The organism is Nostoc sp. (assembly GCF_036916735.1).
In the GTDB taxonomy this organism is placed as follows: domain Bacteria; phylum Cyanobacteriota; class Cyanobacteriia; order Cyanobacteriales; family Nostocaceae; genus Nostoc.
The window spans coordinates 1-57,671 of the sequence record NZ_JBALFV010000097.1 but is presented as its reverse complement, the minus strand read 5'-3'; the positions used below and the strand labels follow the sequence as shown (position 1 = coordinate 57,671).

Sequence of the window (57,671 nt, the reverse complement as noted above, 5' to 3'; positions counted from 1 at the left end):
AACTAGATTACAGCAGTTTTCATGTATTTGAACCACATCTGTTATAAGAGCGCAAGGCCTTGCGCCCCCAATACAGTTCACTTAAACATTTTTAGGACTTACGCACTCGTGACGAAAAACTAAGCCTTTGCGATTACTTCGCTTCTCTACGAGATGCTTTGCGAACGCTGGTAATGACGTAAAATCTTAGTCCGTGCGTAAGTCTTATATGTTTTGTGACTGGGGATGGTTTGTTAAGGATTATTACTTAGTTTCTCATAACTGAGACTAAGATAGGTGTCATCTTTTATCTTCTATATTGTCTTGTTCAGGGAACAGGCAATCAAGTTTCAGAGAAAACCAATTTTTAAGGAGAGCTAAATGCTTGACGCTTTTTCTAGAGCTGTAGTTTCAGCAGATGCCAGCACTTCTAGCGTATCTGATATTGCTGCCCTCAGAGCCTTCGTTGCTAATGGTAACAGACGTTTGGATGCTGTAAATGCGATCGCTAGCAACGCTAGCTGTATCGTCTCTGATTCTATTGCTGGAATGATCTGCGAAAACCAAGGTTTGATCCAAGCTGGTGGTAACTGCTATCCTAACCGTCGCATGGCTGCTTGTCTGCGCGATGCTGAAATCATCTTACGCTATATAACCTACGCTTTATTAGCTGGTGATGCTTCAGTTCTAGATGATCGTTGTTTGAACGGTTTGAAAGAAACCTATGCAGCTCTTGGCGTACCCACCACCTCTACCGTGCGTGCCGTTCAAATCATGAAGGCCTGTGCAGCTGCTCACATTCAAGACACCCCCAGTGAGGCTCGTGCTGGTTCAAAATTACGTAAAATGGGTTCTCCTGTTGTAGAAGATCGCTGCGCTAGCCTAGTTGCTGAATCTTCTAGCTACTTTGATCGCGTAATTTCTGCTCTGAGCTAAGGAACTTGTGATTCGCAATTCACTCAACAGATTGACATCCAACACAGTTTAAATTAAAAGCCTTTTGGGAGATTTAACAAATGAAATCAGTTGTTACTACCGTTATTGCATCTGCTGATGCCGCAGGTCGTTTCCCCAGCACCTCTGATTTAGAATCAGTACAAGGTTCTATCCAACGTGCTGCTGCTCGTTTGGAAGCTGCTGAAAAGCTAGCTAACAACCTTGATGAAGTCGCAACCGAAGCTTACAACGCTTGTATCAAGAAGTATCCCTACTTGAACAATGCTGGTGAAGCTAATTCCACCGATACCTTCAAGTCCAAGTGTGCTCGTGACATCAAGCACTACATGCGCCTTATTCAGTACAGCTTGGTAGTTGGCGGTACTGGCCCATTGGATGAGTGGGGTATTGCTGGACAACGTGAAGTTTACCGCGCTTTAAGCTTGCCTACTGCTCCTTACGTTGAAGCTTTAAGCTTTGCTCGTAACCGTGGTTGTGCGCCTCGTGATATGTCTGCTCAAGCATTGACTGAGTACAATGCTTTACTTGACTACGCTATTAACTCCCTCTCCTAGTTAGTTGCCAAACTTGTCATTTGGTGGTAAGGATACATTGTGATCCACAAGCCTGGAGGTTCTTGGCTCTTTGCTTTGCCTGTTAAGGTTGAGTAATGGCAAAGAATCTCTGGGTTTGTTTTGTTTTAATAAGATTGGGCAAGTTGATATATATAGATATATGGATAAACGCTTTTTTAATTTTTTTAATCTCACAGAAGACCAGGCGATCACTCTTTTGGATACGCCTCAAGACCAATTGAGTGAGGATGATTCACGTTATATTGCCGCTTCTCATTTAATCAATTTTCCCACAGAGCGATCAATCAACGCCCTGCTCCGGGCGGTGCAGCGCACTGATCCCTCGTTGGATAACCGCATCGTCCGCCGCAAGTCGGTAGAGACTTTGGGGCGACTGCAAGCTAAGTCAGCCTTACCAGTGATCCGCACCTGTCTTTTTGATGAAGACTGCTACACTGTGGAAAATGCTGTTTGGGCGATCGGTGAAATTGGAACTCAAGACCCCGACATATTAAAAGATGTTGCTCAATTGCTAGACAAGCCAGGGCAAACTTATCGAGTGATTATTCACACATTAACAAAGTTTAATTATCAACCTGCCCTGGAACGAATTCGCAAATTTGTAGATGATGCCGATCCACCGACAGCTAGTGCGGCAATGGCCGCAGTTTGCCGTTTAACTGGCGACTATTCCCAGATGGGCAAGGTAGTGGCAATGTTACAACACCCAAATGTGTTAGGACGGCGGTTGTCTATCCAAGATTTAATGGATGCCCGTTACTATGATGCAATTCCCTATATTGCCCGATGTCCAGTATCTTTGGTGTTTCGGCTGCGAGGAATTCGGACATTGGCAGAAGTCGGCATCTGTGCGGGAGCAATTACTTTTGCTACGATTCAACCTCATTTAGAGCAGACGTTATACGACCACCCAAATGATCTGAGTTTGGTGCATAGTTACCCAAGTCCTCCCACTTTACCAGTTCTGATTCGGGGATTGTATGAAACAGACTTTGGGCGCTGTTATTTGGCAGCTAAAACCATTCTTGACCATCACGCTGATGCTGCTCCTGAGGCTTTGTTTGCCACCTACGCTGAAGAAGCAAATAATGATTATGGTGCCCACTTCCATGTGATCAAGCTGTTCGGTTGGTTAAAACATTCCCCAGCTTACGATTTACTAGTTGAAGGCTTGCATAATAAACAACCACAGTTTCAAAAATCACGGGCGGCAGCAGCGATCGCTCTTGGTCAACTCGGCGATCCACGGGCAATTCTCGAACTGAAACCCTGTCTAGAAACCAAAATTTGGGATCTGAAGTATGCAGCATTGATGGCGCTAGAAAAACTTGGTGATACCAGTGGTTATGAACAAGTCGTCAACGATGATGATTGGCTGATTCGCGAAAAAGCCAAGTCACAGCGACAGTACCGAGTGGTGAGCGCTGAGTGTTGAGTTGAGAGATTAATTGCACATTAATTGCACATTTTTGATAATTTATTTATTAAAACCTTGTTATGTCCACAGAAGAACTATTCCAACAACTGAAACACCCCAACCCCCACTTACGCGACCAAGCAATGTGGGCATTGGCTGAGAATGCCGATGAGACAACTATTCCCCGGTTGATGAGTATTCTCGATGAAGAAGATACCACCTATCGACGAGCTGCCGTCAAAGCTTTAGGAGCGATCGGCCCTGATGCAGTGACTCCTCTAGTTGCAGCCTTACTCAATAGTGATAATGTCACCGTCCGGGGAAGTGCCGCCAAAGCACTGGCACAAGTCGCCATTAATCATCCAGATGTTCCCTTTGCAGCTGAAGGTGTGCAGGGTTTAAGGACTGCTCTCAATGACCCCAATCCTGTAGTGAATATTGCTGCTGTCATGGCTTTAGGTGAAATTGGTTCTCCCGTGGTAGATGTTTTGATTGAAGCATTGCAAACCACAGATAACCCAGCGCTGGGAATCTCTATCGTGAATGCCCTTGGCTCGATTGGTGATAGCCGAGGTGTGGAAGTGCTACAATCTCTCATTCAGGATGAATCCACCGACTCCTATGTACGCGAGTCTGCCACTAGTGCATTATCTCGCCTAGAAATGACAATGAAGTTTGCTCGGAGAGAAAAATAATACCCACAGGCAGAAAAATAGCTTGGTAGAGGGAATTTCTGTGGTTGTTAAAATATAAAAATAAACCACAACAAACTTCCTTTACCCTGATAAGCGTGAACCTCCAAATCGGCAAAGATAAACCACAAGAAAGTACCACTACAAATATCGCTCCAGAAACAGAAAAAATTCTCTGTCCTCATTGTCAACGCACAGCGACAAACGGCATCAAATGTAAGGGAATTTGCGTAGCTGACAGTGATTATTAATAGACGGCAGCTAAAATTAACAATTGTTGTAGGCAGCAAACAGCTGAACGGGAATATTACCAATCATCTGCTTCGGACTGGCGTTCAATTTGCGCGATCGCTAGTTTAGCCAGAACCCGCACCACCTCTTGTTCGTCATTAAGTAGCGGCTGTAATGATTTTAATGCGGTGCGATCGCCAATTTTACCAAGAGAATTGATTGCTGCTTTCCTCACATCTAAATCAGTATCTTGAATTGCCAGAATTAAATGCGGCACAGAGGGAGGATAATTTATTTGTCCCAAGGCTGCGGCTGCTTCAGTGCGGATGAGCGCTTCTGGATCAGTCAGAGCAGAAACCAGAAGGTTGCAGGACTTTTCGTCTGACTGTTCTTGCGCCACATGACCAAAAGCCCCGATGACAGCACATCGGACATCCAAAGAGGCGGCGTTCAATGCTTTGTATAGATGGTCTGCTGCTTCCGATCCAATAAACGCTAACGCCCATGCGGCAAGACCTTTAATATCCTGTGGATGCTCATCTGATGCTAAAATTTCCAGCAACGCTGGTACAGATGCTTCTCCTGTTCTAGCCAAGGCTCCGGCAGCTGAACTTCTGACTACTCTATCTTCATCATTTAGAAAAGCATGAAGCAAGTTTGGCACAGCACGCGGGTCAGATATGATAGTGAGTGTCTTGGCAGCAGCCCGCCGCACAACTACATTGGAATGATTTGCCAGTGCTTCTATGAGAAATGGTGTTGCTGCTTCACCAATTTCACCCAAGGTTTCGGCAAACCGCAGTCGCACCATTCCCCGTGGATCTCCTAAACCCTCCACTAGTTGTTTAAGAACTTTTTGATCTGTAGAATCGAAGGTTTCTAGTGTAATCTGCTCATTTACCCTGTGAACCAGATCATCATTTTCAGCTTGCACTCGCAGGATCGGATCATCAACTGCTGGAGCTTTGGAGTTGAGCGATTGACTCATGACAAATTTCCTATCACCGTTATTGTTAAATGATCTAGTACAGGGGGCGTGGAAATAAACCTCCCCTTAAATCAGTGAACAGTGAACAATGAACAGTTAATCATTGGAAGCAGTCAGGGATTTGAAGAAAGACACCAAACACACCACTTGTTATAAGTGGAGGACTCTGACTCCCAACCGACAAATTAACTGATAACTGATAACTGTTCATTACAGCCAGAAAGGCTAAAACTAAAACTTTTTGACTTTTGACTTTTGACCCATCGACTGTGCTCAGGGTCAAGGCTGAGCGAAGCCGAAGCCTTGACTTTTGACTTTTGACTTCCCCAAAGGGACTGACTTTTGCCTTGCTGTACTAGTTACCGGATACCAGACTAGATTGCTGCTGTCGTAGTGACTCAAGAGTTGCATCTAGCTGGGCAAGCTGAGGTTGCAGGCTAGCAAGTGCTTGTGCTTTCATAATTTTGGCACGCTGCGCCATTGACAAGGTATCGTTAACCAGGCGTTCTCGATATTCTTCTAATTCAGCGATCGCTTCTGTCAGTTCTTCAGGGCTGGCTTGAGCGCTTAAGGTGAGTTCTGTAGTATCAGCCATATCCGTTGTGTTTCCTAAAAGTAGATTTAAAATGCCTATGTTCGATTTTCTCAGATTCAGTTACCAACAGACAAACCTTTTCGCTCGTCCTGGTTCTACCTTTGATACCAACTTCGCATAGGTAATCTTGTTTCAAACTTATAGAAGAGTTTATCAATCAAGATTTTCAATTCTATTATCCAAAATCTAAAATCCAAAATTGGTATTTCTTCATCTAATAACTGATGCCAGCTTTCTTTCCAAATCGAATAAAAACCCGTGGATATATTCTTCTGTCCACTCAGCACCGTAAAAACGGGTGAACATTCCCCGTGCTGGGTCTTTTTCGGCTCGATAGCGGAGATAACGCAGTTGAGCCTGTTCAATGTCTGCTAAATATTTAGAATCGGTTATCGGTTGCGCCTGGTCAACAAAATCCAGGTAGGCTTGTAGATAATCTTTGAAGGCTGCAAACACATGGGTTTCCACTACCTCAGTTTGCTGGGGGCGCGTCCAGAGAAAGGCGGGTGAGAAAAAGGGCTGGGCTTCTTCGGGAAAGTCGCCTCCCCAAGGTAGATGCTGCTGATGTGCTTGAAAAGTTGTCAGGATAGGCTGGGTATACTTTGCCTGATACCCCAAATCATCTCGAAATAGGGGTTGCATATCGAGGGCAATTAAGTGTCCTCCTGGCAAGGTAACTAAATCTGCGCCAAAGAAGGGCAAATCGTAATTCAGATGGGGGAAAATAACGAAATTTAATACCTGAAGTGAGTTACCCCCCTGTACATGGGCGGCTCGTATTTGCCGGAGTTTGGTAGTTTGATAGGCATAGCTAGTCGTTAAGACCTCTTGTTGATGTTTGCCTTTGCCCACTGTTGCTTGCTTCGACTCAAACCCTTGAGGAATTGCATAAGGCTGCAAATTCAAACGTTCTTGCAAAAGGGTGATCGCGTAATCTAAAAATGGCTGATAGAGAGTCAATGTCGCTTCGCTCCGAATTCAAAATTAACAATCACCATATTTTGTTGTGGTGATGTCGATTTAAATCACTATTTAACTGCACTAGCTACTAATGGCACAGCATCCTCAAACAAAAATTCATGCAAAAATCGCTCTGACCATTGATGTCCAAAGTAGCTACTGAACAAACCAGATGCCGGATCGCGATCGGCACTATATTGATCGTAGTCTTTTTGCGCTTTGACAATCCGTTGAATATCTGACTCGTCGATTAGAGGTTCAGCTTGGGCTAGCATTTGCCAATACAAATTCAAATAATCTTTGAATGCTTCAAAGACCCTTGTTTTTACTGTTTCTACATCGGTTTTGGCAAATAAGAGATATTTTGAGAAGTACTGATTAGCATCGTAAAATTTCATTTCCAAGCCTTGTGCCAAGTCTGGATATTTCTCATGCAATGTCTGCAATGGATGTATATACTTCTTCAAGTAAGTTTCATCTTGAAATAAAGGCTGGAAATCCATCACAATCAGGTTTTTCACCTGACCGAAAGAGAGAAAATCAATGCCGAGTAAGGGCAACTCGTATTTATGACTGGGATAAATCACACTATTAAGAATCTGGGCACTTGCGCCTGCATCAATGTATGTATAGCGGATTTTTCGCAACTGTGGACACTGATAGCACCAACTCTGAATTGTGGCGGGATTTCTACCGCGATCGCTCACCTGATACTCTAGTCCTGGGGGAATTGGGCGACTCTCTAATGTAAACCGTTGCAAAAGCGATTGTTCCAGATGCTCAAGGAAGCACTTATACATAAAATTTAGAGATTAATTTGCCTTAACCCCAGAGAATACGGGATTCTCAGATACGCCGTCTCGAATATGTTAAACAAAGTAACGATCCTTAACGTTAGCATTAGGTGATGGTGCAATGCTTACAGATAGCGATCAACAGAATTATGGACTAGAACCGACAGCAAGTCCTTCAAGATTATCAGCAACCAGACGATCATACGGATGCTCTAGATAAATTGTGTTGCACCATTTGTGCTAAATTTGCCTCAGTTAAATAGCGTCGTTCAGAACAATAGGTCATCAAATATACTCCATTCATCATCCGCACTGTGCTGACGCGCACCCGAAAATCATCGGTCATGAACCAGCAGCGTTCTTGACCTTGGTTGGTTTCATATTCGGTATCGATGGTTAAAATGCCATCTTGTCCAAACCAGTAACGGCTAACTACCGGAATTCTTTCCACATAGCCTTGGTTGCGGAGCAATTTTCCCGATCGCCCTGTTTGATCATCTGGTACATCAATTAAGACAGCGACACGATCCAGATTGGGTTCTTGATCGTCGTCATGTTCTTGCCACATAAAGCTAGCAGCTCCCTTAGCACTAGCTAGATCAATACCTTGCGGCTGACAAATTGCTTTTACCCGTGGGTCATCAAGTGCGATCGCGCCTACATAAAGCTTGGATTCTCCCGACTGATCCGGCACCGTATCAAAGTGATGCACCGTGCGCTGGGTAAACCAGACCCCTTCACTCTTACTGAAAAACTCCATCATGGTCATTGGTGGTACAAAAGGCATAGCTGATCCTCTAATAAAACTTGATCCTTTCTTAGACCCTAATGATTGTAGATGGGTCGCGGTACAATACCCCTAAATAATCTCACGATTTCAACCCATGATCAGCAGGGAAACTCATAAGACACCCCAAGAGGTTTTGGCTGTCCTCAAGGCAGGGTTTGCTCTAACTCAAGAAGATTTATATCAATTCAACCTCAGTGGTTTAGAACTGCAAAGAGCTAATTTGCATCAAGCTACTTTGATTCGAGCGAATCTTAGCAAAGCGGATCTGAGTGCAGCTGATCTCAGTGGTGCTGATTTACGGGCAGCCGATCTCAGCCAAGCGATTTTAAGGGATGCTAATTTAGAGGCAGCTTGTTTGTATCGAGTCGATCTAAGTGGCGCAGATTTACAAGGAGCTATTTTGACCAACACCAAGCTGCAAGGGGCAAGATATGATAGCCAAACCCTATTTCCCGAAGGCTTTAATTACAAATCCTCTGGGGCGATTGGGCCAAATGCCTATTTGAATGGTGCCCAGCTGAATACAGCCAACTTGCGTCATGCTGATTTGCAAGGTGCAAATATGTTGGGAGCATATTTAGGGGGGGCTGATTTAACTCGTGCTAATCTTCAGGGAGCGCGGCTAAGTCAGGCTGACTTACGGAAAGCCTGGTTGCCAGGAGTATCTTTACGCAATGCTCGCTTAAATGGAGCCAACCTCGCAGGAGCTGATTTACGAGCCGCAGATTTGACTGGCGTTGATTTCGAGCATCTTGAAAGCATTGCTGGAGCAGATTTTACCCATGTTCAAGGGCTGAGTGACGAAATGCGATCGCGCCTCCTTAGCCAACCTGCACAAGAGCTAGATACACCACACGTTTTAACCCGTCGCACCACACGCACCAGCCTAGAAACTAAGTAAGTAGGAGGCAGGGAGACAAGGGGACAACGAGGAGAAACAATTCAAAGTTATTTCCTATTCCCTATTCCCTTCTTAAGATTTAGTTGCTGTCCAATCTTTTTTCAGCAACGCCAGAAAGGTAGCAATTCCTTTAGAAAATCCTTGGGGGTCGGGTAGAACATACTGCGGAAATTCCTCATACGGCCGCCACGGCTCTGAGGAATTATGCCGCAAGTGCAAAACGCGATCGTCCCCTTCTAATTTCCAGAGCATTTGACCGCCTGTGGGAATTTCAGCCATTTGTTTCTCCTATGGTGCAAACAATAATACTTAGTCACAGTTTGCTCTTTCCCAATTCTGCCAGTCTAAATATTAATTTATGTCAATCTTGCTACAATTACTATTGACTTTTGTGTCGAATTGCTGTATAGACATGGATAATTTATAGGTATTCTTCACTGAGTTAGGCATAACTCAAAGAAATAGTTTTCTTCTCCACCTGGAGGTGGAGTCAACTTATTGGTGTCAACTTAATGTATAAGCTAGATTTGGCGAACTTTCCAGGTTTCACCCTTACCCCCAACCCCTCTCGCAATTTTGCTAGAGGCGAGCAAATTCTCCAGTTCCCCGAATCCCAAGTTGGGAGAAGAGGTTAAGGGATGAGGGCAAAACGTCCTTCAAAGCAGATTTTTTTTAAGTTGATACCTATGGAGTCAGCCCCTTCCCTACGGGACGCACTCGTGTTCGGGGAAGTCAAAAGTTAACACTGAGCGACTTGCCTTGAGCGCAGTCGAAAGGAGTCAAAGTGTCAAAAGTCATTTTCCCTTGCCCCTGCCCCCTGTCCCTTGTCCCTTTGCTCCTCAAGAGATTAAATTTTCCATTGCCGCCCCTACCACCCGATGATCGGCATCCTGTTTCAGTTGGGACAGGGCTTCCTTGGCTTCAGAAGTATTAAACTGCTTGAGAGCATAAGCAACTCGTACCCGAATATATTCAGACTCAGAATTTTTCAGGTTTAGGAGTTGGGACAAAGCTACCTCAGACTGACGGGAAGTCGCCAATGACCCCAGCGCATCTACAGATGCTTCTTGGACTGTGGCATCGTCACCTTCTAGCCCCAGAATACAAACCTCTACAACTTCTTCAGGGCAATCCATTTCTACCAGGGCTGATGAAATACTGCGACGTACTAACCAGTGATCGTCTCGTAAAAATGTCTGCACCAGATGAGAGGCTGAAATTCTGCCAAATAAGGACAACGAGTTAGACGCTTCTGCTCGGACATTGGGGGTGTTATCAAACTTCATAATTTGCAACAGAGCAGCAAAGGATTCTGAGGTTTTTTGCTTACCTAACTCTCTAGCAACAAAGGTTCGCACCAGAAACTCTGGGTCTTGGATATGGCGATTGAGCAAAGGAAAAGCGATATCAGCCGGATAATCTTGCAGGGCAGAGATCGCCTTCAGGCGGTATTGAAAATCCGAGTTTTGCAGATCAGTTTCGATTTGACTGAGATCCATAAAATTGACACTCTGAAATTAAGTTACAGTTTCAAACCTTTCTCAAAGCCCTTCAGGAATGGGAAAGCGTTCTCCTTTGAGGTAAGCGGCAAAGTGCTGCCTAAAGTACAGTGTACTGGTCATATTTGGTTCGTTACTCTGGTCAGGTGTAAATTCATATATCGGCACTTGTTCGCGAATCAGTTGAATCAGATTAGGATGGAGTTGTTCAAAGGATTCAACCCGAGTCGTTGTTGTCTCAAATCGTAAGCGGGCTGGATGACCATAGCCCAGTTTCATCCAGGGTAACCAGGGACAGTCTCGCGCCCAAGTGGCTGGAGGAAGATCCTTCACCTCTGGCCGGGAAATGTGACTGGTGAAGTATTCTGTCCCATTAAAGGTTTCACCGGGACAATAATCTCGGTATTTGGGATCTACTGCTAATGGATGAGGATAGGTCAGGGGAATTTGTACGACAGAGGTAACATAGTCTTGTCCTTTGGGAATCACCGTCATTTTCGGCCGAACAGCCCCCTGCACTATGCGATTGGCAATATGCACGATCGCTACAGCAGAACTGGTTGAATCGGGCTGCCATGTATGCAGGATTTCTTGGGTCTGTGGATCGCAAAATAGACCTAACTCCCGATTGATCCGGTAACCTACCTGTTGAAACTCAGGATCGGGACGAATGAAAACCTTGGTTGCATTCATGCTAATAATCGAGAATAATTTCTGCTGTTGGCGTAGACGTGTTGGCGTTAGCGTCTCTGAAAAAGAAGCTTCTCTACCAGAAGCGGCTTGTCGCCAGACATCGCCTGTTTCTTGCCACAAGACTTCTCCCTCCCAGCGATAGTAAAGCTGCTGACCATGATGCTTTCTATAGAAATCAAGGTTATTAACTATGTAGTCTTCTGAATTGTTCATAGTTTGCCTTTCGAGTTTCCTAACAATTTACCGCTACAGTGTTACTAATAGCCCTGCTGGAAATTTCAAAAAGGGCAGGAGTTCTAACTTTCAACTAGTCTATTAATAATTTTGACCATGACTCAGCCACAATTGAGTGAAAAAGTTCGAGAACTGATTCAAAAAGCAAGGATTGTCAGTTTTGCTACTTGGCAAAATACCCATCCAGCAGAGGCTATTCAGCTATTCCAGGCGGCTGACAATCAAGGACGCTATCTTACTGATGAAGATTTGCAGCAGATTCAGCAACTTGTATCAGCAAATACTGCACTCATTGCTATAAGTCAGGGACTACGCGATCGCGTCCATGAAATAGTAGATGAAGCCAGAACCCAGGTAATAACTACATTCCCTAACATTACCCAACTTGGTGGTGGACTCTACCCAGCAGTAAGAGCAGACGCCTGCTGGCGTGATTTCTGGCACTTCTTACGCTGTATTACTTACGGCATCGCCGGACAGCACACTGACTATACCAGCACCGAAGGATTGCACTATATGCAACTGTTGTATGAAGAATTGCAAGTACCATTAAATGCAATGATTGTAGGGTTAGAAGGTATTAAAACTGCCAGTTTAAAGCGAGTGGAACCCGAGCAGCAAGCGATCGTTGCTCCCTACTTCGATCATCTGATTGAGGAATTAAAACAATTTCGTTAATTGTTGTTGCGATGGCTTGCCAACGCCAATACGGTTCAGTTAAGGCTAAAACTCTTAGTGAAAGTGAATTTTTTTAACGAACCGCCAAGAACGCCAAGGACGCAGAGAGAAGAAATAAATTCTTAACCCAAGCGTATTGTTGCCAACGCCTGCCGTAGGATGCGCGAAGGGCTGTAGGGCGAACGGTTGGGGTATCAAGGGATTGAGGACAAGATGACAAAAGTTAGAACTTGCAACGCTGTCTTTCCCTTCCCCTTGTCCCCAATTTTCCTTGTCCCCTTGTCTCTTGCCAATGCCCAATGCCCCTCAAAAGTGCTGACTGGGGAGTAGACAGAAGGGAGAATAATTCCTAACTCCTAACTCAACTCCTAACTCAGCCTTATTTTGCCCAAGCCTTAACTCTTTGTAATCGTCGCAAAATTCGGTTAGCTAGTTCGACTCCCTTAACGGGTTTACACAGATAGTCATCAGCACCAACACTAAAAGCTTGATTCTGACTGGCGGAATCTGTCAGCACACTCAGAAATAAAACTGGCAAACGCTGCCAAAGAGGGTCACTGCGGAGAATCTGGCAGAGTTCAAATCCGCTTATCTGTGGCATATTGATATCTAATACTAGGGCATCAGGGGTGACAGCTTCCAGTACTCTCCAAAATTGTTGCGGATCGGCAAGAGTTGTGACTTTAAATCCCCAGGGTTTCAGTAGGGTGGGAAGAGTATGTAACCAGTCTTGATCGTCATCAAGAATCATCACTTTCTTGGTTATCTCAGTACCGCGCAACAAGTTTAATGCTGTGTCAATCACCTGTTCAGAAGGAATTGGTGCTGTCAAAAACAGTTTTCCACCCCGTCGCATTGCCTCCAAGCGATCGCACAATTCATTGCGATCGCTAATCACCACAATTGGCAAGCCAGGGTAACGCTGTGCTAATATCTGCAATGTTTCCCAAAAATTACTTACTTGGTTAGTATGGGGTTTGGATGGAATTGAGGGAAAATGTAACAGTATGATATCAGGATTTTGGTCTAAGCTATCAAAAACTGAATCTCTTGTGAGCAAAGCTTTAGCCATATTCTTCAGCATCGGCGCAATCTGAATGCGAATTCCTCGGCTTACCGCCACAGCTTCTAAGGACTGGTTAAACTCGATATCCAAACTCACAATCAGTAAAAGCGGTAATTGCCCATTGGGAACCTGAGACAGTTGAATCAGTGTAGTCTGCTTAATGTCTTGCTGGAGATCCATTACCAGGGTTTTCATCAACGGCGCGTGTTTCGGTTGTAGCGGTTCTTGACCACCCAACCAATACTCTAACTGCCGTGCGATATGCATTGTTTTGCTTAACCCAAAGATTCCCAAAGTCCCTGTCAGTTTGTGAGCAACTTGTTGCGCCTGTCCTTGTTGTTGGGGTTTGAGTTGATTTGTTTGTAAGTCTTTGACAGCTTGTAACAAAATCGTCATCTGGTCAAGACTTTTCGGTTTTGTAGTTTTCCAAGTCTCGTTGAGAAAAGCCAAGTATTGTTGTTGGGAATTGTTAGGAAGACCATAGTTTGGCAAATCACTCAACGTTTCTAGAGATACAGCTACTTGAGAGTCACCCGCAGGATTATTTACAGCAGGTGTTGCCGATTGAGTAGTTGATTGTTCTGTGCTTGGTGCTTTTAAGTAGTAACCCCGTCCATGCATAGTAGCGATAAAATCATGAGGCGCACCGGCTGCAACTAGCTTGTGTCGCACCCGACGGATATGAGAACGTACTGTGGCCTCAGATGGAAAATCTTCTGAAGACCATAATTTATCTAGAAGTTGTTCACTACTAAAAACATGCTGACAGTTTTGCAGCAAAAGTTCTAGCAAATCATACTCCATCGTTGTCAACTTCAGAGGGCGACCATTGTAACTCACTTCACAACTACTGGGATTAAGGAGTAAATCCCCCCAAGTTAGTAAAGGAAAGGGATTGTTACTTCCCCGTCTCAGCAATGCCCGAATTCTGGCAATCAGTTCTGTGGTATTGAAAGGTTTTACAACATAGTCATCTGCACCTGCATCCAATCCCTGCACTTTAGCAGTAATATTATCTTGAGCCGTAAGTAATAGAATCGGGACGGTGTATCCCTGTGTCCGCAGACGCTTGCATAAGCTGATACCATCCAACTTCGGCAGCATGATATCGAGTACAATCAGGTCATACTCAAAGGTGGAGCCATAAGTCCAACCCATTTCCCCATCTTTAACTACATCTACAATATAGTGATGGGTTACCAGATTTATAGTTAGGACTTTAATTAATAAGTCGTCATCATCCACAAGCAAGATTTTCATTGATGCGGCTACCAATGGAGGATTCTACTAATTTGCTCCGGTAAATTCAGGGAGTTAAAGGGTTTTGTAATGACACCACTAACTCCCAAATCATTAAACTGCCGCTTTTCTGCCGTTTGTGCTTTGGCAGTTAAAAGAATCACTGGTATTTTTTCTGTTTCAGAATGAGACTGGAGTTCTTTGAAGGTAGTAATACCATCCATATCTGGCATCATCACATCCAACAAAATCACATCAGGCTTTTTGGTTTGGGCAGTCTGGATGCCTTCAAAGCCAGAACTAGCTGTGAAAACTTCCCAACCTGCTGCCATTTTGATGCCAAATTGCACAACGGTTTGAATGGTTTCTTCATCATCAATAATTAAAATCCGCTTTGTATGCATAAGGGACTTCCAAGAAATAAATTATCCAATTTCACCGAATTTAAAACGATTTTCTTTCTCCCTGCGCCCTCTCCCCCAATCCCCACTCCGTGGGGGCCCCGAGTCCCCCTGCCCCCCTGCCTCTATAGCGATGGTATACTTTTTTATTTGAAAGTCCCTAAATCCCCCTTCATGAGATATTGACCCACTCAAGGGTAGGTAATGTGAATGCAAAGGTGCTTCCACACCCTGGAGTACTCTCAGCCCAAATTCTGCCGTTGTGCTGTTCAATAATTTTGCGACAAATAGTCAGCCCTAAACCAGTACCACCTTTTTTGCGGGAATCTGATGAATCTACTTGTTGAAACCGTTCAAAAATCCGTTCGAGTTGGTCAGCAGGAATGCCTTGCCCTTCGTCTCGCACCCGAAATACTAATTCTTTGGGGAGGTTTGGAGAGCCTTTTCCTGGTTCTACTGTTAGCCAAACGGTGGAACCAGGTGATGAAAACTTAATAGCATTACTGAGTAAATTTGTCAAAGCTTGCATGATATAGTCTGCATCTGCCCACACTGAGATATCTTGTGGTTGTTTAACCAGAGTTATTTCATGCTGCTGTGCCATTGCTTGCATTGCCTCTGCTGCTTGGATCATCAAATTAGCAGCATTACAGGCTTGGCACTCCATGATGACTTTGCCAGACTCAATTCGCTGTAAATCGAGGACGTTGTTGACTAAACGCACTAACCGTTCAGTACTGTCATCGGCAATTCCTAGCATTTGTTGTCCTTCGGTGGAGAGACTACCCAATCGCCCTGTAGCTAAGATTTTCAAGGCACTGTGCAACGAAGTTAAGGGAGTCCGCAATTCATGGCTAATTACAGAAATGAATTCATCTTTCATCCTTTCAATGGCTTTGCGATCGCTAATATCACTACTCAAGGCGAAAAATCCCTTGACCGTGTTCTGGTCATCTACATCTGGGATGTAAGTTACATCAACTGATCGCCAACTCCCATCTTTTAAAAGAATATCATTTTCATAGTTAACGGCTTGCCCAGATAAAGCTGTTTTTACATAAACTTGCATTCTTCGGTAGCAATCTTCTCCCCAAACCTGACGCAGATGGGAACCATAAATTTCTTTAGGAGATTGTCCCAGCCAATCTTGATATGCTTGATTATTAAAGCGATATTGTTGTTGATCGTCCACATAGGCGATCAGTACTGGCAGTGCATTGGTAATTAAGCGCAATTGCTCCTCACTCTGTCGCAGTGCCGCTTCTGCCTGCATCCGCACATTAATTTCCTCTTGCAATTCTGCGGTGCGAGCTGCTACAACCTCTTCTAAGCGTTCTAGTAGTTGAGCTTGAGATAAAGCAATACTGATTTGATCGGCCAGTTGTTGCATTAATTCCAACTCAAAATCTACCCAATGGCGAACCCTGTCGCATTGGTGCGCGATTAACAAACCCCAAAGCTGATTCTGGGACTGGGCATTGAGGTTTTGCACAATCGGTACAATTAATTTGGCTTTGATCTGGTATTGATCGACAAATTCCACTAAACAATCTACCAAGCCAGCCGCCGGATCGTGGACATTCGCGATCGCACGCACCCGTCCCTGAGCATACAGTTGTTGATACTCTTGGGGAAAAACTTCTTGCGGAAATTCCAGATCCATCAGTGTAGGATAGTCTGGTAAAACTGATTCGCTGATGGTTCTTCCTGTACGATCCGGCAATACGTGATAAATTAGCACGCGATCAGCTTGCAGAATCCGTTGCACTTCCGTGACGGTAGTATGCAAAATTTCCTTTAGCTGTAACGACTGGCGAATTTTCAGCGTCACTTCCGAAAATAATTCTACCCGTTGCTGTTGCTGTCGTAATTCTGCCTGCATTGATTCCCGACGCTGACTAATATCTCGTAATAACAGCAGATGACAGTGGGGAAGTACGTTAAATGTTAAAGTATACTCCATCTCTCGCTGGTTCTGAGCAGAAGATGAAACTAACAGTTCCCCCATCAATGATTGTCCCGGTGAAAAACTAAGAGAGTTGGGTTGATCAACAAATTCCGCAGTGATGAAGTTAGCTAAAGCTTGCCCTTTAAGTTGCTGAGGCGGTACACCGAATAAATCACAAGCCGCAATATTCATGTCTACAAAACATAAGCGATCATCAATTAGGGCGATCGCATCACGGGCGTTTTTAAATAAAATTTGAATCAGACGCTTGTAAGTGCGTCGTTGATGTTTAGATTTTTTCGCGCCAGATTGCTTTAGCAAAGCCTCTGGCAGAGAAGCTGTCGGTTCGCGTAGCGTCTCAAAGCGAAGGAATCGCTGCTTAGAAGAACGTTTAGACACCTATATCATTCGTCAAACCTTATTATCATACCTCATTTGTCAATAAGCAATAGTACTTAAAATATCCCTAAATTTGGGATTAGAAACAAAATTTTTAAGCAAGCGATGCCGTACCACTTGCCTACGGCACGCTGCACGAACGTGGAAGCAAGTTACGCAAAGCATTTTTAAAAGTTAGCGGACTACGCCTACGCTTAATCTTGATACCGATCATTTATTTTTGCTCCATCAGTTCAGGACAAAAGTTAATATCGTAACCTTTGCTGTTTCTGAATTTAAGCAAAATTACTAATTGACAAAAGTGATGTTATCTAAAACTCTCACGAATGCACCATGATATAAGAATCGTTTGTGCAAATTGAGTGCAAAATTCTCTGATTTGATTATAATTTACAAATCTTGATGTTCATCGTTACACGCTCATAAGAAAATGATCATAACAAAGCGTATAAAACGCCAAAAAAGCTTAAGCATTTAGGAAATAAAAACTTCCATGCTTATAGATGCTGGCAATTAGAGTTGCAACAAATTAATCCAGCGATTTGATTGGTCTGGGTGAGCAATCTGAAATTTCTTTATAAATTGAAACAAATTTCTTAAACTTTCGTTAACAGGAGAAACAATTAATGCCATTTGGACCAGCTTCACGCCTGGGAGTAAGTCTATTTGATGAAACCCCTCCCGTTGAGTGGGTGCCAGGTCGCTCACAAGAAGAAGCAGAAACAATCATTCGGGCAGTCTATCGGCAAGTATTAGGCAATGCCTATGTGATGGAAAGTGAGCGCCTTGCTGTGCCCGAGTCCCAGTTTAAGCGGGGTGAATTGAGCGTCCGCGAGTTTGTCAGAGCAGTGGCTAAATCTGAACTCTATCGTTCTCGCTTTTTCACCAGTTGTGCGCGCTACCGGGCGATCGAACTCAACTTCCGCCATCTGCTGGGTCGTCCACCGCTTGATTTAGAAGAAATGCGGAGACACAGCACCATTCTTGATAATCAAGGGTTTGAAGCTGAGATCGATTCTTATCTCGATAGTGATGAGTATCAATCTACTTTTGGGGAAAACTTTGTGCCTTATATCCGAGGCTACAAAACCGAAGCTCTTGAGAGCATGGTGCAATTTACTCACACCTTCTTGTTGGTGCGGGGTGCTTCTAGCAGCAGCCTGAAGGGTGACCTGTCGGGTAAAGCTCCCAAGCTAAATTCATTAGTAATTCAAGGCACACCCACAGCAGTAATCTCACCTGCTAGTGCTGGAGCAACCTTCTCTACACCTCCGACCGGTGCGCGTACTCGTCTTGGAGTCGATGCTAGTGCTAGTGGTAAAGTTTACCGCATTGAAGTTACAGGTTATCGTGCCAAAACCTTCAATAATATTTCCAAGTTTCGCCGTTCTAACCAAGTCTTTCTGGTGCCATACGAAAAGCTCTCTCAAGAGTATCAACGGATTCACCAGCAGGGCGGTGTGATAGCAAGTATCACTGCTGTATAAATTCAGGTGCAAACTTAAAAATTAAGGAACATAGATTTCAATGGCATCCCAGACAATTCTTGAACTTTGGCCCACTAGTGGCTTAGAAGAAGTTCAAACTATCATCCGTGCAATTTACAAACAAGTTTTAGGCAACCCTCATGTGATGGAGAGCGAACGGTTGGTCACAGCAGAATCACAATTGTGCGATCGCTCCATCAGTGTGCGGGATTTTGTCCGTGCCGTTGCCAAGTCTGATTTTTATCGTACCCGCTACTTCGAGTCTTGCGCTCCCTACCGTTTTGTAGAACTTAACTTTCTGCACTTGCTTGGTCGCGCACCCCAGGATCAAAGAGAAGTTTCCGAGCATATTGTTCGCGCTGTCGCCGAGGGCTACGATGCTGAAATTGATTCCTACATCGATAGCAGTGAATATCAAGCAGCCTTTGGCGAAAACGTAGTGCCTTACGATCGCGGTAGAAGCAGCGAAGCCAACTCCAAGCAAGTAGGCTACAACCGGATATTTGCTCTTGATCGCGGCCCTGCTCAAATTGATAGTTCAGTTAAAACTGCCCAATTAGTTTATGCAGTTGCAACCAACAGTGCCAATGCCATTAAAGCCTCTTCGGCAAATGTGATTGGTTCTGGCACCGAAAAACGGTTCAAAATTGTGGTGACAGGTTCCAAATTCGACAGCCCCCGCCGCATCAGTGCTACTGAGTACATTGTTCCAGCTAGTAAGATGACCCCACAAATTCAGCGAATTAATCGTACTTCTGGCAAAATCGTCAGTATTACTGAAATTGTGTAACCTTTAACAAGGTGGGCATTGCCCAATACCGTTTAGTTAAGTTTTTTTCTTTCCCCCTGCCTCCCCTGCCTCCCTGCCTGCCTTAATAGATAAATTTTTTTAACTGAACCGGATTGGGGCATTGCCTACCAAGATGATTAACTTTTTTAATTTGCAATTTTTCAAAAAATCACACAAAAATCCTAAATTTACAAGGCATTAACATGACACTTTGGATAGAAGCTGAGTCTTTTGAATTACGCCCCAACAACGCCACCGAAGATGATCTGCAAGCCGCGATCCGAGCAGTGTATCGGCAAGTTTTGGGCAATGCTCATGTATTTGAAAACCAACGGCTTACCAGTGCCGAGTCTCAATTACGGAATGGTGACATTACTGTTACTGGCTTTGTCAGAGCCGTGGCTCAATCTGATCTATACCGTTCGCTGTTTTTTGAAACTTCCTCTCCCTATCGTTTTATCGAATTAAACTTCAAACATTTGCTTGGTCGCTCCCCCCAAGATCAGGCTGAAGTGGCAGAGCATGTGCAAATTTACAACACTCAGGGCTACGCAGCAGAAATCAACTCCTACATTGATAGCGATGAATATATCAGGAGTTTTGGCAAGAATATTGTACCCTCTGCCCGTGGTAGTCGTACCCAAGCTGGGGTCAAGAATGTCGGTTTTAACCGTACCTTTGCATTGATACGGGGATTTGCTGCCAATGATTTAGGCAAATCAGCAAAATTGATTAGCGACATTGGCGCTAACCTGGCGACCAAAATTGTTTCCCCGCCTCGTGGTTCCGGTGCTATCAGCAATACAGGGAAGCGGTTCCGTGTCGCTATCTCCAAAGGCAATTTTGGTGTTCGGGTGACTAAAAGCATGGCAACCTTTGACGTAGGATACAACCAGCTAGCCCAAAAAATTCAGAGCATCCAGAAAACAGGAGGCAAGATTCTTAGTATCACGGAAATAGCTTAACGCTACCAAGGGAGAATTTCTTAACCTCTAACATTTTGTCAATCGATGATCTATAAAGGTAGATTGGGATATTTATCATTTTTCTGATCAGATTCTCCAATCCAAAAGCAAATAGCTAAAAACAGAAATCAAAGAGTTGATGAATATTACGGAGTTTGTTGCAAATTCTATTGGGCGTTGGCGATCGCAACGCAGTGCCCATCATTTAGCATTCGGTCACTTTGAAGCTGTACAGTCTGAGATAGATATCATTGCTCTGCCAGATGACGATCCGGCAGTGATTGATTTGTGTAAAGCCTATAACATTGATCCTCAAACAGTTGTTTCTCCCTTTCGGATGAGTTGGGAAGGCCAATCAGACTGGGATGACAATGAAATCAAAGGTAGTTGCGTCCTAGTTCCTATCCCCGATTCAACTCATCCCCATCGTGGTAAACTCCTGCGCGATCAAGGCTATGCCGAAACGATTGCAGCAGCTGGTGATTATTACTTAACAGAAGACAGCACATTTGTGCTAGTCACCGCCTACGATCGCGCCGCCGCCGAAGAAAAGATATGGTTTGTCAACCCCAATGTCCGTTGTCGGGTTTCTCTAATTAAAACCAGTGCTGGTACAGGAGTTGTCACTGCCTCTTTTTCTTCCGAAATCCGTCAGGATATTCACAAATAACCTAGATCCAAAAATGGCTCTTTAGACATTTCTAGTCATATATATACAACGTCAGAGCGTGCAGTCTCAATATGAACTGACCACGTTAGTTTCGTTATATCATAACTTTGAATTTTGCGGAAAGTGCGGTCTTGAGCTTTGCCCACGAGGAGCAACTTTATAAGACAAATTCTGTATTATTTATTTATCCTCATCTACTTATGAATTCTTCACCACCACATATTTGCGACAGTACATCGAATCATTTAATCACCCTAGCTCGTTGGATGGCAGGGGATTTCAGCAATTATAAACAGGCATTTGAAAATCCTAAAGATTACGCCCATATTCACGTATTATTTCGTCCATTACCATTTGAATTCTTCTCAGGAATCGGGCTTTATTCAGAACAGGTTTATGACTATGATTTGTGGAGACCTTATAGACAGGGAGTACATCGTTTAGTAGATCGTGGCGATGAGATTTATATCGAAAACTACAGTTTAAAAAATGCCCTTTACTATGCTGGTGCAGCCCGTGAGTTAAGCATTCTTAAAACCATCACCCCAGATTGTATCGCACGCAGATATAACTGCTCGATGATTTTTAAACGAGAGGGTGATAGATTTATAGGCGCTGTTGAGCCTGGAAACTTGTGCTTAATTGAAAAAAATGGCTGCCAGACTTATCTCGATAGTTACGTTGAAATCACACAAACCACTTGGGTAAGCCTAGATAGAGGGCTGGATATCAATACACACGAGCAGGTTTGGGGATCTACCTTTGGGCCTTTGCGGTTTGAAAAGCGGGAGGGTTTTGCCGATGAAGTCCCAAACATCCTATGATCTTTCCCTGCCTAATCTGGTCATTAAAGCGAATATGCTACCCCCAGAAGCGCAGAAAAAAATGCAGTGCTGGATTCGCAGCAGGCATTTAATTTGTTCAGGTCATTTCTTTGTTTTTGAAACCGTAGATTATAGTGCTATTGAACGTTTTTCTCAGTGTGTGGGAGCGTTAGGAGGCACTATTATTTCGGTTGAGCCAATTGACAAAATTTGGATGGGCGATCATCGTCAAGTGATTCTATATCAGGCAAGAGCCAGTTTGCATACGCCCTGCCACAATTTGAAACAATATTGGCTAAAATACGGAGGCTTTCGCACCCGATTTGATCAGCAGGCGTAATCGACGACCGGAACGTATAGAGAAACTCACGCGTTTTGAATAAACGTGCAATGTCGATTGGTTTTGTTTTAAGTCAAGGATTTGGCAAAGGGCTGTCAGAAATTTTCAAAGGACGAACCCTACTCAAAAGCGCTTATGAGTTTTTACAAATTGTTTCTACTTTTACTTTAGGAAATTAACAAACATGCCTAGTTAGTTAAGCCTGCTTGAGAAGATGCTTAATCATATTGTCTTTGACCATTAACTGCCGCAGCACCTCTAAAAGCAATTTTTGAGATTCTTCCTGGTTTAACCCCTTAATTTGCTGTTCGTAAAGTTTGAGGTTGAATTTCTGCTCTAAGTTAAGCTCCATCGGGATATCCATCGTTTTTACTCTCCGGTGTTTCGCAATATTAACTTTATATATTCCTAAAACTAATGTTAACAAAAATTACACATACTTGACAAGTGGACAGTTTTACAGTTTGACGAATAAATCCACATAATGCTACTCATTGGGGTTGGTCAACAAACGCCTTTGGAGCAAGTAACCTATGGTGTAAACACAAGTGCGATCGCACTTATCCTGCTTGTCCCTTTTCCAGGTTCTTGTAACAAAGCTACACTTTGTCAGAGCTTTGAGTCCTCTACCAATTGGTGGTAAGTGTGGGTGGAGATGTTGAGTGCCAAATTATTGACCACATCGCAAAGTGGCTACTTTATTTGGCATCCAGGCGAAGGATCGCGAAAAACTTTACGTTGCAGCAATTGAAGCATGGGCCCGAGACATGCTCAAGCGATCGCCATTGCCTTTTTGGGCGATTTAGCCTCGGTACATCTGGCCCAATACCACTATGGAAATTTCGGTAACATATCACTCGGGAGCAACAGAAGGTATAAGTAAAAGAAAAGAGACTTTTCGCTGTCTTGTGATGAAAAAAAGATTGTTTAATTTTTTGGGATTGGTGATGGCGATCGCGATCGCTATTATTGCTTGTCAAAGCCTACAATTACCAAGCAAACCGTTAGCATCTACCGCAGTCACTATTAAACTCAGTGGTTGGGGAGGCTCTCCTGTTGAACAAAAACTCTTGAGCCAAGTATTGCAAGACTTTGAAGCACAACATCCAACTATTAAGGTCAGATATGAAGCAATCTCCGACCAATATATGGATGTGATTAAAACTCGTCTGGTTGGGGAAGCCGCACCTGATGTCTTTTATCTGGATGCGCTAGAAGCTCCATTTTTAATGAGTCAAAATGTCCTGGAACCCTTAGATGGTTACATCACCCCCAAATTTGACCTACCAGACTTCGAGGATGCCCTACTCAACAGCTTTAAATATCAGAACCAGATTTATGGACTTCCCAAAGACTATTCCACCCTTGCTCTGTTTTATAACAAAAAGGCCTTCGCTGCCGCAGGCTTGAGTAGTCCGCCTGCTACTTGGGATGAATTACGTAACTACTCGAAACAATTGACAGGTAAACTTAACAAATACGGCTTTGGAGAAAACCCAGAATTAGCGCGTCAGGCTTATAAAATTAAAGCTTTTGGTGGACAAATCGTCGATCAAAATGGTTATGCTACCTTTGCCAGTGCAGCAGGTTTACAGGGTTTGGAGTTAGTAGTAGACCAGTATCAAAAAGACCGTTCCTCTGCCCAAAAATCTGATGTAGGGACAAACTCAGGTAGTGAAATGCTTGGTCAAAGTAAGGTGGCGATGGTGATTGAGGGGAATTGGGCAATTCCTTATTTAACTGAAACCTTTCCCAAACTAGAGTTTGCTACCGCACCAGTGCCTACTATTAATGGCAAAAAAGGCACAATGTTACTTACAGTAGCCTACGTGATGAACAAGCAAGCACAGCATAAAACCGAAGCCTGGGAGTTGATTGAATATCTCACGGGTAAAAAAGGAATGCAAAAGTGGACAGGAACAGGATTTGCTTTGCCAACACGTAAATCAGTAGCAAAGAATTTGGGCTATGATCGAGACCCTATGCGATCGCCATTAGTAGCGGGTGTTGATTATGCTACACCGTGGCAGGTAGGTAAGTATTCATCTGCGATCATGAATAATTTTGATAACCAGTTTCTCAGCGCCTTATTGGGGCAACAATCATTAAAGCAGGCGATCGCACGAGGTCAGAATGATGCTAATCAACAGATTAAGGCGATGGAGTAAGTAATCCTTCTTACCTCTACCAAATCACTTCTGAGTAAAAATTTGCTATTTAGCATATAGTTATTAGGTTTGGTACTTCCTTAATTGCCTTGCAACCACTCATCCAAGCGAGACATTTCCACCGCACGGTTCAACAGCAATCCATTAACCTCGTTTGAGCCGGAGTGAAGCGCGAAAATATAATACTTACCGTTTATATTACCGATAATTGCACCTCCAGAAGCACCGTGATTAGTATCACAGTTATGGTACAATAAGTTACCCTGACGGCGTAAGATGCTGCATCCCAGGTGAACGCCAGCAGTCATACTTTCACCAGCAGTTAGAGTTTCATAACCTTTTTTCTTAGGGTTGGGAAAATCACCAGAATAGCCTACCAAAGCGAACTTTTTCGTATCGCCAACCAAACGAGAAGATGGTAGGGATTTCCATCCCAAATAACCATATTTTTGACCCATAGGCTTATTGAGCTTCAAAATCGCCCAATCGTTTGAGTAATCGGCTAAATCGCCATTTTTAAAGTCTGTACCGTAATGAACATTAGTTGCGTAAGCTATATCATTTTTACTTTTGACGATACCATTAACTAAGTTTGGCTCAAATGCGATCGCTTGACTAACTTTTCGGGTTTCCGAGTTAACGACACAGTGAGCATTTGTCAAAACAACGTCTTCAGCAATCAACGTTCCCGTGCAACTGTAACCCCTACCATCAGCACCTATCCCCTCGATTTTACCAATGGCTGACCAAGGGTAGTCTCTGCTAGTCATGGGAATACGGTCATCCTTTGAACCAATGATTACCCGTTGTCCGGGGAGTTCCTCTTTCTGATTTAGCACCGAAGGCTCCCCTTTTCCTTCTAGTTTAAATTCTCCGGGATTTTCAACTTTGGTAAACTTGGGTGGGGTTTGTGGTTCAGCTGAAACTGAAGCCCAAATCCCCAAAATTCCTGCCCCAATTGTTGCTAGAAAAATAAATTGTCTGGATGTAAATATGCTTTTCATGAGAAATCACTCCTGTAAATTTTGAGGTGGAAATTTAAACGCTAAAGGGGTGCGGAGGTAAGCGCAAAGGTACGCGGAGTATACGATGCTTAATTACGAATTACGAATTATTTCACCGCCACTCACCCAGCAGGGTAAAAGCTGACCAAGAATAGGGGTTACGCCACTTTTCTTGTTCCCACATTTTGAGTTGTGCGGCTCTGAGGGCAGCAGCCGGAGTTTTCCTTTGCTGCAACATTTGGCTGTAAAATTGGCTCATCAATAATGATGTCGCTTCATCATCAACGTTCCATAAAGACACTACCACCCGCGATGCACCCGCATACATTAGTCCTCTTGTCAACCCTACTAAGCCTTCTCCTTTAACTTCCTTACCCAGCCCAGTTTCGCAGGCACTCAGCACCACTAACTCCGCCGATAAGTTGAGGTTAAAGATATCAGTGAGTCGCAAAAAGCCTCTTTGGGACTTACCTTGTTTATCTATCAGGGAAAGGACAATTCCTGATAACTCTGGGTCAGTGCTGTCTAGGAAGCCGTGGGTAGCAAAATGCAGCATCTTGTATTGACTCAGTTGGTCATTAGTAGCCCAGTTGTAATTAGCATCAAAACCAAAAGCTTGGATGTTCTCTGAGGGTAAGACAAGTTTGAGAATTTCCCGCGCCTCTTGTTCTGTGTGATCGAGTCTTTGAATTTCGCTGCGGTTGATGTTTCTTGTAGACCGCTTCAGGGCAGACTCTTCTAGTTGCTGATCAATGTTATTATTAGCAATCTTGGAGGATTTACCAGTAAATCGCTTATCACTATTGGAGCATTTGCCAGTAAATCGACAATCACTAGTGCTAAACACTGGATCTGCAAGGATTGCGAGGGTTTTCGATGCTTTTGCTTTTGTGTGCCCTTTGATTTGTTTCCTGAGAATGGCAATAGTGGAGGCGGAAGGTAGACTGATAATTTCATGGTTGACTACCAATGGTTGATAATCCGACCCATCCGCCGATTTAGTTGATGTAGTTAATGCCGCAAAGGGAATGTATTGTAAAGCTTCATCGCCAACAATTACTAGGCGTTTTTGCCTCAATTTATCAGCAACAGGCGCGAGGATAAGTTGACTCAGTTCATTAGCAGCTTTCGCCGTGTCTTCTGGGGAAACTCCCTGGTATCCAGGATTTTTTAAATAATTGTTGTATAAATTCTTGGCTGCTTTGTCTATCTTCTCATGTCCTGGAAGTTCATAGCTATAGAGAGAGTCGGGTGTGACAGCCCAAAGATAGCTACGTTCTTCATCTAAAGAATATTGCAATAGCAGTGTGTCTTTATCTAGTTGTTGCTGAATTTCTTTGAGAGTCAGAGGTTGGGGATATTTCAAATCGGCATATTCAGGGTTATTGGCGCGGATTTTGACCTCAAGTTCTCGCTGTTGTTTGAGTAAGTCTTCAAGTTGTTGTTTGGTGTTGGTTAAAAGTTGTTCTGAAGTTTCTTTTTTACTTGCTAGTTCTGATAATAATTTTTCTCTAGCACCGATTTGCGATCGCAAACTATTTTCTTCTGCTAAAAGTTTCGGGTCAATGCCTTTTTTGATATCTATATTTGCTTCGGTTAATAGTTCAATCAGACCACGGGCGCGGGAGCGATCGCTAACTTCCAGTGCTAATGCATCGTATCCTTTTGATGGGTCTTTTTTGTGCAGTTGCATCAGCAGGTCGGTGTAGAACTTGTAGTAGTTTTGGACTGAGGCAAAGTAAGAAGCGCGTAGTTCTTTATTAGCTATTTTGGTGCGTAAATCTTCAATGATTTTAATAGCTGCTTGAATATGTGTTTGGGCTAGTTGTAAATTACCGCGATTACGTTCTAGGAAAGCCATGCCAAAGAGGATGGTGGCTTCCCCTTCCTTATGCCCCACTGCACGGGTTATGGATAAAGCTTGGTTGTAGTATTTGAGTGCTTCTTGCTTTTCTCCTAATAAGTCGTAGACAAAACCAATATTGTTAAGGGTGCTTGCTTCTCCTTCCTTATCCCCCACTGCACGAGTTATGGGTAAAGCTTGGTTGTAGTATTTGAGTGCTTCTTGCTTTTCTCCTAAATCGTTGTAGACTAAGCCAATCTTGTTGAGGGTGCTTGCTTCTCCTGCCCTGTCCTCCACTGTACGGGTTATGGGTAAAGCTTGGTTGTAGTATGTAAGCGCTTCTTGCTTTTCTCCTAATAAGTCATAGACAAAACCAATATTGCTGAGGATGGTGGCTTCCCCTCTCCTGTACCCCACTGCACGGGTTATGGGTAAAGCTTGGTTGTAGTATGTAAGCGCTTCTTGCTTTTCTCCTAATGAGTCGTAGACTTTGCCAATATTGTTAAGGGTGGTTGCTTCTCCTCCCTTATCCCCGACTGCACGCTGTATGAGTAAAGCTTGGTTGTAGTATTTGAGTGCTTCTTGCTTTTCTCCTAATGAGTAATAGACACCGCCAATATTGTTAAGGCTGGTTGCTTCTCCTTCCTTGTCCCCCACTGCACGGAATATGAGTAAAGCTTGGTTGAAGTATTTGAGCGCTTCTTGCTTTTCTCCTAATGAGTCGTAGACACCGCCAATATTGTTAAGGCTGGTTGCTTCTCCTTCCTTGTCTTCCACTGCACGGGCTATGGGTAAAGCTTGGTTGAAGTATTTGAGCGCTTCTTGCTTTTCTCCTAATGAGTCGTAGACACTGCCAATATTGTTAAGGGTGGTTGCTTCTCCTTCCTTGTCCTCCACTGCACGGGCTATGGGTAAAGCTTGGTTGAAGTATTTGAGCGCTTCTTGCTTTTCTCCCAAATCGTTGTAGACTTTGCCAATCTTGTTGAGAGTGGTGGCTTCCACTCCCCTGTTCCCCACTGCACGGGCTATGGGTAAAGCTTGGTTGTAGTATTTGAGCGCTTCTTGCTTTTCTCCTAATGAGTAGTAGACACTGCCAATACCAAGGAGGGTGGTGGCTTCCCCTGTTCTTTCCCCCACTGCACGGAATATGGGTAAGGCTTGGTTGTAGTATTTGAGCGCTTCTTGCTTTTCTCCTAATGAGTCGTGGACTCTGCCAATACCAAGGAGGGTAATGCCTTCCCCTGTTCTTTCCCCCACTGCACGGAATATGGGTAAAGCTTGGTTGTAGTATTTGAGCGCTTCTTGCTTTTCTCCTAATGAGTAGTGGACTCTGCTAATACCAAGGAGGGTAATGCCTTCCCAGCGTTTATCATCAACTTGCTGCCAAAACTTCAGCGCTTCTTGCCATTTCCCAATCGCCTGTCGCAGTGATTTTGCTGTCCCTTGTTGATAAAGCTGCGTTCCCTCTTCATAAACCCGTTCCGCAGCAGCGCGAGTGGCATCTTGTTGAGTGGTTCCTGGCTGCTGTGCTATCTGCAACCCTCGACTTCTCAGTGTCGCACTCACTGTATCAGACAGTAAAACCGCACTCAGCAATAAAGTTAAACTGTAGCGGGTCAATTTTGGTAGAAACCACCAGCAAACTCGTTGAGACTTTGCACTTCTCTTCATTCTTTAGCCTCACACCCTCAATCAGTGATTATTTGCAGCCCTATCCCGTCGGCATCAATTCCGATTATCAGTAAATTATTTAATTGTCGCCAGTAATATTGCTGAAACTTTAGATTGATTTTACGGTTGCGGTTTAAGGTTGCAGTTGTGGTTACGGTTTTTGTAACGAATTCATCGGTAAACCCTGATTTTCTCGTCCTGACGCTTCCTAACGAGAGGGGGATGGGAGGTGATAATAGTTATTGAACGAGTAAAGGTAACTTTAATATGTCGTATAAAGTTAGCATTGTTATCGAAAAAGATGAATATGGATATTATGCTTATTGTCCTGAACTTCCTGGTTGTCAATCTCAAGGTGATTCCCTAGAAGAAGTACAGGCAAATATTAAAGAAGCAGTTGAGCTTTATATAGAAACCTTGTCAAATTCAGAAAAACAGGCGCTTCAGAACAAGGAAACATTCACAATAACCTTGGAGGTAAAAGTTGCCTAAACTGCCACGCCTCATTGCAACAGAAGCTGAAAAACTATTATTAGATGCAGGCTTTATTCAAATTAGAAGCAAAGGAAGCCACAGGATTTATTTTCGAGAAGAAGTGAGAGTAGTGATTCCTTTTCATTCAGGAAAAATATTGCATCCAAAAATAGTTAAACAGGTTCTACAAGCCATTAACATTTCTGAGAATGAAGCGACAGCAGAAGAAGTAGTACCTGAGACTGATGAATAAAAATACTATCCTGCCTAGCAGCGCTTTTATCTCCTCCACCAAAAGACTGCTAAATGCCACAATCAGGTAAACAGTTATTATTTATCGACCTATGCAAGTCAAAGTTTGACTATAGAAGAACTCAAGCTACTCATTCAGGAAACTGTTGCTGAAACTATTCAATTCCTACTGATTGACCCTGACGAAGGCAAACAAGTAAAGCCATAGGTGAAGCAGCAACTACTAGACTCTTTACGGCGCACTCAAGCCAGAGAAAGTGGAGTTACAGCGCAAGAAATTATCTCAACCAAAGATAGATGAGGCAAGGATGTATTTTTTCTTGCGCTACGCGTATCGAAAAAATATTTGGCAAATTTTCATAAATTAATTCAGTTGCGATCGCCTATTACTAAACTCAGTTTCAATGGGAAGTGGAAAGCGATCGCTCAACAAAACCATACATAATCAAAAGCGAGCGCTTTCTTAAACCAGAGACTTATTCAATTCAGGTTCAAGCGATCGCGTAATTGAGTATATTTGTTTCAGCAGTAAAATATATACCCCATGACTACAACTTCTGCCATTGAAGGCTTTATCTCATTCTGTAGTCATCAGGTATGGTATCGCCGCAAACAGCGCTGTAAAGGTCAGATTATAGGTTGAGTTTCATATTTCTTAAACCTAAGTCTTCATTTATTCTCGAATTCTGGAAATTCCGAGTTCTGAGCATGAAGTTTCGAGTTCTGAACACGGAGTACGATAAATAATCATGCACGACCCATCACTACAGTGGGGTTAGTGCGGGATTAAGTGGAGGTTCAGTAGTGTTTGAAATTAACAGGCGGCGCATAAACCCCAGGTGGAACATCACCGAAGACTTAGCTGGGTATATGTTCATGATGCCCACCATCCTAGTTTTGGGGACTTTTGTAGTCTTACCCATTCTCTTTGCGATTTTTCTTTCCCTGCAAAAAGTCCAACTTCTCGGCGGTATTGAATACGAGTTCATCGGTTTTCGGAACTTCATGCGATTAGCTGAAGATGAAAGGGTTGGGATTGCTTTGAGAAACACAGCCGAATATGTAGCTATTGTTGTACCAACTCAAACTATCTTGGCTTTGATTCTGGCGGTAACTCTCAATTCTGGGATTCGTGGTAAAAACTGGTGGCGCATTCTCTATTTTTTGCCTACAGTCACTTCTTCAGCAGTGCTAACGCTCATTTTCATGTGGATTTATAACACTGATGGGCTACTAAACGATTTTCTCGCTTTTGTGGGCTTACCTACTTATAACTGGTTGGGTAATCCAGCAGTTGCGCTCAAAGGCATTATGATCATGAACATTTGGTCAACTGCGCCGTTTTTCATGGTGATTTATCTAGCCGCGTTGCAGGATATCCCCCAAACACTTTATGATGCGGCCCAACTCGATGGCGCAAATGGGTGGCAGCAATTTATCTACATTACTCTTCCCTTACTGAAGCCTGTAACCTTCTTTGTGGTAGCAGTGGGGGTAATTAGCACTTTTCAACTTTTTGACCAGTCTTACATCTTTTCTGCTGGTACTGGTGGCCCAAACAACGCTACCTTAACTGTGGTGCTGCTAATTTACCAAACTGTGTTTCGGAATTTACAAATGGGATATGCAGCTGCGATCGCATTTTTATTAGCAGCAGCGATCATTGTCATCACTTTAATTCAACGACGACTTTTTGGAGGTGAACGGATTTGACTAACATCTTTGGCTTATCCTGGCTCAAAGTCTTGTTATACGTCTTGCTGACACTCTATGCCATCATTACTCTAATTCCATTTCTCTGGGCACTTTCAGCATCATTTAAGCCGCTATCAGAGATTGTCAGTGCTGAACCCAACTTTCTGCCCAAGAATTTTACTTTTGACAACTACAGGCAAATTTTTCTACAAGAACCGCTATTTTGGCGCTGGTTGTTCAACAGTGTGGTAATTGCCATTAGCGTCACGTTTTTAAATTTGTTGTTCAATTCAATGGCTGGTTATGCCTTGGCGAGACTGCGCTTTATGGGCAAGCGCTTTTGGTTCTTCTTAATCTTGGCAGTATTAGCAGTCCCAGCGCAAATCACCCTAATTCCCACATTTTTGATTTTAAAAGCGATCGGCTGGCTGAATTCTTACCAAGGCATGATTGTGCCTAGCATGGTTAATGCCACTTTTATCTTCATGATGCGGCAGTTTTTCGTTAATTTTCCTAAAGAACTAGAAGAAGCAGCTCAACTTGATGGCTTAAATACTTTTGGAATTTTCCGGCATATTGTCTTACCTTTAGCAAAATCAGCACTAGCAGCACAGGCAGTTTTTGTGTTTATGGGCAGTTGGAATAATTTTTTACTGCCTATAGTTATCCTATTTGACCCAGAAATGTTTACCCTCCCTTTAGGTCTCAACACCTTCAAAGGTCAATACATCAGCTATTGGAATTACATTATGGCGGCTTCTATAGTCTTCACTCTACCAGCTTTAGGCATTTACACCTTTTTTAATCGTTACTTTATTCAAAGCGTCACCTTTACCGGAGGAAAAGGTTAATATAGCAGTCCTAAATCATTTGTAAAAATTAGACCTCTTGCAAAATTATTTTCTAGTAAGATAGATAGTTTTGACTGAAACTGACTTGGCTCATGCAATACGAACAAACAAAGTAACTATCCAATCAAGAGTTCAAGCGTTTATTCGGAGTACAACGACGCACATTTGATGAAATGGTCAAGGTATTAGTAGACCAACCAGTGGTTTGAGTAATCTAGCCAAGCCCCGCAACAGAGTATATTTACCGCAACCATTCGGGCCAACTAAAGCAGTAACTTGTCTTTTAGTATTAACGGTTCAAAGCGGATATAATCGCTTTGCTGTCGTCAGTGAGGCTTAGGCGTTGGGTTTCAAGGACTGTGTTCTCCGTAGGGCTTGATGATTACAATTATAATTTGTTGGAAAATGCAATAACTTGCCAGTTGAACTGTGGAGTGTTCACATCTTAATACTCTCTCGAAAGTAAGCGATCGCTTTGCAGATAAATATGTAGAACAGATTACGATGATATTACCAACAATATTGGTTAAAAAGACTCTAATTGGTAAAGATACGATGACAAAACACTTGGGTTAATCAAACAGTACTGACAAAAGACAATTTTCCTTCAAACGCCTGAAATAGTCGAATTTCGTGACCTCATTACCAGTAAAAATCTGGGTACCAGCAAGATTTTTTAAGATTTATCGCCAAAAGATATTTTTTATTTTCCTCAACAAAGTTGGTAATATTCAAACTACGTTAAATAATTTGCAATAGTGCAACAACCCTAATTCCAAGAGCAGAATTTTAGGTGAGCTTGTCATCGGGTTTTGGATAAAAGGTAATAGGTATTCTACCTTACCCTTTATACCTGAATTAACGTGTGTGGTGAGTGACTTTTAAGCTAGTGTGTGAGGAAGGTGCAATGAAGCCCCAGAGACGAAACTATTTTTTCTGGCAAAGTCTATTACTGACGACTTCAGTAGTGTTTATAAATAAACCTGTGCCTGTTGTCGCTCTTCCGATTATAGCGTCCACAATATCAGCTAGTAACCAGCAAATATTATCTCAAAAAACAATTACAAAGTCAGTTACACCGATTAGAGAGATTCGCCGTCTCACGGACTTCCAAAAGTTAGTACAGTCGCCGACACCCACTAGCCAAACAGAACTAATATCAGTGACGGGTGTGAAGGTGAATAGTACAGAGAAAGGATTGGAGGTGATTTTAGAAACGGGTGTCAAGAGCGTAGACGCACAGCGGCTTGTCGATAGACATCGCTTGCAAGTAACTCCAAAAACTGAGGGCAAATCTTATATTGCAGACATACATAACGCTCAGTTGCGCTTGACTAGTGGCAATACATTTCGTCAACAGAAGCCAGTAGCCGGAATTACTGAGGTAAGTGTTACCAATGTTGATGCTAACACTCTGCGGGTAACAGTGACGGGTGAAACTCTTACGCCAGCAGTCGAGTTGTTTGATAGCGATGAAGGTTTGGTTTTTGGGGTGAGCAGTAGTGAAATCACAGGACAACAACCTACGCCGCCATCGCAAAAACCGTCATCTAGTGAAAACCAACCACCGATTGAACTAGAGGTGATAGCACCGCCAGATACAGGCTACAACCTAAGTAATGCGACTACGGGAACAAGAACGAATACACCGAGACGGGACATCCCTCAATCGATTCAGGTGATTCCAAGGGCAGTGATTGAAGACCAAGCAGCAGATTTTTCTGGAGAGGTACTTAGAGATGCTGGCGTACAACGCGGCGGATTGCCAAGTCGCAACACTGACAATATCGTTATTATTCGGGGCTTCAGCGTTAATGGTAACAATTTCTTGAGGAACGGCTTGAGGGATAGTGTATTTACTGGTGGCGGAACGACTAACCTGGCTAATATAGAACGGATAGAGGTGCTACGTGGACCAGTATCAGTACTTTACGGTGAAGGGACACCAAGTGGTGCAATTAATTTTATCACTAAACAACCCCTCCAGCAGCCCTATTACGTAGCACAATTCAAAGTCGGCTCTTACAGCTTCTATGAACCGTCATTTGATTTATCTGGTCCCCTAACAACAGATGGGAAAGTTTCGTATCGCTTGAATGCTGCTTACCGAAATACAGATAGCTTTGTCGATTTTCTACACGAAGAGCGATTTCTGGTGGCACCAGTCATCAGTTGGCAACCAGCAAAAGATACTAGGATCGTTTTTGATGCCGATTATCAACAGGTACAGGGTATTTCTAGTAATGAAATTGGTCTACCCACTATCGGAAGCGTACTGCCCAATCCGAATGGTAAAATTCCCATCAACCGTTATTCTGGGGAGCCAACGGACACTGCCAAGCGTACCATTGGTCACATCGGCTACGATTTCGAGCATACTTTTAACGACAATTGGACTTTGCATAATGCCTTTCGGTTCGGGATTGGACGCAATCCCTACCTACTGAGTGCCCTACCTATTGCCCTGCGACCAGACGATCGCACCTTAACTCGACAGTATAGTACCTCCCTCGAAATTGATAACAACCAATATAATCTAGACACTCATGTGGATGGCAAATTCAAAACTGGCAACATACAGCACCAACTGCTGGCTGGCATTGAGTTTTACCGCTTTCTCCAATTCCATAACCAGGGGTTCTCGCAGACAATCGGTTCGCTCGATCTTTTCGACCCGGAGTATGGACAGAAGCCTGGAGCTATTATTCCTGGTACAGCCTTGAACCGTAAAACCAGGTTGGATAATGTCGGATTTTATGCTCAAGACCTGATAGTGCTAACCAACAACCTAAAGATGCTTGTAGGAGGACGCTTTGACTTAGTAGAGAATAACAGTAAAAACTTAATCAATTCACTTGTCAGCGATTATTCTGACTCGGCATTTAGTCCCCGCGTTGGCATCGTCTATCAACCCATTCAGCCTATCTCCCTCTACGCCAACTACAGCAAATCTTTTACGCAAGTGACTGGCACTGATGCACAGGGCAATCTGTTTAAGCCGAGTGGTGGCACTCAGTATGAAGTGGGTGTGAAAGCAGACTTGCTCAATAACAAACTATCTACCATCCTGTCTTTGTATCAAATTACTTACACAAACTTGACAACGCCAGATCCCAACAATTTGCTCTACAACATCCAAACAGGGGAACAGAGGAGTCGGGGTGTTGAACTGAGTCTTACAGGGGAACTGGCTCCAGGGTGGAATGTTATTGGCTTCTATGGTTATACTGATGCCCGGATTACTAGTACTACTGACAATCGATACAGAGTCGGAAACTTGCTCAATAATGTTCCCACAAATAGTGCGTCTTTGTGGACAACCTACATCATTCCTAGAGGCAGCCTGCGAGGGTTTGGAGGTGGTTTGGGCGTTAACTATGTGGACGACAGGGAAGGTGATTTACAAAACTCGTTCCATCTACCGAGCTATGTAACCGTTGACGCGGCTCTTTACTACCGACGCAATGATGTTAGTATTGGACTCAATTTCAAAAATCTGTTTGACCTTAACTACTATGAATCAGCCAACAGTAATCTACGTGTTTATCCAGGTACACCGTTTGAGGTTCAGGCGAGTTTGAAGTGGCAGTTCTAAAAAAATTCCTGCTTATAAGTTCTTCCCCTTCTATTTTTTTATATAGAGCAGCGAACAGCATCGTCAGTCCCTAGTTCGAGTAATAATGAATGAAAACGATCGCGTTTACGTGGAAAAGCACCAGGTGCGACGAGTCCTAATTGCAATTTTGCTGCTTTTTATACTATCTGCTTGCAGCTTTTTTCAAACTATACACAGCCCGTTGACTAAATCATTATCTCTTGTAGATGTCCGCGTGGTCAAACACATCATGGGTGAAACGGTAGTTCCTGCCCATCCTCAACGGGTAGCAATTCTGTCTCACGGTTTATTAGAACCGGCTTTTGCTTTGGGAGTCAAGCCGATCGCTGCCCCAAAGCTAGCTGTCTTGGAGTTGCAGCAATTAGTGAGCAATCTGGAAAGTATTGAGGACGTAGATTATTTTTCTCCCAATTTAGAAAAGCTTTTACGACTCAAGCCAGACTTAATCTTGGGCTATAGATCCCATCAAAACATTTATCCATTATTGTCCCACATTGCACCAACTGTTTTGGCTACTTTCGATCCCCTTACACCTTGGAAGGGGTTTTTAGCCTTTACTGCCGATGCTCTAGGTAAAACTCAGGAGGCACAGCAGATTATGGCTAACTACTATGCACGTCTAACTCAGTTGCAAGCTGAGATGGGTCGGGATCGACAAACTACGGTTGTCTCGGTCTGTATGTTGCGTGAGTCTGGGCTTTTTCTGCTCCAAAAGGCTACTCTTGCCGGAGTCATCCTCAATGATGCTGGTATTAAACGTCCGTTAAATCAGTTGTTCGATGTTCAAACAAGTCTCCGCAAATTCGGGTACAGTCTTTTTTCTCGTGTTTCAGGGGAACTACTGCATGAGATTGATGGGGATATCTTATTTCTCTTTGTACAAGATACAGTAGGCGATCGCAATTTAAACCCAGCAGTAGAACAACTCAAAGCGTCTCCATTGTGGTCTAAGTTAAAAGTTGTGCAGAAAAACCAGGTGTTCATGGTCGGTGTTTATTGGACTGGAAACGGGCCAATATCAGCCAACCGAGTCATTGACGATTTATTCCGATATTTGGTTAAGCAGTCCAGTGGATTATTTGAAAGTTCTTGGTCAAAGGAGTACCAAAATGCTTAATTTAGATGCGATTGCTAATGGTGTAATGCAAGAATATCCTTATCATTGGATTTTCTTTGACAATCTCATACCCAAACAAGAGCTTTTTGAGTTGCTTAATACTTTTGAATATGATAAATATCGAGAGCAATTTCGTTGCAGAATGATTTTGGATCAAGGAGCAAAAGTGCTTCCAAATGTAAAAAAGTTTTACGATGCCGTCAAAAATAAATATTATATTAATCCTAGTCCAAAATTGAGCAGTGTTTGGCAAACTCTGGTTGATGAATTAGTGAGTTTACCTTATCGAGAAGCTGTTGCCAAGCTAACCGGATTAAATCTAGAACGGCAGATAATTCGTATTTCTTTATCTCAATTAGATAGCACAGTAAACAAAGATTTAGCACCTCATAAAGACTCATGGTTTATAAACAATAGGGACTCAGGAATGGCTCTGACTCACCTATTTTATTTCAGTGAAGATTGGAAAAGCGAGTGGGGAGGGAGTCTCCAGATTTTAGAAAATGAGCAACACGAATCTGTGTTTCAAGACATTCCACCACAGTTAGGTAATTCCGTTCTTTTTCTGTGTGAGCATAACGCTTGGCACGTAGTCTCTCCTATTTCACCTCTTGCGCCCCGACCAAGACAGCATTTGATGGTGAGATTTTACGACCAGCAGGTTTATCTGAAGTATCTTTGGGAAGGTGAGAACTGCACATATCTGTCTTTAGGTATATAAAAATTTAATTCCGATTTCATTTTTTTGTGGAATGCTATGGATAGGGTGAACGGTAAGACATTTCAGACATTTATATACCTTCATTTATGACAAGTGATTGCTAAAAATATGTTATCCAGAGGTAAAATTCTCTGGTTGAGGCTTTCCCGTCAGCTGCTTCGACCCAGACGGTTAGCTTTCGTGGAAGCTTGCCTGATTGGTCTTGTTTCCGGGCTAGCGGCAGTTCTATTAGGACAGACAGTGGATTGGGCAGGTGCATGGCGAGTGCATCTTTCTTACCATTGGCCTGCCTACTTGGTGCTACCAGGCATTGGACTGATCGGGGGGATCTTAGGCGGTTGGCTAGTAGAGCGGTTTGCACCTGAAGCATCAGGTAGTGGAATGTCTGAAGTCAAAGCTGTATTGGCTCGCGTGCCAATGCCGTTAAATCTACGGATTGCTTTGGTCAAGTTGATCAGCGCTACATTAGTGCTGGGTTCTGGAATGCCTTTAGGACGGGAAGGGCCAACTGTCCAAATTGGGGCAGCCTTGGCAAATCAACTAAGTAATTGGGCACCGACTTCACCAGAGCATCGTCGCCAACTAATCGCCGCCGGAGCCGGGGCTGGGTTGGCTGCGGCTTTTAATGCACCGATCGCTGGTGTACTATTTGTAGTCGAAGAATTACTGCAAGATGTATCAGGTATTACTCTTGGCACTGCGATTTTGGCTTCTTTTATCGCTTCAGTGATCTCCCGGCTCTATGGTAGTCATAGCCTGGATCTGAATCATCTGAATCTAGGTTTGCCAGAGACAACTTTCTTTGCTCAGGAAATCCCCTTCTACTTCATTTTGGGAGTACTAGCGGGACTACTAGGCATTCTATTTAACAAGGGTATTCTTGCCAGTCTGGCAATTAACCGCCGCGTACTACACCTGAGTTTAACCTGGCGAATCGGAATTGTTGGATTAGCCAGTGGTGTTGCGATCGCTTTATTACCTGTTACCTTTCGCGATCATGCTGGGCTGAGAGAAATTTTGCTTGTGGGTAATACTAACTGGTCATTTGCAGCGATCGCTCTTTTAGTCCAGTTTATCCTAATTATTTTTACCTACGGCTCTGGAGCGCCAGGGGGTTTACTAGTTCCAACTTTGGCCTTGGGAGCTGCCCTCGGTTACTTAGTGGGTGCTGTGGAACACAGTTTACTGGGAATGAGTGCTGCAACAATCTATGCTCATGTGGGCATGGCTGCTTTTTTTAGCGCCGTCTCTAAGGTACCAATTACAGCAGTCGTCATTGTGTTTGAGATGACAACTGATTTCAATCTGGTACTACCGCTAATGATTGCGTCTGTGGTTGCCTATTTAGTAGCGGAAAAAATTGATCGCCGATCACTCTACGATCTTCTCCTAGAGTGGAAAGGGATTCATATCACCAAAGAGCCAAGTACAGACGGGCTTTTAGCACAATTGAGTGCCGCAGATGTAATGCAACGGCGTGTCGAAACTCTCTCTAGCCAAATGAGTACTGATGAAGCAGTACAGGCGTTTTCCCAATCTCACCATCGCAATTTTCCAGTTTTAGAGAATGGTAAAGTTGTTGGTATTGTCACTCAACAAGATTTAGTTAACATTGCTTCGCAACAGTTAGGTAAAGATAGAACTGTCAGCGAAATTATGACACCAGAGCCAGTAACAGTAAGTCCCACAGCGACACTTGCTGATGTACTGCATATACTTAATCGTTATCATTTAAGCTGTTTACCTGTTACAGAAGGTCGCAAGCTAATAGGAATTATTACTCGTAGTGACATTATTCGCGTGGAAGCAGAGCGACTCAGTGGTAATAGCCAACAAATAGAACCGAAATCAGCACCTTCTTATGTGGTTTACCAAACTCGCGCTCCGGCTACAGGCAAAGGACGTTTGCTAGTACCGCTTTCACATCCCCAGACAGCCCAGACTTTACTAGAAATGGCAGTTGCGATCGCTAAAAATCGCAATTACGAAATAGAATGCCTACAAGTGATTATGGTTCCATCTGGGCGCATTCCATCGGAAACACCAGTGCAAATCAGCAAAAGTCTTCAACTTTTCCAACAGGCAATATTATTAGGAGAGAAATGGCGGATTCCTGTTCACACTCAAATTCGAGTTGCTCATGATGTTGCTGGGGCAATTTTGGAGACTGTCAAAAATCGACACATTGACTTGGTACTGATGGGTTGGAAAGGCAGTACATCAACTCCTGGTAGAGTTTTCAGCCGAGTGGTTGATACAGTAATTCGACAGGCTCCTTGTGATGTTATCCTGGCTAAATTGGATGATAAAAGAGCTTTTGACCGTTGGTTGCTGCCAATGGCAGGCGGCCCTAACTCCAGCCAAGCAATTAAGTTATTACCTGCTCTTGCTTCTTTAAGTACATCGCCCCAAATTAAGCTATGTCAAGTTTTCCAGCCTACTAACTCCATTCCTGACACAACATTACTAGATAAATCTGTTCACTTTCTCCAACGCCGAGTTAGTGGTGAAGTTATGGGAACTCCAGTTCGTGCCAATTCTGTTTCTGAGGCTGTCCTTAAGTATGCCAAAGAAGACAACAGTGATGTGATTGTTCTGGGAGCCAGCCGTGAAAGTCTACTGCAACAGGCGATTAAAGGAAATATTGCAGAAAATATTTCTCGCAAGAGTAATTGCACAGTTATCATGGTCAAAACTTAATTACGAATTACGAAAATCTTTACTTAGTTATTCTGCCAAAAGAGAAACTGGTGTTATTTTGCGCCAGCGTTTCACTGCTGTTTGTAATTCTCCCGACAACCAGCTATCAAATTGCGGATAAACTGGCGATCGCGGCATCAATTCCCACCCAGCAGGTTGTAAAATTTCTCTTAATGCTTGTTCTTGAACATGAGGATAATCGGGATTCACTTCATCTTTTGGGCCAATTCCACCTAAATCTCGCGCACCAGCTTCGATACAAGCGAGTAACCAGCAGTTATCTTTAACTAAATTAGGCGGAATTTGAATAGTAATATCTGGCGGTAAAATCTCACGCGCTTTAGCAATTACTTCTGGTAATTCATGGGGATCAAAAGATGGTGCATCAAAAGTTTGCTGATGTCCAGGACTATGAGGTTGCAGAATAACTTCTTGAATATGGTGATAATGTTGATGCAGCTGAGATATAGCTTCCAAAGTTTTCCACCAATCATTTACAGTTTCTCCAATTCCCAACAGTAACCCAGTTGTAAAAGGAATCTGCAACTCTCCCGCCCATTGTAATTGTTGTAGCCGTACCTCTGGTAATTTACTTGGTGCGTGCCGATGTACAGTATTTAACAATGTTGGTGTTAACTGTTCTAACATCAGCCCCATTGAAACATTCACACGTTTCAGCTTTTGCATTTCCTCAAAACTCAGGGGGCCTGCATTGCTATGCGGTAAAAACCCCATTGAAAGTGCTAATTCACACAAATCATAAATCCGCTTAAACCACGCCTGACGTCTTGGCGAATGGGGATGCACTTCACCACTGAGGATGAGGATTTCACATACTTTTTCGCTTTGAAGCGATTTTAAAATACTTTCTGCATCTGAAATACTTATCCAGGGACTTTTACCCGGTTCGCTGCGAAAGTTGCAGTAACTACAACGATTAAAGCACTCGTAAGTAGGAACTATTGTATAAGCAGGGCTATAGGTGACAAGACGATAATTATTAACTGGCATAAGTAGGATAATCTAAAAGAATGCCTTGCTCAAACTATATAGATTACCGTGTGATTCTTGCTGCTATTATCTATATTAGATAAACAAGAACTATTTTGCTTTGTAAATTTCTGGTAACTGCCACCAAGAAATATGGGGATATTCGTGATGTTCTTCGTGGTAGCCGAAATGATAGCATGTGATAAATGACCACCAAATTGGACGACTAATCGTTTGGGCACAATGAGGCTGAATATAACCTCCAATGGGTTCGCTATGAGGTAAAAAAGTACCAAAATAAAACAATTGGAATGAACTTAAAAGCGAGGGAATCACCCAAAAAGTTGTTAAATTAGCATGGGGTATATGAAGGATGTGATTAGCAAAGTGATAGATAATAGTCAGAGCAATGATTTGTCCCCAACTCCAGTAACCCTTCATAAAATGAAAATACCAAGCAAAGAAATTTTTGTGTTTTCCATTATGGAAATCTGGGTCTATTGAACTTGCTGGATTGTGGTGATGCACCCAATGTTTCTGCAATAATTTTTTATAGGGTAAAAGACCATAAAGAGATAGGCTTACTGTCCCAATAAAATGATTAATTTTAGGGTTTTGGGGAAATACTATCCCATGCATGGCATCATGAGATGTAATAAATAATCCCGTGTATAAAAATGCCTGCCATAGTATTACAGGCAATAACATCCAAAATTTTAGCTTGGAAATGTCAAGAGAAAGTAATAAACTCAGGCTCATGACCCATGCGCTAACAATGACAATAGCAATGAAAAGCCCCTTAAACTGAAATTTACTTTTCACTACTGGAGTCAGTTTTATTTGATGACTGGGTGGTTGTTCTAACTGGATCACGCTTTTACTCCGCCTAGCTACTATTTAGGTGAAAATTCCAAAAATATAGTCATGATAGGAACAATTAACAGAGAAATCTGTTAATGGTCAATGTTTCACACTGGACAATGCTAATGAACAAAAATAAATATGTAAAAATATTAAGATACTTTAACAAGTATTGCACAAGCAACTGCTATTCTCAAAACTGTTTTCGATTATAAAGTTGGGTCATATTAGTAATAATACTGAAAACAATGGTATAAATAAATTTTATAACATTTGATACTTTGGTAATATAATTTAAGCCTGCAATTAAGATGGTCAATAATAGCAGAGAGTTAAGAAATTAGGTGAAGTAGGTTCTGCACTACGTTATAACCATAGAGATCCCAAAATAGGTAAGTTAGAAAACTAATTATAGCCTTGCGATCGCTCCAAAGTTCAGACTGAGGAGTTAGCCCAAGTTCAGCAGCATTGCGGTTTTTGCCATTGTATGCAGTTTAAGTTTTACCACTAGGATAAAATGCTATTGTTAAATTCCCTTAAGAAACTAATTGCTTTGTTCATATTACTTAACTTACCCATTTGGCGCTATCTGTCTCTAGTTTCAAAGTAGATACAATTCTAAAGAATGAGATTTTAACGAGATTTATCAAATAATGATATTAAGTCCGGTTAATCACTTATAATTACCGCATCTGTGCAAAAATCAGAAAAGCTTCTTTCTTGCTGCCCCCTGCCCCCAGCAAGAATTGCGGTCTAAATGATAAGTCTTTAACCGGACACGATATGATTGGGATGTTTAACCCTTTATTTACGAGAAATAGTGAATAGGTTTTTCAAACTTAAAGGATGACTCTTACAAGCATATTCTGCTATTGTGACTCACATTCTCGTTTCGTTACATAGTGGCGATAGCGAAACATTGCTTCTAGTTGGACTTGCACTAACCAACCACTAACAAATTCAACTGTTCCTCCACCAGGCATAGAGAAGGAAATAGCATCAGTCAGCCTAGTTTTGCCAGCTTCCGGTTCAAATTCATGTCGATGTATCCAAGATTCAAAAGGGCCAGATATCTGTTCGTCGGTAAACAGGCAATATTTTTCACATTCAGTATGACGCGCTAACCAAGTTAAGGGTAATGGGCCAAGAAACAGGCGAAATTCTGTAATAGCGCCCACGTTCAGTCCCCCCTCACGATGAACGATTTGGACTGGCTGCCAGGGTGGATTCAGCAGTTGCAAAATATCTGCCCTTTCGTGAAATTTCCAAACTACTTCTGGTAGGGCATTAATTACTGAAGAATGTTTAAAGTGCAGCATGGAAAGAAAGACCTAAAATTCAACTTTCGGATTCCGTATCAATCTCGATATCTAAAGTATCTTCATCTACCCGAACATACAAAATATTTGGGTTACAGCAAACTTGACAATCTTCAACATAAGATTGCTGTCCTCCAGCACTCAAATCAATAAAAGTTAAGTTTGGTTCGCCGCAATAGGCGCAATAATACTCGGCTGTGTTTTGCATCAAGTTTTCAAGGTGTTGGGGACTGGGTATTGGGGACTGGGTACTGGGTGTTGAATATTAACTTTTAATTCCTAGTCCCTAGTCCCTAGTCCCTAGTACTGGCTGTAGTTCCTTCGGGGATGGGTTGATATAAATCTGAGCATCAGCCAAATGCTTTAGTAGTGTAGACTGTGGCAGAGGCCCTTGCAAGTGGCTCCAGGGTAATACTTGTTCTGTTGACCAATCAGTGTGGACGTAGAAATCTAAATCGGGGATTTGTCCTTTAAGTTGCTTGAAAGCACGTTTGTAGCTACCCAAGGAGTCGCCAAAGTCACGAGTAAGTTGGAGGAGTTGGGACAGTCTGCGATCGCCTCTCGACAACAAAGCCTGTATAATCGACCAATTATAGCTTTCTGGGCGAAACTCTATTCCCTGTGATTTTAGCTGTTTTTGCAAAAACTGCAACCGCTTTTCGGCTTGGCGATTCACTCCAAACCATTGAAATGGTGTGTGTGCTTTGGGTACAAAGGTGCTGCATCCGTATGTTAACCGCAATCCCGGTGCAGCTTTTTTGATATTACGCATCATCGCCACGGTTTGTTCTAAATCCTCTGCTTCTTCACCAGGAATTCCTGCCATTCCGTAGAGTTTTAAGCTTTTTAATCCACCAGCTTTGGCATTTATCGCTGCTTGCATAATTTCGTCGTTATGTAGCTTTTTGTTGACGATTTGGCGGATTTTCTCGGAACCACTTTCTACTGCAATGGTAAGCGATCGCGTGTCTCGTTTCGTCAAAGTTTCTGCTAACTGAACAGTTACAGTATTGGTTCGCACTGATGCAATACTGAGACGGACATCATCGTACTTTGGCTGACTAATATAATCTAGCAAAGTCTCAAATTCTGGATGTTGAGTTACTGAAGCCCCCAATAATCCTAGCCGATTTGTAACTTCTAAACCTTTTTCAATGGCTGGAATTAATGAAGTCTCAAGACTGGCGGTTCTAAAAGGCAGTGTGAGATAACTCGCCAAACAAAAGCGGCACATTTCTGGACAACTTCTTACAACTTCCACCATGTAAATATTTTCCCATGCAGCTTTTTCGGTGACTACAGTTGATGCCGATAGCGTATTTCCTCGATAAGTTTGCTTTTGCACCACTGCGGGAATTTCTGGAGAAATTGGTTTAATTGATTTTACTGCACCATCTATTGCGTGATATTCCACCTCATATAAACTGGGAATATAAATTCCTGGGACTTGTGCAAGCCTTTTTAGTTGAGTTTGTCTAGAAGCGTTTCTCACTTCTTTGTACGCCTCAAGGAAATTTCCCAGTAGGTTTTCACCATCCCCCAGTAAAATTACATCAAAAAAATCTGCAAAAGGTTCGGGATTCGCTGTGAGAACGGGGCCACCACCAAAAATTATTGGATGAGAATCATCACGAGAAGTTGCCAGAATGGGAATTTCTAAAGATTCCAGCAAATTTAAAATATTTACATAATCCAGTTCCCAGGAAATCGAAAATCCTACAATTTCCGGTGTTCTGGGGAGTTGTTCGTGAGTATCTGTAAACAAGCGACTTACTTGCACATCATCACGCATTGCCAAGGTTGCCCATACCACCTGATAGCCGAGGCTAGTGATACCTACGCTGTATTCATTGGGAAAGCCAAAAATTATTGGGATAGCGTCGGTATCTGGGGTGACGGGGGTAAAAAGGAGGCGTTCAGAGGTAAATACAGATGATGTCACAGGTGTTTTTTAGAGGCAAGTTTATCTATATCTAATTTTAAGCCATAGAATAATGAAGTTAAAAACTAATGTCATGCCGTTAGCAAGAATAATCGGTAACGATTGTAAATATATTCCATAAACTAACCACAAAAAAACACCAATCATGAATGTAATTAACGTCACTAAAGAAACATCTTTTGCTGATTTTGTTTGCCACGTTTTAAACATCTGTGGCAAAAAAGAGATTGTGGTTATTGTGGCAGCCGCTAACCCTATAATTGTCAGAAAATCCATTTATACAAACCTACAAAATAAAACTTTGATTGCTTAAAAAATTAGAGAATGATTTGTATAATCCTGTATTAATGTCTTTTATTTTACATTTTAAGGTGAGTTAAAAAGTAGATAAAACAAAAAGGGAAGAATTAAACTCTTTTTCTTTCTCCTTTCAGCTTTATTTTAATAATTCAAACAGATGTAATTGATACTAGCAAAACCGATTAATTTTTTACGGGATAACTGCAATAGTCAAGGCGTAAACTCTTCTAGTGATAACGCTAATAAAGGTTCAATAATTGCTTGAAGCTCATTGTCTATTTCACCAAAGCGAACTTCGAGCAAGTTTTCCACCACCAAGTGTTCTCCCTGCTGAATTCCTTTAATCTTATCGCTAGTTTAATTGGGGTAAAAGTAACCAAGACGCATTTTTCTGCCATGCCTCGTCTGAAAATATTATTCAGACAAGGTTTGATAAAAAACAAATAATTAAAAGACCTAAGAACGTCGATTTAGGGCAAAAAAGAAAGGTTGAGGTAAGTTTTTCAAATCCATAATTCCTAACACAGTATTGTCATCTACTTTTCTAAAATAGTCATTAATAGGTAAATAATCATAGATCATCGTGGCACTAATTTTACCTCGATATTCCATGCTTCGGAGTCTGGCTTGACTTTTCTCTGTTTTCAGTAAGGAATTAGTCAGCATTAGCCAAGGTTTCAAAGAATTATTTTTTGGAATTGGAAACTTTAAAGTCCAGTTCATCATAGTAGCATTGGGCGCTACCTTAAAAATTCTTTCATGACTATCTAAAAATAACAAAGGGTGAACATTCTCAGGATCAACAAATTCCTTCCCATACCAATTAGACATTTCTAATAAGCCATCCATAGGGTGATCTGTATGAAGTCCAGAGCCTTGCCAACGACCGAGCATAAAGTCTAAATTCACTGGTTCAAGAGCGTCAAACAACTGTAAAGCTCTTTCTGTCGTAGTTTTACCAATTAAAAGAATTGACTCGTAGAGTTCTAATGTTTGCATTTTTTATGTTCCCGTTATTATCAATTAGATTCATCTGAAGTTTTATTATTACATTTACCTTGCCTAATTAGGGGTTAATTGTCTTTTAGGCATTTTATGTACGATTAGTTCGGAGCGTAAATCACCCCGTACCATTGATTTACAACAAATTCAGTAAATCGTAAAGTTTTTCTCAGGGGCGATCGCTAATTAAATTCTACGTACATAGATGTATAAAAATATATATCTATCAATAAAACTTATCAGATTGAAAATAGTTTCAAAAAATAAAATTATAAGAGGGTGTTTGAAAAGTTTTGAGGGGTAAAAATTTATGCCAAACATCGCACCAGAATCCGGATCATGGCAAGGTAGATAAAGTCTCCGAACGCCAATTACGAAAGTACATGTATACCGTTTGTCAATTGCGGAAGTCTCCTAGTAGGTTTTGCCCAGTACATCAAGAGTGTTAATACATAAAAAATCGCGTTGACTACTTCCCACATCTCTACAACTCTTGGATGACCACCTGTTTTGGCTACGGAATTAACGGTTCTTGCAATTCCCATTGATCTTGGGTTAGGTTGCTAGAGTATGCTTTACTCAACTTCCTACTTTTCAAACATCCTCTTAACAGGAGGCACAATAGTAACTGGAACTATTTTCAAAACATATCGTAAAGAATCCCGTTGCCTGAAAGCTAGGGAATGTCGAAATCCAAAAAAATATATGAATGCTGAAGACTTATTAAACCAAGGATTAAACCACAATTTGCAAGGGGATTATCAAGGAGCGAACGCAGCTTACACCCAAGCAATCAAACTCAATCCTAACTATGCCGAAGCTTACCATAATCGAGGGATTTTTCTAAGTGGTCAACTCAAAGATTATCGCAGTGCGATCGCAGATTTTAATCGCGCCATAGAAATCAATCCCAATTTTGCCACAGCCTATTATCACAGAGCTAATGCACGTTACTTTTTAGCCGATTACGAAGGAGCGATCGCCGATCATAACCAAGCATTACAAATCGATCCAAATCTCGCCCAATCTTACCACAGCCGGGGTAATGCTTACTTTGCCTTAGAAGACTACGACAAAGCGATCGCTGATTATATCCAAACCATCGAAACTAGTACCCAGTTAGCTGATAATATCAATATTGATATTGCCAATGCTTATCATAATCGAGGTGTAGCTTGTTTTGAGAACGGCGATTATCAAGGAGCGCTCGCTGATTTTCAGCAAGCCTTACAATGGCATCCCAATTTTGCCGCAGCTTACAGCAATCGGGGCAATATTCACCATATCTTAGGAAATTTCCCCGAAGCGATCGCTGACCACAACCGAGCATTACAATTAGATCCAAACTTGGCGGAGGCTTATCATAATCGAGGCAATGCCCACTACTCTTTAGCAGATTATCAAAGTGCGATCGCTAATTACAACCGCGCCCTAGAAATCAATCCCAAGTTTGCCGGAGCATATTACAATCGGGGTCTGATTCTTGCTCATCTTAAAAAATATCATCAAGCAATTGAGGATTTTAACCAAGCATTAAAGTTCAATCCTGATGATGTGCAAGCCTATTCTGAGCGGGGTCTGGTTCGTAGTACTCTTGAAGACTATGAGGGTGCGATCGCAGATTATGATCGAGCGTTACAAGAAAACCCGACTTTAGCTTTAGTATACGGCTTTCGGGCTAATGCTCGTCGCCGATTAGGAGACTATCAAGGTGCAATTGAAGATAGTAATCGTCTATTACAACTCAATCCTAGTTTAGCCGAAGGATATTGCGATCGCGCGGCGGCTCGTCGTTCTTTAGGAGATCATAAAGGAGCAATTAAAGATTACGATCGGGCATTACAAATTAATGATAACTTAGCCGCAGCTTATTACGGTCGCTCAATTGCCCGTGAAGCCCTGCAAGATTTACAGGGAGCAATTGATGATAACACCCAAGCAATAGAACTTGTTCCGGAATTTTCTCAAGCGTACTGCAATCGAGGAAATGCTCGTCGTCTTTTGGGGGATGAACAAGGAGCGATCGCAGATTATAATCAGGCATTAAAAATTAATCCCGATTTAATTGAAGCATATTACAACCGAGGTTCAACCCATTATGCTTTAGAAGAATATGAAAGTGCGATCGCGGATTATACCCAAGCATTACAAATAAATCCCCAATCTGCTGCATTTTACAGCGATCGCGCTAATGCTCGCTATGCCTTAGAAGATTATCAAGGGGCAATAGAAGATTATAGTCGAGCGATCGCGATCGACCCCAGCTTTGCTGAAGACTGGTACAATCGGGGTCGTAGCCGTTCTCTATTAAAAGATTTACAGGGAGCGCTTACAGACTTAAATCAAGCCTTGCTGCGTCAGCCTAATTGGGCTTCTGCTTACATCCTTCGGGCAGATGTCTATCGTAATTTAGGTAACTCTCAAAGAGCAATTGCGGATTTCCAAAAATCAGCAGACTTGTATTATCAAGAAGGAAATATCCAATATTACCAACAAATTATTGAGTTAATTGAACAACTAACTTCGTAATTTGTAATTTTTCTATTCAATTCCCTTTCTTTGGCAGATGCTGTACATAGCTTGCTTCTCTAAAGGAGTACGATACTAGTTTAAGTGCGATCGCATATTTTGCTGCACCTGATACAGACACCTAGCCGGAGTGCTGCCAATATCAATAGACAGCACATCAAAATCTACCACAAGTCTGTTAGCACAAAGAACTTTGTGATTTTCCAAGTCTAGGGCAACTACTCTGTCAATATACAACCGTGCTTGATCAAAGTTCACTAAAGGTTGCAAGTCAATATGACATTCATCATGGCTATAAAATCCGGTAATATGTCCTGGTAACATTCCAGAGTAGGCTGTATTTTCGGCTGCGGTAATCAACGTCGTCAAACGGACACCAAGTAAAGGCTTTCTCCCAAACATTTTCAGGGCAATTGCATGGTTGTGACCGCTACCAATCAGCACTAAGTCTTTAACTATAGGCTGTAATTTTTGCTGCATTTAAATATGTCGATGCTTGAGTGCAAGCATCAATCAAAATCATCATGAGCGGGGTTAATTGATAGTGAAGAATGAACAGTAATAAGTACAAGTAATTTTTTCAACCTCATTTTATCAATTAAAAATGTTGACAGTAATTATTAATGCTTTTCATGGCATAAAAAATATTTTACCTAAAAATGACAATCACCTATCAAAAATATGTATGATCATACATGCTTTTCAGGTAAAAGTTAACCAAACTCAGCATCAGTCGCCAAAAGAACGTTTAAGAATAGCAATTGAACAACTAGGGAATAAGACAATAGAAACCAGTCTAGTTGTAATTAATGATTTAGAGCAAATTGCCCAAAATTATCCACAGTACCACTGGATAATTATAGACATTCTTACTACTTTTGTACGACAAAATGCTCCTTACATGCCCCAAGAGAAAGTAACGAGCAATTTGTCAACAAAACTTCGTGTAGATATTCAAGCAGCTCTTAGCATTATCGCTAGAAGAGATGTAAACAAAGACCCAAAAAATGAGCAACTTGATTTGAGTAATACGGATATGAGAGGAGTAAATCTGAATCGGGCGAACTTAGAACAGACAAATCTTTATCAAGCTAATCTTGCTGGAGCTAACCTTACAGAAGCTAATCTCGCGGGAGCAATTCTTAGTGCAGCTAACCTAGAAGGTGCTAACTTATCTTTAGCTAACCTAGAAGGAGCAATTCTCAGTGCAGCTAGTCTAAAAGGAGCTAACCTCTCTGGAGCTAACCTATATTGTGCAAGCTTATATCTAGCTAGGCTGCATGGAGCAGTTCTCAATGATGCCATACTCGATGCGGCAAACCTCAGAGAAGCTAAATTCTCTGAGTAAAACACTAGACTGCAAAGAGAAAGTCAGCCCCTGTGGGGAAGTCAAAAGTCAACGGTTCGACTACACCCCTTGGCTACTTCGACTACGCCCCTCGGCTCCGCTCGGGCTAAACTCAGTACAAGTCCGCTCGGGCTGAACTCAGGACAAGCTCAGTACAAGTCGCTACCTCGACTTCGCCCTTCTCTACGAGAGGCTACGCCCTAAGCGTAGCTATGCCGCAGGCTTTACGACTACGCCCCTCGGCTCCGCTCGGGCTAAACTCAGTACAAGTCCGCTCGGGCTGAACTCAGGACAAGCTCGGTACAAGTCGGCACAAGTGGCTCACCGTTGACACTGAGCGGAGTGGAAGTGTCAAAAGTTAAAAGTCAAAATTCAAAATTCATTGTCATTAACTAGTTAATTGAGTGTTTTGACACCTATTATAATTTTCTGCTAAATGCTATACTATTTTTCCTAAATATCTAAGTAATAATTCTAGGTTGTAAGGAAAATCGTTCCCATGTCTTCTAAAAAGACAGACACACTTTTGAATTGGTTGATAAGTATAACAGTTATATTTGGCTTCTCATTGACTGTAATTTTTTTTATTTTGTCCAGTATTAAAGAATTATCAATTCAGGAAAAAATTCAGTATAGAAACCAAGCATTAACAACTACTGCAATAGTTTTTCTCGTATCGGCAGCAATGTTTAATACTTATTATGCCGCAAAGCGTGCCCAAGCGATGCAGAAAAATGCGATCGCAGCTGAGAAAAACTTGGAAATTGGCCTTCAAAATGCAAAAGTTAATCAAGACAGATTGATTTCAGAGCGCTTTATGGGGGCAATTGCCCAGCTTGGTCATGAAAAGGTTGAAACCCGGACAGGTGCAATTTATGCATTAGAAAGAGTTGCTCAGGATTTTTCTAAAGAACACTGGACAATCATGGAAATTCTCACTGCCTTTGTGCGAGAGAATGCACCTATTGGGCAGGTGAAGGTAGAGCAACAAAACCCGGAATATTCACCAGAAGCTTACTCAGGTAGGCATAGAGGTGGGTCGCGGCCGACACAGGATTTAGAGCAAAACCTCCATGAAGAATTTCCAACAATCCGCACGGATATTCAAGCAGCTTTAACTGTCATCGGCAGACGTAATTTACTCGAAGACCCAAAAAATCAAAAACTTGATTTACGTAATATCGACATTAGAAGGGCAGACCTACTAGGAGTTAATCTCCAACAAGCAGACTTACGTGGTTCTGACCTGAGTGGCGCTGACCTGCGGGGAGCAGACTTGAGTGAGGCTGACCTGAATAGCGCTAAACTCGTGAGGTCTAATCTCTATGAAACCAAATTACTAAAAGCTAGCCTTTGTGGAGCAAACCTCTGTTGGGCTAATCTTAACCGCACCAATCTGTGTGGGGCAAACATGCGTTCAGCTAACCTCTCTGGAGCAAGTCTGCGTGTAGCTAATTTGCAAGGAGCAAACCTGTATAAAGCTAACTTACAACAAGCTACTTTAAAAATCGCCAACCTCTCTGGGGCAAAGCTATTTTTAGCTAACTTGCAAGGAGCAAAATTAGGTAAAGCCAACTTGCAGATGACGGGTTTGATTGGTGCCAACCTCTCAGGGGCTAACTTAAATGGTGCCAACCTTTCTGGGGCTAATTTGAATGCAGCCAAACTCCACCAAACAGAAGTTTATTTTGCCAATCTCTTAGAAGCCAGTTTAACAGAAGCTGACCTTTATCAAGCAAACCTGATCGGAGCTAACCTGTATAGAGCGACATTTTATCAAGCTAACCTAACTCAGGCAAACCTGATGGGAGCTAACTTTTCAGAAGCTGACCTTAGTGATGTCAAACTGGAAGGGACAATTTTAACAGGGGCGAAAAACTTAGAGTTGCACCAGATTAGAAAAGCACTTGGCGATCGCACCACTCGTCTACCTGATTATATGGAAGCACCGACAGATTGGCGACAATCAAGTTGAGTTATCACAGCATCATTCCTTATTTAGGCGCATTCTACCAGTTTCACTTAATGCTATAGTTTTCACCAAAAGTCTCCGTAAATATTTGGGATATCAAGAAGAAACATAATTTATGTCTGATAGCAAGACAGACACACTTAAGGATTGGTTGATAATTTTATCTACTGTATTTATCGTCTTTTTAATTGCCGTTACCTTGATATTTTTATTTTCTGATTTTGCATTTTTGAATCCTAAAGGTTTGGAAACAGAGCAAAGGCTAGATTATGGAGCTAAAGCCTTAACAACTCTTGGGACGATTTTCGGTGGATTTGCAGTATTAATCAATGCTTTCTATGCAGCCAAGCGTTGGGAAGCTATGGATAAAAGTGCTGAAGCTGCAAATAAAACTGCTGAAGCTGCTTTAAAAAATGCCCAAGCAGCACAAGACAAGCAAATCACAGAACGCTTTACCAAGGCGATTGAACAGCTTGGAAATAAAAAGATTGAAACACGATTAGGGGCAATTTATACTTTAGAGCGAATCGCCAAAGATTCTAAAGACGATCACTGGACAATCATGGAAGTCCTCACAGCTTTTGTGCGAGAGAATGCGCCTGTGAAAAAAGACAAGAAAAAAGCAGAGAAGGCAAAACTGTTAATCAAGTCAGAGGAAATAGAGCGAAAACCAAAACTTAAGACGGATATTCAAGCAGCTCTTACCGTCATTGGACGGCGCAAGTCTGAGAATGACCTGGAAAATAAGAGACTGGATTTACGTAATATCGATATCAGAGGAGCAGACTTCACGGAAGCCAAGCTTAAAAAAGCATTATTCAGAGGAGCCAATCTGGAAAATGTGTTTTTAGATAAAGCAGAATTACAAGAGGCAGTCTTTATAGAAACTAATATGACAATGGCAGACCTCAGAGGAGCCAAGTTACAAGAGGCAAACTTGATGGAAGCCAAGTTACAAGGGGCAATTTTCTTGCACGCAAACCTCTACAAAGCAGAACTATCAGCAACTAGCTTGGAAGGAGCAATTTTTGCTGGAGCAAATCTCCAAGATACAAAATTCATTGGTGCTGCTCTCAAAAACGCAAACCTTCAGGGTGCCGAAAATCTAGGACAAGAGCAGATTGAATTGGCAAAAGGCGATCGCACAACAATCTTACCGGAAAATCTTCAATCACCCAAACATTGGAAAGCTTAAGTTTCACCCTTTGAACCTCAACGTTGAGCCTTTTTACTCCAACGTTGAGTCTTTTTACTCCAACGTTGAGTCTTTTTACTCCAACGTTGAGCCTTTTTACTCCAACGTTGAGCCTTTTTACTCCAACGTTGAGCCTTTTTACTCCAACGTTGAGCCTTTTTACTCCAACGTTGAGTCTTTTTACTCCAACGTTGAGTCTTTTTACTCCAACGTTGAGTCTTTTTACTCCAACGTTGAGTCTTTTTACTCCAACGTTGAGTCTTTTTACTCCAACGTTGAGCCTTTTTACTCCAACGTTGAGCCTTTTAACCTCAAACGTGAGCTTTTTTAAGATAGAACATTAGCTAGAGTAACAGCGAAACCCAGCTTACTGGTATAACTTGAGAAATATTCCTTCAGCAGGAGATAAAAATAGGACACCTGTCCTATCCTAGTCATTGCTATGAGGATAAAAAATAAGGAGATGTCTGTCCGAAAGCAGCTGGAGATTTTAGATTTAATTCGAGAGCTTCGATAACAACTCAATTTTTCTCAGAAATTCTCAGAAATAGTTTGCTGCTAAATTAAGACTTTCATTCAAAATAGTCAATCGTTGAGAAAAAGGGTATACAGTGCCTTCACGGATAACGCTAAAACTAATAGAAGAAATGTTACGGCAGATGAGTAAACCCGGCAAAAGGCTTCTAAACCAGTATTTTCCAGAAGCAGAGTAGGGTTATGACTCATGAAGTGAGGGCATCAAAACCTAAAAAAATTTTTGCTTGTAGTAGAGAGCAATTGCTGCACTATGGCATTGCTTTGCTATCTGTTGTCTTAGCACTGGGAGCAACTCTGCTGCTCAACTCATATCTCACACCAACGCCTGCGGCACTATTTTATGTTGCGGTGATGGTGAGTGCCTGGTACGGTGGCTTAGGCCCGGGGTTAGTAGCTACCGTTAGTGCTACTTTGGCAATCAACTACTTCTTTTTCAAGCTGTTCAATCCGCATAACATTACAAATCTAAGTAGATTAATACCTCTGGTTGTGTTCATACTGGCAGCAGTGTTAATCAGTTGCCTGAACGAATCACGCCGTACAGCCCAACAGAAAGCTGAGGCAAGTCTGAAGTCGCTACGCGAAAGTGAAGCAAGGTTTGGTCGCTTAACAGAGTCCAATATTATCGGGGTAATTGTGGCTGATCTCAATGGCTTAATCATTGAAGCCAATGATGCCTTTCTACAAATGCTCAATTATACACGCGAGGATTTGCGCTCTGGTAGAATTCGCTGGGGCGAGATTACTCCACCCGAATACATTGAGGTGAGTGAGCAAGCAATTGAAAAACTTAGAATTACTGGGAGTTGTAAGCCCTTTGAGCAAGAATACATCTGCAAAGATGGCTCTCAAGTTCCTGTCTTGATTGGCTTTGTCAAGCAGGGAGATAGGACAATTATTGGTTTTGTTCTTGACTTGAGCCAACGGCAAGCTGCGCTGCGCGATCGCAAACAAGCAGAAGTTTCTCAGAGCATCCTGCAAATGCTCTTAGAACACGTCCCAGAGGGAATTACGATCGCTGGCGGCCCCCCTGATTTCCGAATCATCGCTAATAGCAAACTCGCGCAAGAGCTTTTGGGCAGACCTGGTGAATCCCTCGTTGGCATGACTTCTGGCGATTACGTTCAGTCTTACGGTGTGTTTTTGGCTGATGGTGTAACGCGCCTCAACCTAAAGCAACTGCCTTTATATCGTGCTACGCGCTACGGTGAAACAATCCGCGATGAAGAGTGCATCATTGAACGTCCTGATGGAACCCGGATTACAGCCAGCGCTAATGTAGTACCAGTTCGGGATTCCCAAGGTGAGATTATTGGTGCAATCAACTGCTGGCGCGATATCACCAACCGCAAGCAAATGGAGGAGGCACTGCGGCAACGAGAAACAGAACTTCGCTTAATTACAGATACGTTGCCAGTTCTGATTTCTTTTGTAGATTCAGAACAACGTTACCGCTTCAACAACCGAGCATATCAAGAGTGGTTTGGGTATTCGCCGACAGAAATCTATGGAAAGCATCTTTGGGAAATTTTAGGTGAATCCGCGTATCAAGTAGTTCGTCCTTATGTGGAACAAGTACTGGCAGGAGAGCAAGTCACTTTTGAAAGTCAAGTTCCTTATCAAGATGGTGGCACACGTTATATTCATGCTGTCTACGTTCCCCAGTTTAATCAAGAGGGAACGGTTGAAGGTTATGCGGCGTTAATTACTAACATCAGCGAGCAGCAAGCTGCGCTACGCGAACAGCAAGCTGCGTTACGCCAACGCAATCAGGCAGAAGCTGCGCTACGTGACAGCGAGGAGCAATACCGAATTTTAACAGAAGTGTCGCCGCAGGCTATTTGGATGGGCGATAGCCATAATGGTATTACTTATTGCAATCAATACTGGTTTGACTACAGTGGACTGACAATGGAGCAGACTGCTGGGTATGGCTGGATTGATATCATTCACCCCGATGACCGTGATCACATTTTTAAAACTTCGATGGAGGCTGTTGCTAACGCTACAAACTACGAAACAGAAATTCGCTTTCGTCGAGTTTCTGATGGTAGCTATCGTTGGCATATTGTGCGGGGTTTGCCATTTCGAGATGCAGCCGGACAGATTATCAAGTGGGTAGGCATCGCCAGCGACATTCACGATCGCAAAGTTGTTGAAGCCGCCCTGCAACAACTCAACGAAATGCTAGAGCAACGGATTCAAGAGCGCACAGCCCAACTCGAAGCCGCGAACAAGGAACTTGAATCATTCTCCTATTCAGTCTCTCACGACTTGCGATCGCCGCTTCGTCACATCGCCGGATTTATAGAATTGCTTCAGAAACGGCATAGCTCAACAAGTACATTAGATGAAGTAAGTCAACGTTATTTAAAAATAATTGCAGAAACTAGCAAACAGGCAGGAATACTAATAGATGAGTTGCTCACATTTTCTCGCATGGGGCGCACGGAGATGCGTTACATCAACATTAATATGGAGCAACTAGTGGAAGAAATAAAACGCGATTTGCAAATCCAAATCCCAGGACACACAATCAATTGGCATATAGAGTCACTGCCAGAAGTGCAAGGTGACCCCTCGATGCTGCGCCTTGTGCTTCGCAACCTCATAGACAATGCCGTAAAATATTCCCAGACTCGAAACCCAACAGAAATTACTGTTGGCAGTACTGACAATGAAAACGAAGTTGTCTTTTTTGTACAAGATAACGGCGTAGGCTTTAATATGCAATATGTACACAAGCTATTCGGAGTATTTCAACGCCTGCATAGCGACCCAAAATTTGAAGGCACTGGTGTTGGATTGGCAAACGTACAACGCATTATTCATCGGCATAATGGTCGAGTCTGGGCAGAGTCTGTAGTTGATAGTGGAGCCACCTTCTATTTCTCACTACCTAAGTTGTCGAAGAAGGAGGGCGAATGAAAGAACTTAAGCGAATTCTGCTGATAGAAGATAGTGCCAACGATGCAGAATTAATATTGGCCGCCTTATCGGAAAATCATCTCGCCAACGAAGTAGTAGTATTGCGTGATGGAGAGGAAGCACTAGATTATCTCTATCGCCGGGGACTGTTTCGGTTGCGGATGGAAGGGCATCCGGTTGTGGTACTGCTCGATTTAAAACTACCTAAAATCGATGGATTAGAAGTGCTGACAGAACTAAAATCTGATCCAATAATGCGAGTGATTCCAGTCGTAGTTTTAACATCTTCGCGTGAGGAACCAGACTTAGTTCGATGCTATGAGTTAGGCGTTAATGCATACGTCGTCAAGCCTCTTGATTACCATGAGTTTGCCGATGCTATCAAGGGTGTGGGACTGTTTTGGGCAGTCATTAATCAGCCCCCTGTTGGGCAGGGCTAATTCATTGTGATGAGAGAAAATTAGGGTAACCAGAAGTTAGCATACACAAAATTTTTTAGCGACTGATTTGATTTGTCCACTTTC

At 42.6% G+C, this 57,671-nt stretch carries 52 protein-coding genes and 2 pseudogenes; 30 read left to right on the top strand and 24 right to left on the bottom strand.

All coding sequences use genetic code 11. From position 1 onward, the window contains the following. Positions 1–360: 360 nt before the first annotated feature. From cpeB to V7L20_RS22305, 5 genes are all read left to right on the top strand, one after another. Positions 361–915: a C-phycoerythrin subunit beta gene (gene cpeB / locus V7L20_RS22325; protein ID WP_334746184.1), complete on the top strand. Its 555-nt coding sequence runs from the start codon at positions 361–363 to the stop codon at positions 913–915. 80 nt (positions 916–995) lie between these two features. Next, positions 996–1,490: a C-phycoerythrin subunit alpha gene (cpeA, locus tag V7L20_RS22320; protein ID WP_334746183.1), complete on the top strand. Its 495-nt coding sequence runs from the start codon at positions 996–998 to the stop codon at positions 1,488–1,490. 160 nt (positions 1,491–1,650) lie between these two features. Beyond that, a complete protein-coding gene (locus V7L20_RS22315) occupies positions 1,651–2,946 on the top strand; it encodes a HEAT repeat domain-containing protein (RefSeq protein WP_334746182.1) in 1,296 nt (431 codons plus the stop codon). 62 nt (positions 2,947–3,008) lie between these two features. Beyond that, positions 3,009–3,623, top strand: coding sequence for a HEAT repeat domain-containing protein (locus tag V7L20_RS22310; protein ID WP_334746181.1), 615 nt, complete (start codon positions 3,009–3,011; stop codon positions 3,621–3,623). A 44-nt stretch (positions 3,624–3,667) separates the two neighbouring features. Next, complete coding sequence (locus tag V7L20_RS22305; RefSeq protein WP_334746222.1) at positions 3,668–3,871, top strand: hypothetical protein; 204 nt, start codon at positions 3,668–3,670, stop codon at positions 3,869–3,871. Between the two features lie 56 nt (positions 3,872–3,927). On the opposite strand, the gene V7L20_RS22300 is transcribed toward V7L20_RS22305, so the two are convergent. The 5 genes from V7L20_RS22300 to V7L20_RS22280 all read right to left on the bottom strand — a co-directional run bounded on the left by V7L20_RS22300 (position 3,928) and on the right by V7L20_RS22280 (position 7,975). Beyond that, positions 3,928–4,839, bottom strand: coding sequence for a HEAT repeat domain-containing protein (locus tag V7L20_RS22300; protein WP_334746180.1), 912 nt, complete (start codon positions 4,837–4,839; stop codon positions 3,928–3,930). A 355-nt stretch (positions 4,840–5,194) separates the two neighbouring features. Continuing rightward, entirely contained in the window at positions 5,195–5,434 is a 240-nt protein-coding gene (locus V7L20_RS22295) for a hypothetical protein (RefSeq protein ID WP_334746179.1), read from the bottom strand. Positions 5,435–5,644: 210 nt separating this feature from the next. Next, on the bottom strand, positions 5,645–6,394 hold the full coding sequence (locus tag V7L20_RS22290; RefSeq protein ID WP_334746178.1) for a phycoerythrobilin:ferredoxin oxidoreductase: 750 nt from the start codon (positions 6,392–6,394) through the stop codon (positions 5,645–5,647). 68 nt (positions 6,395–6,462) lie between these two features. Further along, the gene (locus V7L20_RS22285) at positions 6,463–7,194 is read right to left on the bottom strand and encodes a 15,16-dihydrobiliverdin:ferredoxin oxidoreductase (RefSeq protein WP_334746177.1); all 732 of its coding nucleotides are present in this window, start codon (positions 7,192–7,194) and stop codon (positions 6,463–6,465) included. A 193-nt stretch (positions 7,195–7,387) separates the two neighbouring features. After that, the gene (locus V7L20_RS22280) at positions 7,388–7,975 is read right to left on the bottom strand and encodes a phycobiliprotein lyase (protein WP_334746176.1); all 588 of its coding nucleotides are present in this window, start codon (positions 7,973–7,975) and stop codon (positions 7,388–7,390) included. A 97-nt stretch (positions 7,976–8,072) separates the two neighbouring features. Here V7L20_RS22280 and V7L20_RS22275 point away from each other — a divergent pair, with 97 nt between their 5' ends. Further along, complete coding sequence (locus V7L20_RS22275) at positions 8,073–8,879, top strand: pentapeptide repeat-containing protein (RefSeq protein ID WP_334746175.1); 807 nt, start codon at positions 8,073–8,075, stop codon at positions 8,877–8,879. A 72-nt stretch (positions 8,880–8,951) separates the two neighbouring features. Here V7L20_RS22275 and V7L20_RS22270 read toward each other — a convergent pair whose 3' ends face one another. The 3 genes from V7L20_RS22270 to V7L20_RS22260 all read right to left on the bottom strand — a co-directional run bounded on the left by V7L20_RS22270 (position 8,952) and on the right by V7L20_RS22260 (position 11,284). Continuing rightward, entirely contained in the window at positions 8,952–9,158 is a 207-nt protein-coding gene (locus V7L20_RS22270) for a hypothetical protein (RefSeq protein WP_229488591.1), read from the bottom strand. 560 nt (positions 9,159–9,718) lie between these two features. Next, positions 9,719–10,378, bottom strand: coding sequence for a HEAT repeat domain-containing protein (locus V7L20_RS22265; RefSeq protein WP_334746174.1), 660 nt, complete (start codon positions 10,376–10,378; stop codon positions 9,719–9,721). A gap of 42 nt (positions 10,379–10,420) precedes the next feature. After that, positions 10,421–11,284 (bottom strand): DUF1838 family protein, encoded by an 864-nt coding sequence (locus tag V7L20_RS22260; protein WP_334746173.1) that lies wholly within the window; start codon positions 11,282–11,284, stop codon positions 10,421–10,423. Positions 11,285–11,401: 117 nt separating this feature from the next. On the opposite strand from V7L20_RS22260, the gene V7L20_RS22255 reads away from it, so the two are divergent. Beyond that, positions 11,402–11,983, top strand: a complete 582-nt coding sequence (locus V7L20_RS22255) for a phycobilisome protein (protein WP_334746172.1) — start codon at positions 11,402–11,404, stop codon at positions 11,981–11,983. 379 nt (positions 11,984–12,362) lie between these two features. Here V7L20_RS22255 and V7L20_RS22250 read toward each other — a convergent pair whose 3' ends face one another. The 3 genes from V7L20_RS22250 to V7L20_RS22240 form a co-directional block, all read right to left on the bottom strand. Then, a complete protein-coding gene (locus V7L20_RS22250) occupies positions 12,363–14,309 on the bottom strand; it encodes a response regulator (RefSeq protein WP_334746171.1) in 1,947 nt (648 codons plus the stop codon). A gap of 8 nt (positions 14,310–14,317) precedes the next feature. Continuing rightward, positions 14,318–14,692 carry a response regulator gene (locus V7L20_RS22245; protein WP_334746170.1) on the bottom strand — a complete coding sequence of 125 codons (375 nt, stop codon included), beginning with the start codon at positions 14,690–14,692 and terminating at the stop codon, positions 14,318–14,320. A gap of 169 nt (positions 14,693–14,861) precedes the next feature. Continuing rightward, on the bottom strand, positions 14,862–17,036 hold the full coding sequence (locus V7L20_RS22240; RefSeq protein ID WP_334746169.1) for an ATP-binding protein: 2,175 nt from the start codon (positions 17,034–17,036) through the stop codon (positions 14,862–14,864). A gap of 626 nt (positions 17,037–17,662) precedes the next feature. Between V7L20_RS22240 and V7L20_RS22235 the strand changes: the two genes are divergently transcribed. The 7 genes from V7L20_RS22235 (at position 17,663) to V7L20_RS32810 (ending at position 22,291) form a co-directional block, all read left to right on the top strand. Beyond that, positions 17,663–18,523, top strand: coding sequence for a phycobilisome linker polypeptide (locus tag V7L20_RS22235; RefSeq protein WP_334746168.1), 861 nt, complete (start codon positions 17,663–17,665; stop codon positions 18,521–18,523). 40 nt (positions 18,524–18,563) lie between these two features. Further along, a complete protein-coding gene (locus V7L20_RS22230; RefSeq protein ID WP_334746167.1) occupies positions 18,564–19,313 on the top strand; it encodes a phycobilisome rod-core linker polypeptide in 750 nt (249 codons plus the stop codon). Positions 19,314–19,516: 203 nt separating this feature from the next. Beyond that, positions 19,517–20,278 carry a phycobilisome rod-core linker polypeptide gene (locus V7L20_RS22225; protein ID WP_334746166.1) on the top strand — a complete coding sequence of 254 codons (762 nt, stop codon included), beginning with the start codon at positions 19,517–19,519 and terminating at the stop codon, positions 20,276–20,278. Between the two features lie 139 nt (positions 20,279–20,417). Next, positions 20,418–20,948, top strand: coding sequence for a phycobiliprotein lyase (locus tag V7L20_RS22220; protein WP_334746216.1), 531 nt, complete (start codon positions 20,418–20,420; stop codon positions 20,946–20,948). Positions 20,949–21,148: 200 nt separating this feature from the next. Continuing rightward, positions 21,149–21,772, top strand: coding sequence for a chromophore lyase CpcT/CpeT (locus V7L20_RS22215; protein WP_334746215.1), 624 nt, complete (start codon positions 21,149–21,151; stop codon positions 21,770–21,772). After that, positions 21,750–22,112 (top strand): CpeR family transcriptional regulator, encoded by a 363-nt coding sequence (locus tag V7L20_RS22210; RefSeq protein ID WP_334746165.1) that lies wholly within the window; start codon positions 21,750–21,752, stop codon positions 22,110–22,112. Before V7L20_RS22215 ends, V7L20_RS22210 begins: the two co-directional genes overlap by 23 nt. A 35-nt stretch (positions 22,113–22,147) precedes the next feature. Beyond that, positions 22,148–22,291 (top strand): IS4/Tn5 family transposase DNA-binding protein, encoded by a 144-nt coding sequence (locus V7L20_RS32810; protein WP_442943610.1) that lies wholly within the window; start codon positions 22,148–22,150, stop codon positions 22,289–22,291. A gap of 17 nt (positions 22,292–22,308) precedes the next feature. On the opposite strand, the gene V7L20_RS22205 is transcribed toward V7L20_RS32810, so the two are convergent. Then, a complete protein-coding gene (locus V7L20_RS22205) occupies positions 22,309–22,476 on the bottom strand; it encodes an NblA/ycf18 family protein (protein WP_334746164.1) in 168 nt (55 codons plus the stop codon). Between the two features lie 547 nt (positions 22,477–23,023). On the opposite strand from V7L20_RS22205, the gene V7L20_RS22200 reads away from it, so the two are divergent. Further along, positions 23,024–24,280 carry an ABC transporter substrate-binding protein gene (locus V7L20_RS22200; RefSeq protein WP_334746163.1) on the top strand — a complete coding sequence of 419 codons (1,257 nt, stop codon included), beginning with the start codon at positions 23,024–23,026 and terminating at the stop codon, positions 24,278–24,280. A gap of 80 nt (positions 24,281–24,360) precedes the next feature. Here the strand turns inward: V7L20_RS22200 and V7L20_RS22195 are convergent, their stop codons facing one another. Together V7L20_RS22195 and V7L20_RS22190 are read right to left on the bottom strand one after the other, a co-directional pair. Next, the gene (locus V7L20_RS22195) at positions 24,361–25,284 is read right to left on the bottom strand and encodes a trypsin-like serine peptidase (protein WP_334746162.1); all 924 of its coding nucleotides are present in this window, start codon (positions 25,282–25,284) and stop codon (positions 24,361–24,363) included. Positions 25,285–25,396: 112 nt separating this feature from the next. Then, positions 25,397–28,798, bottom strand: a complete 3,402-nt coding sequence (locus V7L20_RS22190) for a CHAT domain-containing protein (RefSeq protein WP_334746161.1) — start codon at positions 28,796–28,798, stop codon at positions 25,397–25,399. 267 nt (positions 28,799–29,065) lie between these two features. Here V7L20_RS22190 and V7L20_RS22185 point away from each other — a divergent pair, with 267 nt between their 5' ends. From V7L20_RS22185 to V7L20_RS22170, 4 genes are all read left to right on the top strand, one after another. Continuing rightward, a complete protein-coding gene (locus V7L20_RS22185) occupies positions 29,066–29,290 on the top strand; it encodes a type II toxin-antitoxin system HicB family antitoxin (protein ID WP_190935193.1) in 225 nt (74 codons plus the stop codon). Further along, positions 29,283–29,525 carry a type II toxin-antitoxin system HicA family toxin gene (locus tag V7L20_RS22180; RefSeq protein ID WP_298906253.1) on the top strand — a complete coding sequence of 81 codons (243 nt, stop codon included), beginning with the start codon at positions 29,283–29,285 and terminating at the stop codon, positions 29,523–29,525. Before V7L20_RS22185 ends, V7L20_RS22180 begins: the two co-directional genes overlap by 8 nt. 803 nt (positions 29,526–30,328) lie before the next feature. Further along, positions 30,329–31,237: a carbohydrate ABC transporter permease gene (locus V7L20_RS22175; RefSeq protein ID WP_334746160.1), complete on the top strand. Its 909-nt coding sequence runs from the start codon at positions 30,329–30,331 to the stop codon at positions 31,235–31,237. Then, positions 31,234–32,070: a carbohydrate ABC transporter permease gene (locus tag V7L20_RS22170; RefSeq protein WP_334746159.1), complete on the top strand. Its 837-nt coding sequence runs from the start codon at positions 31,234–31,236 to the stop codon at positions 32,068–32,070. Before V7L20_RS22175 ends, V7L20_RS22170 begins: the two co-directional genes overlap by 4 nt. Positions 32,071–32,262: 192 nt before the next feature. Here V7L20_RS22170 and V7L20_RS22165 read toward each other — a convergent pair. Then, positions 32,263–32,383 (bottom strand): annotated as a pseudogene (locus tag V7L20_RS22165) (ATP-binding cassette domain-containing protein); the annotation flags it as partial. Positions 32,384–32,977: 594 nt separating this feature from the next. On the opposite strand from V7L20_RS22165, the gene V7L20_RS22160 reads away from it, so the two are divergent. The 4 genes from V7L20_RS22160 to V7L20_RS22145 all read left to right on the top strand — a co-directional run bounded on the left by V7L20_RS22160 (position 32,978) and on the right by V7L20_RS22145 (position 40,224). Then, complete coding sequence (locus V7L20_RS22160) at positions 32,978–35,665, top strand: TonB-dependent siderophore receptor (protein ID WP_334746158.1); 2,688 nt, start codon at positions 32,978–32,980, stop codon at positions 35,663–35,665. Positions 35,666–35,750: 85 nt separating this feature from the next. Beyond that, a complete protein-coding gene (locus V7L20_RS22155; protein WP_334746157.1) occupies positions 35,751–36,803 on the top strand; it encodes an iron-siderophore ABC transporter substrate-binding protein in 1,053 nt (350 codons plus the stop codon). Then, positions 36,796–37,524 (top strand): 2OG-Fe(II) oxygenase, encoded by a 729-nt coding sequence (locus tag V7L20_RS22150; protein WP_334746156.1) that lies wholly within the window; start codon positions 36,796–36,798, stop codon positions 37,522–37,524. The genes V7L20_RS22155 and V7L20_RS22150 overlap by 8 nt, the downstream gene beginning before the upstream one ends. A 108-nt stretch (positions 37,525–37,632) precedes the next feature. Continuing rightward, entirely contained in the window at positions 37,633–40,224 is a 2,592-nt protein-coding gene (locus tag V7L20_RS22145; RefSeq protein ID WP_334746214.1) for a chloride channel protein, read from the top strand. 27 nt (positions 40,225–40,251) lie between these two features. On the opposite strand, the gene cofG is transcribed toward V7L20_RS22145, so the two are convergent. The 6 genes from cofG to V7L20_RS22110 all read right to left on the bottom strand — a co-directional run bounded on the left by cofG (position 40,252) and on the right by V7L20_RS22110 (position 45,555). Next, positions 40,252–41,235: a 7,8-didemethyl-8-hydroxy-5-deazariboflavin synthase subunit CofG gene (cofG, locus tag V7L20_RS22140; protein WP_334746155.1), complete on the bottom strand. Its 984-nt coding sequence runs from the start codon at positions 41,233–41,235 to the stop codon at positions 40,252–40,254. Positions 41,236–41,325: 90 nt separating this feature from the next. Continuing rightward, entirely contained in the window at positions 41,326–42,087 is a 762-nt protein-coding gene (gene crtW / locus V7L20_RS22135) for a beta-carotene ketolase CrtW (protein WP_334746154.1), read from the bottom strand. An 857-nt stretch (positions 42,088–42,944) separates the two neighbouring features. Further along, on the bottom strand, positions 42,945–43,394 hold the full coding sequence (locus tag V7L20_RS22125) for an SRPBCC family protein (RefSeq protein WP_334746153.1): 450 nt from the start codon (positions 43,392–43,394) through the stop codon (positions 42,945–42,947). Between the two features lie 19 nt (positions 43,395–43,413). Next, positions 43,414–43,602, bottom strand: a complete 189-nt coding sequence (locus tag V7L20_RS22120) for a CPXCG motif-containing cysteine-rich protein (RefSeq protein ID WP_012411100.1) — start codon at positions 43,600–43,602, stop codon at positions 43,414–43,416. Positions 43,603–43,680: 78 nt separating this feature from the next. Next, a complete protein-coding gene (locus V7L20_RS22115) occupies positions 43,681–45,336 on the bottom strand; it encodes a B12-binding domain-containing radical SAM protein (RefSeq protein WP_334746152.1) in 1,656 nt (551 codons plus the stop codon). 21 nt (positions 45,337–45,357) lie between these two features. Beyond that, positions 45,358–45,555 carry a SemiSWEET transporter gene (locus V7L20_RS22110; RefSeq protein WP_334746213.1) on the bottom strand — a complete coding sequence of 66 codons (198 nt, stop codon included), beginning with the start codon at positions 45,553–45,555 and terminating at the stop codon, positions 45,358–45,360. Between V7L20_RS22110 and V7L20_RS22105 the strand changes: the two genes are divergently transcribed. Continuing rightward, a complete protein-coding gene (locus tag V7L20_RS22105) occupies positions 45,482–45,649 on the top strand; it encodes a hypothetical protein (RefSeq protein ID WP_334746221.1) in 168 nt (55 codons plus the stop codon). The two genes, V7L20_RS22110 and V7L20_RS22105, sit on opposite strands and share 74 nt — an antisense overlap. Before the next feature lie 443 nt (positions 45,650–46,092). Here V7L20_RS22105 and V7L20_RS22100 read toward each other — a convergent pair whose 3' ends face one another. Both V7L20_RS22100 and V7L20_RS22095 read right to left on the bottom strand, forming a co-directional pair. Beyond that, a complete protein-coding gene (locus V7L20_RS22100) occupies positions 46,093–46,635 on the bottom strand; it encodes a DUF4334 domain-containing protein (RefSeq protein WP_334746151.1) in 543 nt (180 codons plus the stop codon). 403 nt (positions 46,636–47,038) lie between these two features. After that, a pseudogene (locus V7L20_RS22095) lies at positions 47,039–47,221 on the bottom strand (transposase); the annotation flags it as partial. Positions 47,222–47,343: 122 nt separating this feature from the next. Here V7L20_RS22095 and V7L20_RS22090 point away from each other — a divergent pair. Next, on the top strand, positions 47,344–49,167 hold the full coding sequence (locus tag V7L20_RS22090) for a tetratricopeptide repeat protein (protein WP_334746150.1): 1,824 nt from the start codon (positions 47,344–47,346) through the stop codon (positions 49,165–49,167). Between the two features lie 75 nt (positions 49,168–49,242). Here V7L20_RS22090 and V7L20_RS22085 read toward each other — a convergent pair whose 3' ends face one another. Beyond that, positions 49,243–49,647: a hypothetical protein gene (locus V7L20_RS22085; protein WP_334746149.1), complete on the bottom strand. Its 405-nt coding sequence runs from the start codon at positions 49,645–49,647 to the stop codon at positions 49,243–49,245. 205 nt (positions 49,648–49,852) lie between these two features. On the opposite strand from V7L20_RS22085, the gene V7L20_RS22080 reads away from it, so the two are divergent. The 5 genes from V7L20_RS22080 (at position 49,853) to V7L20_RS22060 (ending at position 57,587) form a co-directional block, all read left to right on the top strand. Continuing rightward, positions 49,853–50,515 carry a pentapeptide repeat-containing protein gene (locus V7L20_RS22080; RefSeq protein WP_334746148.1) on the top strand — a complete coding sequence of 221 codons (663 nt, stop codon included), beginning with the start codon at positions 49,853–49,855 and terminating at the stop codon, positions 50,513–50,515. A gap of 499 nt (positions 50,516–51,014) precedes the next feature. Next, positions 51,015–52,490 carry a pentapeptide repeat-containing protein gene (locus tag V7L20_RS22075; protein WP_334746147.1) on the top strand — a complete coding sequence of 492 codons (1,476 nt, stop codon included), beginning with the start codon at positions 51,015–51,017 and terminating at the stop codon, positions 52,488–52,490. Between the two features lie 112 nt (positions 52,491–52,602). Further along, positions 52,603–53,682 (top strand): pentapeptide repeat-containing protein, encoded by a 1,080-nt coding sequence (locus V7L20_RS22070; protein ID WP_334746146.1) that lies wholly within the window; start codon positions 52,603–52,605, stop codon positions 53,680–53,682. A gap of 717 nt (positions 53,683–54,399) precedes the next feature. After that, positions 54,400–57,147 carry a PAS domain S-box protein gene (locus V7L20_RS22065; protein ID WP_334746145.1) on the top strand — a complete coding sequence of 916 codons (2,748 nt, stop codon included), beginning with the start codon at positions 54,400–54,402 and terminating at the stop codon, positions 57,145–57,147. Then, on the top strand, positions 57,144–57,587 hold the full coding sequence (locus V7L20_RS22060; protein WP_334746144.1) for a response regulator: 444 nt from the start codon (positions 57,144–57,146) through the stop codon (positions 57,585–57,587). The genes V7L20_RS22065 and V7L20_RS22060 overlap by 4 nt, the downstream gene beginning before the upstream one ends. The last annotated feature ends 84 nt before the right edge of the window (positions 57,588–57,671 follow it).

Coding starts and splice junctions, on each gene's coding strand:
- cpeB (WP_334746184.1), top strand. CDS start 361: ATGCTTGACGCTTTTTCTAGAGCTGTAGTTTCAGCAGATGCCAGCACT.
- cpeA (WP_334746183.1), top strand. CDS start 996: ATGAAATCAGTTGTTACTACCGTTATTGCATCTGCTGATGCCGCAGGT.
- V7L20_RS22315 (WP_334746182.1), top strand. CDS start 1,651: ATGGATAAACGCTTTTTTAATTTTTTTAATCTCACAGAAGACCAGGCG.
- V7L20_RS22310 (WP_334746181.1), top strand. CDS start 3,009: ATGTCCACAGAAGAACTATTCCAACAACTGAAACACCCCAACCCCCAC.
- V7L20_RS22300 (WP_334746180.1), bottom strand. CDS start 4,839: ATGAGTCAATCGCTCAACTCCAAAGCTCCAGCAGTTGATGATCCGATC.
- V7L20_RS22295 (WP_334746179.1), bottom strand. CDS start 5,434: ATGGCTGATACTACAGAACTCACCTTAAGCGCTCAAGCCAGCCCTGAA.
- V7L20_RS22285 (WP_334746177.1), bottom strand. CDS start 7,194: ATGTATAAGTGCTTCCTTGAGCATCTGGAACAATCGCTTTTGCAACGG.
- V7L20_RS22280 (WP_334746176.1), bottom strand. CDS start 7,975: ATGCCTTTTGTACCACCAATGACCATGATGGAGTTTTTCAGTAAGAGT.
- V7L20_RS22275 (WP_334746175.1), top strand. CDS start 8,073: ATGATCAGCAGGGAAACTCATAAGACACCCCAAGAGGTTTTGGCTGTC.
- V7L20_RS22270 (WP_229488591.1), bottom strand. CDS start 9,158: ATGGCTGAAATTCCCACAGGCGGTCAAATGCTCTGGAAATTAGAAGGG.
- V7L20_RS22265 (WP_334746174.1), bottom strand. CDS start 10,378: ATGGATCTCAGTCAAATCGAAACTGATCTGCAAAACTCGGATTTTCAA.
- V7L20_RS22260 (WP_334746173.1), bottom strand. CDS start 11,284: ATGAACAATTCAGAAGACTACATAGTTAATAACCTTGATTTCTATAGA.
- V7L20_RS22255 (WP_334746172.1), top strand. CDS start 11,402: ATGACTCAGCCACAATTGAGTGAAAAAGTTCGAGAACTGATTCAAAAA.
- V7L20_RS22250 (WP_334746171.1), bottom strand. CDS start 14,309: ATGAAAATCTTGCTTGTGGATGATGACGACTTATTAATTAAAGTCCTA.
- V7L20_RS22245 (WP_334746170.1), bottom strand. CDS start 14,692: ATGCATACAAAGCGGATTTTAATTATTGATGATGAAGAAACCATTCAA.
- V7L20_RS22235 (WP_334746168.1), top strand. CDS start 17,663: ATGCCATTTGGACCAGCTTCACGCCTGGGAGTAAGTCTATTTGATGAA.
- V7L20_RS22230 (WP_334746167.1), top strand. CDS start 18,564: ATGGCATCCCAGACAATTCTTGAACTTTGGCCCACTAGTGGCTTAGAA.
- V7L20_RS22225 (WP_334746166.1), top strand. CDS start 19,517: ATGACACTTTGGATAGAAGCTGAGTCTTTTGAATTACGCCCCAACAAC.
- V7L20_RS22220 (WP_334746216.1), top strand. CDS start 20,418: ATGAATATTACGGAGTTTGTTGCAAATTCTATTGGGCGTTGGCGATCG.
- V7L20_RS22215 (WP_334746215.1), top strand. CDS start 21,149: ATGAATTCTTCACCACCACATATTTGCGACAGTACATCGAATCATTTA.
- V7L20_RS22210 (WP_334746165.1), top strand. CDS start 21,750: ATGAAGTCCCAAACATCCTATGATCTTTCCCTGCCTAATCTGGTCATT.
- V7L20_RS22205 (WP_334746164.1), bottom strand. CDS start 22,476: ATGGATATCCCGATGGAGCTTAACTTAGAGCAGAAATTCAACCTCAAA.
- V7L20_RS22200 (WP_334746163.1), top strand. CDS start 23,024: ATGAAAAAAAGATTGTTTAATTTTTTGGGATTGGTGATGGCGATCGCG.
- V7L20_RS22195 (WP_334746162.1), bottom strand. CDS start 25,284: ATGAAAAGCATATTTACATCCAGACAATTTATTTTTCTAGCAACAATT.
- V7L20_RS22190 (WP_334746161.1), bottom strand. CDS start 28,798: ATGAAGAGAAGTGCAAAGTCTCAACGAGTTTGCTGGTGGTTTCTACCA.
- V7L20_RS22185 (WP_190935193.1), top strand. CDS start 29,066: ATGTCGTATAAAGTTAGCATTGTTATCGAAAAAGATGAATATGGATAT.
- V7L20_RS22160 (WP_334746158.1), top strand. CDS start 32,978: ATGAAGCCCCAGAGACGAAACTATTTTTTCTGGCAAAGTCTATTACTG.
- V7L20_RS22155 (WP_334746157.1), top strand. CDS start 35,751: ATGAATGAAAACGATCGCGTTTACGTGGAAAAGCACCAGGTGCGACGA.
- V7L20_RS22150 (WP_334746156.1), top strand. CDS start 36,796: ATGCTTAATTTAGATGCGATTGCTAATGGTGTAATGCAAGAATATCCT.
- V7L20_RS22145 (WP_334746214.1), top strand. CDS start 37,633: ATGTTATCCAGAGGTAAAATTCTCTGGTTGAGGCTTTCCCGTCAGCTG.
- cofG (WP_334746155.1), bottom strand. CDS start 41,235: ATGCCAGTTAATAATTATCGTCTTGTCACCTATAGCCCTGCTTATACA.
- V7L20_RS22125 (WP_334746153.1), bottom strand. CDS start 43,394: ATGCTGCACTTTAAACATTCTTCAGTAATTAATGCCCTACCAGAAGTA.
- V7L20_RS22120 (WP_012411100.1), bottom strand. CDS start 43,602: ATGCAAAACACAGCCGAGTATTATTGCGCCTATTGCGGCGAACCAAAC.
- V7L20_RS22105 (WP_334746221.1), top strand. CDS start 45,482: ATGAATGTAATTAACGTCACTAAAGAAACATCTTTTGCTGATTTTGTT.
- V7L20_RS22100 (WP_334746151.1), bottom strand. CDS start 46,635: ATGCAAACATTAGAACTCTACGAGTCAATTCTTTTAATTGGTAAAACT.
- V7L20_RS22090 (WP_334746150.1), top strand. CDS start 47,344: ATGAATGCTGAAGACTTATTAAACCAAGGATTAAACCACAATTTGCAA.
- V7L20_RS22085 (WP_334746149.1), bottom strand. CDS start 49,647: ATGCAGCAAAAATTACAGCCTATAGTTAAAGACTTAGTGCTGATTGGT.
- V7L20_RS22080 (WP_334746148.1), top strand. CDS start 49,853: ATGATCATACATGCTTTTCAGGTAAAAGTTAACCAAACTCAGCATCAG.
- V7L20_RS22075 (WP_334746147.1), top strand. CDS start 51,015: ATGTCTTCTAAAAAGACAGACACACTTTTGAATTGGTTGATAAGTATA.
- V7L20_RS22070 (WP_334746146.1), top strand. CDS start 52,603: ATGTCTGATAGCAAGACAGACACACTTAAGGATTGGTTGATAATTTTA.
- V7L20_RS22065 (WP_334746145.1), top strand. CDS start 54,400: ATGACTCATGAAGTGAGGGCATCAAAACCTAAAAAAATTTTTGCTTGT.
- V7L20_RS22060 (WP_334746144.1), top strand. CDS start 57,144: ATGAAAGAACTTAAGCGAATTCTGCTGATAGAAGATAGTGCCAACGAT.